The sequence below is a fragment of the Thalassotalea ganghwensis genome (assembly GCF_053485795.1).
The window spans coordinates 173,014-230,684 of record NZ_JBQRUM010000001.1 but is presented as its reverse complement, the minus strand read 5'-3'; the positions used below and the strand labels follow the sequence as shown (position 1 = coordinate 230,684).

Genomic DNA, 57,671 nt, shown 5'->3' with positions numbered 1-57,671 from the left:
TAGTAGCAGGAGCTTCAGTTTCCAGTGTTCAACAGGTCGTTAATGGCTTGATCACTCAAGATGAAATTAATATTCGCGCCACTGGCAGTGTTAATTCTTTAGAACTCGTCAGTGAACAGTATCACGATGACATGATCAGCGTTACGATTCGCGCCGATATTTTCCCACAAGAAAACCAATGTTTTGCCGCTGATTACAAAAAAGCGATTTTATTAACTAAAGCCAAACTTAAAGAGCGCCAACAAGCCAACATTGGCGGTATCTATGCCTTAGATACCAAAGTAATCAAAGAACTTGCGAACAAACTAACTCAAGAAGGCTTATATCTGCACACTAAATTGTCGCTCAAAAGTAGTACGGCGTTTTCTAGGCTAAACAACAGCCTAAACCAAGAAGAAATTAAATCACTTACCATGGCATTAGCTAGTGCTACTGATAGCCAGTACGTAATGTATAGTGAGATAAACGATGTTTCCTTGGCACACGATGAAAACAACAGTTGGCAATTTTGGCAACATGATATTTATGATCGACACTTTGACTTGTCGATTTATATTTATAATGGCGCAGATGGTGAGCTAGTTTTTGACAAAACATACCGAGGCTCTGCCCCCTGGCAATTTAATCAACGAGAACAAATCGATGTAAACTCAATGGCATTTTGGCAAAGTGAGTACGGTACTATGATCGACAGAGTATTGACGCAGACAATTACCGATATCGATGAAAATATGATGTGCCAGCCGACACAAGGTAAAATTGTCCGCTTAAACGGCAATGAAGTAATGATTAATTTAGGCTCTCGTCATGGCGTTAAAGTAGGTGATGAATTTACCTTACTACATTCAAATAACTTTACATCAAACGATGGTAAGCTCTACGCTGGTTATAATGTCAGCGACTTTAAAGTAAAAGTGACTCAAGTTAACCGTCAAAGCGCTATTGCCACCACAGCGGATCTGACACTTATTGACAGCATTCAAGTGAATGATCTCGCAGTAAGGCATTAACGCACAAAACGTTACTATTCATTTTAAAACATAAGGTTAGCGCTTTACATCATTGCGATAATTGACAATAATTTCGAAGGTTAACTGATCATCAGGCTCCGTAGCTCAGCTGGATAGAGCAGCCCCCTCCTAAGGGGCAGGTCACAGGTTCGAATCCTGTCGGAGTCGCCATATTATATATTTTACAATGGTATGATTAAGGTTGTGGCTCTGCACTTACTATGCGATCAAATGTACCGTCAGCTTTTATTGCTTGGTAAGCGTCACGTAATCGCTCTACTTGATCAATATCAGTTTCTATACTTGCTGCCACGTAGAGTCGATACCTTTCAACAATAAAAGGTTGTGGTGCAAATAAATGACTTTCGATGACAAAATACTTTTCCGCACTTTTGGCGATGTATTCATTAGCATAAGTTAGATCTGCCCTTCCTTTTGCCAGCATTTGCCAAGCTTGAGCATAATCTTTAACCAAAATTAAATGTTCACCGACAACAAAGCCTCTCTTAATGAGAGACTCGGCTTCAAAGCTATTTCTAACCACGACTATTCGATATTTTTTTGCATCATTGATATCAGTTAAGTGAATCGATTGCCCCTTTTTTAAAGCAAAAATCGATAACGCAAATCTCTAAGTTCACCTATCCATTGAAACAAAGGCTCTCTTTCGGCGCTGCGCGTTATTGAAAAAAAATGACATTTTTATCGTTTGAAGCGGATTTATATGCCCTTGCCCAGAGCATGACTTCAAACTTTGCGTTAATTTTTGCGCGGAAAACCATTTCCTTAACGATAAGGAATGATGTACCCCCCTACCAACTTTTCGTTATTAACCATTTGATAGGGAGGTAAATTTTCGGTAACAATTCTTAGCGAATAAGGTTGAATTTGAAAGGTATCGCCGCAACTAGGAAGGCAAAAATAGCTTAGCACAATAAAACAAAAGTAAAACTTTAAATACAATTATTCACCTATAGTTTTATTGAAGCTTTTACCATTATACTTTTCAACTAAAATCGATACCCAATCCCAAGGGCGATAACCGGATAAGCTTCAAAATCAGAAATATCATTTTCTAAATTTGCTCGCTCAATCGCAATATTATCATTAAGCTCTTGTACCAATGGATTACTGCTATCAGAAACATCGAAGACATAAACTTGACCGTTAGATTGCACAATCGCTGAACCGCTAGCGTTTAGATCAACCTTAGGGGTATCGGTAAATAATACGCCGAGCTCAAATGAAAACGTCCAACCTGATGGCGCATGATTACCCCAGCCTATGCCCAGATAGCCCGCGCTGCTTTTACCAAGTTCGACGTTGAGAGCTAGCGATAGTGGGTCACTTGGGTTTGAATAATAAACCTGATCACCAATTTCAAAGCCTTGGTCACCATTGTCTACACCTAAACCACTCAGTTCATTGCCATTAGCGTAAAACCCTGCAGATAATCTAAATGTACCAGAAAATGGTCGCCAATCGATTAACACTCCTGTGGTAGATAAATCGATTTCACCACTATAATCAATACCATCTTCTTCAAAATCATCATCATAGCTATAACCGTTGGCCTGCAACCTAAAGTTTAACTGTTCATTTACTTGATAATCTAGTTCTAGCCCTGCGCCAAGCGTTCCCGCTTTTAACGCGATAGCGATCGGGATATTTTTCTCTTTAGCTAAAGTCGTCGAAGGCAACATTATGCCTAAAAAAACAAAACTTAAGATCAGAGTTTTGATGTGCCATGTCATTGTGTTTTCTCCCTCTATATCAGTACCGTTTTAATCGGCATCATATTGGTTATAGTCGATAAAAGGAGAATGTGAAAGAAAATAAAAAGGCCTCTAAGAATTGAGGCCTTTAACAGTCTTAAAAAATAACATTTTCTTTTTTTATTTTTGTTACATCCATGTTTTCCGCAGTTGCATTACTACTCCATAACGCTGACAGTGCTAATATAACAACAGCTAATATTACCGTCGTCAGCTTTATTCCTCGCGAAGACGATCTATTCATGGTATTTCCAGTTGCTTTATTGTTATTAATATAACGTGAAGACACTACCTTATAAGGACAAAACTTTCAATACCTTAGCGCTGAATATATCATTGTTTTGTTACTGACTCATTTATAACGGCTTTTAAGTTGTCTTCACTGATTGGATAAAACAAACATTGCGCCAAATATCCGGTGTATTGTTCGTCCAACTGGCGGTATTCAATTCCTCGATAAAAGCCTATAACTTTTCTATTTTCACGGGTACTGAGCAACCTCTTTAACGTTTGAACAAAAGGTAGCGATGTGATGTTATCAATAACGATAAAGTCGTAAGGGACATTATCAATAATGTCTTCAAGTTCAGTATGATCGTCGATAATTTCAACTTGGCAACCAAGGCCTAATAGTAGCGGGGTAATTTCGAAATTAGTTGATAATGGTTCTTCAATCAACAAAACATTCCAACTTGAATCACCTTTATATATGGCATTTTCATTGACACTGTGAAAACTAGGCGCTTGGCGATTTATTGTAATAGGAATTGATATCGTCATCACTACACTGCCAGAAGGCACCATAGTCATTTTAATATTCCCTCCGAGTACATTTAACAACTCTGTGGCCAATGCCATACTCGTACTGAAGTTTCCAATATCTCGATCTAACCAATCATTGATCACCATTTCATTGCTATCTTTTAATGCGCTGCAGGTAAAAAATAACGTCGCATGATCTTTGTGATAATGTGCTTTCACTGAAATCTGAACATCTGTGTCAGAAAATAACAATAAGATATTATCACTCAAAGCTAACAGTAGCTTTTCTAATTTATTCTTATCCGTATTAATATGCTGAGGTAATTCACAATCAAACAAAAACTTTACTTTACAATCTAAATGCTCAGTCGCTTTTTGTATCTTTTTCTCGATATCAATTAAAAATAATGAAAAGTCAAAATACTGGTTTTCGTTATTGACTATTCGGCTTTCTATCGTTGATAAATCACTGACACTGCTTAGAATTGCCTTAAGCTGTTCTGCCACTTTAATAAAAGCACTACTCTCTATTGGCTGTAAGTCACGCCCTGCTTCCTTCACTTTATCTGCAATTTGTTCAACCTGATTGATCGGTTGACTCAGTTCAATCGCTAACGTTTGTAAAAATTGTGCCTTCGATTGGTTTTCTTTCTCTGATAATTCATTAACTCTTAACAACTCTTTGGTTTTTTCTGATACCTTCTCTGTTAATTCTATTGAATAAGCTGCCATCATTAGTAGCAATAACTGAAAAATGCTACCGCCGAGTGTCACGCCGATTAGCATGACCCAAGTTTGCCAATGTTTATCCTGTGAAAGCCAAGCCGACTGCTCTGCGACAACAAGTTGCCAGGTGCGATCAAACACCTGAATCGACTTATCGATTACCAATCTATTGTGCGTTGCAATCGATTTATCGGTGATTAAATAAGTGCTGGTGTCACTTTCATCAACAAGACTAAAACTAACTTGGTGTAATCGTGCGATATCATTAAGCTGATTAATTAATTGACTAACATCGATTATGCCAACCACAAATCCAAAAAACTCATTATCCATAGGTGTTTTCAAAGCACCAAAAGGGTTAACTTTTTTAGTAGTAATACCTTTTAAAACAAGAACGATTGGCTCTAATTCATTACTTTGATTAAATGAAAAAGGGGCGGTTGCTGAAACACTGCCATTGTTCATCGCTTGATAAATTGCAGGCGATATTTCGGTATGGGCATAAAAATCAAAACCAAAAGAAACGCCGCTAAAGTGTTCCGGATACACATATAGCGTTGGAATTAGCGGGGCAAATTGAGATTGCTCAATATTTAACTGATGATTAGCACTGTAAACCAGATAATCTTTATTAAATTGCTCAGTTCCGTGTTTTTCAAACGCTTTTCTATATTTAGCCCAAACCACCGGTGCCCACTGCACATTTTGTAAAATGGAGTTTGGTTGGAATACCTGCTCGGAAAAGCGTTGAAACTCTTGAAAATCTACTTGCTCAGAACTATTAAAGTAGGCCGCTAATGCATTAATTTGTGTCGACACCTTAGTCAGCTCTTTTGTTAATACGGTTTCAAAAGCTTGTTCAGCGATATTGAATTTATCTTGACGGTAATGTTGATGTTGCTGCTGAGAAATTTTAAAAAGAATTGCGATAGCAATACAGCCTAATATCGACGCTAAGGTAACGAAAGCGCTTTTCGATTGGCTGAGTTTGTGCTTTTTGGTGGAAAAAAGTAGCCATGGTGCTAAAAATATACTCACTAATAAGCTAGCACACCAAGATGTTAAAAGTGCATAGCCAATTGAAACATCAAAAGAAGCATTATCTAAAATGGTCACAATAGCGCCGGTAATTGCGGCTACCAACGCACCAAAAGGGCCAACTCTTAGGATAAACGCAAGTAACTGTGCTCTACTCGTTATCCAACGCTGTTCAGAGAGCAATTGATAAGTAAGTTGCTTAACCCAAAACGCTTGCAAAATACCTGCGAGGATAACAATCAACAGAATGGATAACGGTACATAAATCTGCCCGCCAACGTACAAGAGAATATTTAGCAATACCGAGAAAAAACTCACACTCAACAATGCAAAACTGCCAAAAATGAGCATTAAAACCGACATTACCCCTAACGTCGTACCAACAAAATTGATTAACGAAAAAGGCTTGATTGTGTAAGCGACCAATGCACAAATGACAAGAAATATTATCCCTGAATATAAAAACACTTTGACCTTACCAGCCATGAGTCCCCTGTCATTATTATCAAAATTAATCGATGTTATTACCGTTACTATATAGAAAAGCAGTAATAACACCAAGAAGGTTGCGTCATTAATGTCGTCAATAACGGTGACTTTTCAATAAAATATAATAAATAGCGTAATAACATTTGCAGTTAATCGGAGCCTAGGCGAAAATACGCACTATTTTCACCCTCGTAGAACTATCTAAAAAATTAACTGGAGCTATTATGCCGTCGCGTCAACAACTCGCCAATGCTATTCGTGTACTTAGTATGGATGCTGTCCAAAAAGCAAAGTCTGGTCATCCGGGAGCACCTATGGGTATGGCTGACATTGCTGAAGTATTATGGAGAGACTTTCTCAAGCACAACCCAACCGATCCAACATGGGTAGACAGAGATCGCTTTATCCTCTCAAACGGCCATGGCTCAATGTTAATTTATTCCTTACTTCATTTAACTGGCTATGATTTACCTATTGAAGAGCTAAAGAATTTCCGTCAGCTACACTCAAAAACACCCGGTCACCCTGAATATGGTTACACACCAGGCGTAGAAACGACAACTGGCCCATTAGGTGCAGGTATTTCTAATGCTGTTGGGATGGCAATTGCAGAGAAAACATTAGCAGCGCAGTTTAATCGCGACAATCATGATATCGTTGATCACTTCACTTACTGTTTCTTAGGTGACGGTTGTTTAATGGAAGGTATCTCTCATGAAGCATGTTCATTAGCTGGCACACTAGGTTTAGGTAAATTGATTGCTTTTTGGGATGATAACGGTATTTCAATCGATGGTGAAGTTGAAGGTTGGTTTACTGATAATACCCCTGAGCGCTTCAAAGCGTACGGCTGGCATGTAATTAGTGACGTAGACGGTCACGACCCACAAGCAATCATAGATGCAATTAACGACGCTAAATCGGTAACAGATAAGCCAAGTATGATTTGTTGTAAAACGATCATTGGCTTTGGTTCACCAAACAAATCAGGTAGTCATGACTGCCATGGCGCGCCGCTAGGTGAAGAAGAAATAAGTGCGGCTCGTGAATTTTTGCAATGGCCACATGCACCATTTGACGTACCAAATGACATTTACTCTCAATGGGACCAAAAAGCAAAAGGTCAATCTGCACAGCAAAGCTGGAATGAGAAGTTTGATGCATACAAAGCAGCCCACCCAGCATTAGCGGCAGAATTTGAACGTCGTGTTATTAAAGGTGAATTGCCTGCTGAATTTGAAGCAAAGGCCAATGCATTTATTCAAGAATGTCAGGAAAAGAGTGAGAATATAGCCTCACGCAAAGCCTCACAAAATACGATTGAAGCGTTTGGTAAATTATTACCTGAACTTATGGGTGGCTCTGCCGATTTAGCAGGTTCAAACTTAACCTTGTGGTCGGGTTCAAAAGGTATTGAAACCGATCCTGCGGGTAACTACATCTTCTATGGTGTGCGTGAGTTTGGTATGAGTGGCATCATGAATGGTATTTCATTGCATGGTGGCTTTATCAATTACGGTGCTACTTTTATGATGTTTATGGAATATGCACGTAATGCCGTTCGGATGTCAGCATTGATGGGTATTCAAAATATTTTTGTTTACACCCATGATTCAATTGGACAAGGTGAAGATGGGCCGACCCATCAACCAATTGAACAATTAACAAATTTGCGCACAACACCTAACATGGTAACCTGGCGTCCAGCTGATGCTACTGAATCTGCGGTAGCATGGAAAAATGCTGTTCAAAGACAAAAAGCGCCTACCTCATTAGTGTTTTCACGCCAAGGTTTACCTGCGCTTGCTCGTACATCTGAGCAAGTACAAGATATCGCTAAAGGTGGTTATATCTTAAAGGACAGCGAAGGAACTCCAGAGGTTATCTTAATTGCGACAGGTTCTGAAGTGTCACTAGCCTTACAGGCTGCCGAACAACTAGGTAACAAGGTGCGCGTTGTTTCAATGCCATCAACCAATATTTTTGATGTACAAAGCGCTGAATACAAAGAAGCGGTGTTGCCGTCTAAGGTAACAAAACGCGTTGCAATCGAAGCAGCTCATGTAGACTTCTGGTACAAATACGTTGGCTTTGCTGGCAAGGTTGTCGGCATGACAACTTTTGGCGAGTCAGCGCCAGGGAACACTTTATTTGAACATTTTGGTTTTACGGTAAGTAATATCGTAGAAACCGTAAACAGCCTAGGTTAAAGACAATACGCCACGCTAGCCGTGGCGTTTTGCTAATAACACGATTTAACTATGCCAATAAATATCGCCATCAACGGTTTTGGCCGCATTGGTAGAAGCATCGCAAGAGCGTTGTACGAAAATGCCGACCAAAGTACGTTAAAATTAGTTGCAATTAATGAGTTAGCGGATCCTAAAGGTATTGCTCACTTATTAAAGTATGATACAACTCATGGCCGATTCGCTTTTGATGTTCAACTAGCAAATGATGCCTTGATGATTGCGGGTGACAAAATTGCTTTGAGTCATCAACGTGATATTGAAAAGCTACCGTGGAAACAACATCATGTCGATATTGTTCTTGATTGTACAGGTGCTTATGGCAGTAGAGCCGAAAATACGCCTCATTTAGAGGCTGGCGCTAAACGCGTATTGCTATCACAACCTGGAGAGCAAGACGTTGATAATACGATTATCTATGGTGTTAATCATTCCGAGCTATTAGCCAGTGACTTGATTGTCAGTAATGGTTCTTGCACGACAAATTGCATCGTCCCCGTTATTAAAACTATCGATGATGCGTTTGGTGTTGAAAGTGGCAGTATTACCACCATCCATTCTAGTATGCATGATCAGCAAGTTATCGACGCTTACCATAGTGATTTACGAAGAACTCGAGCCGCCAGTCAATCAATTATCCCTGTTGACACTAAACTCGCCATTGGTATCGAGCGAATTTTGCCAAAATTTAGTGGTCGCTTTGAGGCCATCGCGGTTCGCGTACCGACCGTCAATGTTACTGCAATGGACTTAAGTTTAACGGTAGCTAGCGACGTGAATATCAAAGATGTCAATCAAGCTATCATTGCCGCACAATCTAATGGCTTACAAGGCATACTTGGATATACCGAAGAGCCATTGGTTTCGATTGATTTTAACCATGATCCACATTCATGCATCGTTGACGGCAACCAAACCCGAGTCAGCCACAAAAGGCTACTAAAGATGTTGGTCTGGTGTGATAACGAATGGGGGTTTGCAAATCGTATGCTAGATACGGCGAAATTAATGGCTCAACAATTAAGCCATGAGGCTAACAAACAATAATGTTTAGCGTTTTTTAATAAGCACTAAACGGTAAACAAACTTTAATTGACTTTAGATGACAGGAAAACAACATGTCTGTAATCAAAATGACTGATTTAGCTCTAAAAGAGCAACGTGTATTAATTCGAGAAGACTTAAACGTCCCAGTAAAAGATGGCAAAGTTAGTTCAGATGCGCGATTAAAAGCTGCATTACCAACGATAAAACTAGCCTTAGATGCGGGCGCGAAAGTAATGGTAATGTCTCACTTAGGTCGCCCTACTGAAGGTGAATATAATAGTGAATTTTCTTTACAGCCTGTTGTTGATTATTTAACTGAAGCATTAGATTACCCTGTAAGATTGGCACCTAACTACCTTGATGGTGTTGATGTAAGTGCAGGTGAACTGGTGGTATTCGAAAACATCAGATTCAATGTCGGTGAAAAGAAAAATGATGATGTACTTTCGCAAAAACTCGCCTCACTTTGCGATGTATTTGTGATGGATGCATTTGGCACGGCTCATCGTGCGCAAGCAAGTACTCATGGCGTTGCTAAATATGCCCCTATTGCCTGTGCAGGTCCGTTATTAGCAGGGGAATTAGAGGCTTTAGGTAAGGCACTTGATAATCCAGCTCGTCCATTAGTTGCTATTGTTGGTGGTTCCAAAGTATCCACTAAACTTACCGTACTTGACTCTTTAGCTAAGGTCGTTGATCAATTAGTTGTCGGTGGCGGTATTGCCAATACCTTTATTGCTGCTGCCGGTTATAACGTTGGAAAGTCTCTTTATGAAGAAGACCTAATCGATGAAGCTAATCGGTTAACCAAACAAGCTCAAGCGAACAATGGTAATATTCCAGTTCCGACAGATGTGGTGACTGGAACAGTGTTTTCTGAACATGCCGAGGCAACATTAAAACCAGTATCACAAGTTACCGACGAGGATATGATATTTGATATTGGTCCAGATTCTGCCAATGCACTTGCTGAAATTATTGCCAATGCTGGCACCATCGTTTGGAATGGCCCTGTCGGTGTTTTTGAATTTGACCAGTTTGGTAAAGGCACTGAGATCATTGCAAACGCAATTGCAAACAGTAAAGCGTTTTCAATCGCAGGTGGTGGCGATACATTAGCTGCGGTTGATAAATATCAAATCGCCGATAAAGTGTCTTATATTTCTACGGGTGGTGGTGCATTTTTAGAATTCTTAGAAGGGAAAAAACTTCCAGCTGTTGAAATTTTAGAGCAGCGCGGACAATAACCCTCACCCAAGATATTTGCCAAGTTTTTTCGCAATGTTAAAACTTGGCAGTTCAGACAAAATACCTCTTCTTACACCAATCTGTCACTTATCATCTTCATCGGTACTCAAACAAACCATTTTATAAAATTATCTAGCTTTAGGTTTTGATAAAGCTCTAATTTTTTAGCTATTGTCGCTAGCAGTAAAACTAACCATTGCCCGAAGGGATAAAGTGACGAAAATAACGGTTAGATCCCTATTTACTACCCGCAGTTGAGGTTATCGATGTTTCGAAATGCAATCAATCTTAGGGGATATAGGCAGAACAATAAGCACAATGTAGTTAAATTACCTCATTATCATCATAAAACCCTGACATCAGCTAATTATTCACCTATATTTTAGTAATTTTATAACAAACGGGGACGCATCCTATTTATTTGTTTTTATGGGATTATTTTTATAAAAATTGACAGTGCAAAGGCCAAATTTTTTCTGATATAATTTGCGATACGAAACCTATTAAGTTTCATTTTGAAAGTTAAAGAGACCACTTTTTATTAAACGCAACTTCAGGAGTACGTCATGGCTTTAGTTTCTATGCGCCAAATGTTAGATCACGCCGCTGAGCATGGATACGGTATACCCGCTTTTAATGTCAATAACTTAGAGCAAGTTAGAGCGATTATGCTTGCCGCCAATGACACTGACAGCCCAGTGATTCTTCAAGCGTCAGCTGGTGCGAGAAGTTACGCTGGCGCGCCATTTTTACGTCACTTGATTTTAGCGGCAATTGAAGAGTTTCCTCATATTCCCGTGGTGATGCATCAAGATCACGGCACGTCACCCAGTGTTTGCCAACGTTCAATCCAGTTAGGTTTTTCATCGGTGATGATGGACGGTTCTCTGATGGACGATGGTAAAACTCCAGCAAGCTATGAGTATAACGTTGACGTGACCAGACGTACGGTAGAAATGGCACACGCCTGTGGTGTTTCCGTTGAAGGTGAGTTAGGTTGTTTAGGTTCACTTGAAACTGGTATGGCTGGTGAAGAAGATGGCGTTGGCGCGGAAGGCGTATTAACGGCAGAGCAATTGTTAACTGACCCTGAAGAAGCAGCAGATTTCGTTAAGAAAACACAAGTAGATGCACTTGCTATTGCCTGTGGTACTTCTCACGGAGCCTATAAGTTCACCCGTCCACCAACAGGTGATATCTTAGCTATCGATCGTATCAAGGCAATCCATACTCGTATTCCTAACACCCATTTAGTTATGCACGGCTCTTCATCAGTGCCACAAGATTGGTTGCAAGTAATTAACGAATTCGGTGGCGAAATTCCTGAAACCTATGGTGTACCTGTTGAACAAATTCAAGAAGGTATTAAAAATGGTGTTCGTAAAATTAATATTGATACCGATTTACGTTTAGCATCAACAGGGGCTATTCGTCGCTTTTTAGCACACAACCCAAGTGAATTTGATCCACGTAAATACTTAAAAATGTCTACCCAAGCAATGTACGATATTTGTAAAGCCCGCTATGAAGCATTTGAAACTGCGGGTAACGCAAGCAAAATTAAGCCTATTTCATTGGACACGATGTTCAGTTTGTATGAAAAAGGTGAATTAAAAGCCGTTGTAAAATAACTAATAGCGTTATGTTAACAATTAGTAAAAAAAGAGCTTAGGCTCTTTTTTTTTATCCAAAACTTGATTTTCTATAGGTTTCACCACGTATTTTGACTATAATTTTGCAAAAAAATTAGGAGAGTACCCATGGAAACTATCATTAATTGGTTTACCAACAATCAAGACTTGTTGCTGCAATATGGACTTCAATTTTTAATTGCATTAGTCATATTATTTGTCGGTAAAGTTGTTGCCAAACTTATCAGTAAAGCAACGCAAAAAATTCTCATCAAAAAAGAATTTGATAAAACCGTCGTTAGCTTTTTATCAAGCCTGATATACGGTATTTTGATGGTTGTCACTTTTATCGTGGCGATCTCTCACCTCGGCTTCAATACCTCATCACTGGTTGCAATAGTTGGTGCGGCAGGTTTAGCGATAGGTTTAGCATTGCAGGGCTCTTTATCTAATTTTGCTTCAGGTATTTTACTCATCACCTTTAAGCCATTTAAAGCAGGTAACTTTGTTGAAGTTGCAGGGACGGCTGGTATCGTTGAAGAAATTCACATCTTCTCAACAACGCTTAGAACTGGTGATAATAAAACCGTTATCATTCCTAATGGCGCGATAACCAGTGGTACCATCACCAATTATTCAGCCAAGCCGACACGACGTATCGATTTAATTATTGGCGTAAGTTACGAAGCTGATTTAGCGAAAACAAAAGCGTTGCTAACTGATGTTGTCAAAGCGCATGAACTTGTCTTAAAAGATGAACCTATCACGGTTGGCGTTAGCGAGCTGGCAGACAGTTCAGTTAATTTTGTTGTTCGCCCATGGGTCAAAACCGAGGACTATTGGCCAGTCTATTTTGATTTAATGCAAAATATCAAAGTAGAGCTCGACAATGCTGGTATTGAAATACCATTCCCACAACTATCTGTTCACGTAAATCAAGAGAATACAAATGAATCGTAATATTGCCCTTTTAGCCTTATGCTGCACGCCATTTTTAAGCCAAGCTGAAGAAGCCAAGCCGACTTCTCCTTATACTTCTTCTGCAGAGTTAGGATTTTTATATAAAACAGGCAACACAAAAAGTGCTGACATTAAAGCTGGATATGACTTCAAATATGAAAAAGACTTGTGGCGCTCAACATTTACCGTTGACTTGCTGGTCAAAAAAACAGAAGTTGAAAATGATGCTGGTGAAATGAATTTAGAAACCACCGATCAAAAATGGACAGTTGGCTCTAAAACTAACTATACCTTAAACACAGATACTAAAAGCTATGTTTACGGTGACGTATTTTATGAAGACAGCCGCTTTAGTGGTTTCGACAACCAAAGCTCAATTTCTTTTGGATGGGGTCGTGAATGGTATAAAACTGAAGTCGCGTCATTTTTTGCCGATATTGGACCGGGTTACAAACGTGACGTTATTGAAGCGACAGAAACAGAGCCAAGTGAAACTAAATCAGCTTTTATTGTTCAAGCACAAGCCCTGTATTTGAGAAAGATTAATGAGCACGTTGATTTTAAACAATCGCTCACGGTTAAATATGCACCGAAAAGTGGTGAAAATAGCAAGTATCGCTCTGAAACGTCAATTACGACAAAGTTAATTCAAACTTTACAACTTAAGTTTAGCTTGATCATCGACCATAACACGGAAGTTGAGCAAGATGTTGAAAACACAGATACACAAACAGCAATAACCCTAGTCTATAGCTTTTAATTGAATCTACTATATTTGAAAAAGCCACACCCTCAAGTGTGGCTTTTTTATTCATACCGCAAAAAGTGCAGTTCATCGCATTTTAATTAACATCATTTTGACATTTATCGCGATTAGCTATAGTTTGCTAACGTCGAAATTACCAAGGAATAATATGAAACCATTAATTCTAGGGCTTGCGTCTCTTGTCATGCTCTTTGGCTCACCAGCTTATTCATTTGAATCTGATCCTTACCTATGGTTAGAAAATGTTGAAGGTGAACAACAGCTAACCTGGGTAGAAAGCAAAAACGCAAAAGCCATTAAAACATTTAAAGCACATCCAAAATTCGAACAATTAAAAAACAATGTTATCGACTTATATAAAGATAAAACTCGTATCCCCAGCGTGAGTAAACGAGGTGATTTCTACTATAACTTTTGGAAAGACGATCAACACGTTAGAGGGCTTTATCGTCGCACTACCCTCGAAGAATATAAAAAAGCTGATCCGAGATGGGAAACCATTCTAGATATCGATGCACTCAGTCGTGACGAAGGGGTAAACTGGGTTTATAAAGGGATGAGATGTCACTACCCTGCTTATCAGCGCTGTCTTGTCTCGTTGTCTCGCGGGGGAGCGGACGCGACCGAAGTTCGTGAATTTGATCTTAATAAGAAAGCATTTATTAAAGACGGTTTCTTTCTAAAAGAAGCAAAAAATAGTGTCTCATGGTTTGATAAGGATACCATCTGGGTTGCTACCGATTTTGGCGATGGTCAAAGCATGACTGATTCAGGCTATCCACGCAAAGTTAAATTATGGCGTCGTGGCACAGACTTAACCGAAGCTCAGTTAGTATACCAAGGTGACAAATCCTCAGTTAGCATCGGCGGCTATACTACCCGTGATGATGAAACCCTTTACCATATGGTTTATGACAGCCTAAGCTTTTACACAAGACAAATATACCTTTATCAGGATGGCAACAAAATATTATTGCCACTACCACAGGATGCTAGCTTTAAAGGTATTTACAAGGAAAATGCTTTTATTGAGTTAAAAAGTGACTGGCAACATAAAGGCAAAACCTATCCTCAAGGCAGCATTGTTTATACTGATTTTGCCGATTTTGCATCAGGTGATTTCACCTTAAAAACCTTCGTAGAGCCAACAGAAACCGCAGCCATTGAAAGCTTTGGTATGACAAAGTCATTTTTGATCGTGAACTGGTTAGACAACGTCAAAAACCGTCTCGTTCGTTATCACTTAGACAAAGACAATCACTGGCAAGAAACAACTATTGCATTTCCAGAAAGTGGCACTATCTCTGCTTACAATATGAGTACAGAAAGTGATGAGTTTTTTGCATCCTACACAGACTTTTTAACACCATCAGGCGTTAATGAGGTTAATGCCAAAACGTTAGCGGTTACGCTATTAAAAGCAAAGCCTGCTAAGTTTGATACCTCAAAATATACCTTTAAACAGTATATGGCTAAATCCAAAGACGGCACTATGGTTCCCTACTTTGTTGTTAGTCAAAAAGACCTCGAACTTAATGGTAAAAACCCAACATTATTATATGGTTACGGTGGTTTTGAAGTAAACATGACACCATATTACTCCAATACGGTTGGTTTAAATTGGTTAGAGCAAGGCGGCGTTTATGTTCTTTCAAATATTCGTGGTGGTGGCGAGTATGGTCCACGCTGGCATCAAGCCGCATTAAAAGAGAATAAACAGCGCTCATATGAGGATTTTGAAGCGATTGCAGAAGATCTCATTGCGAGAAAAATCACCTCAAGTAAACACCTTGGCATTCAAGGTGGCAGTAACGGTGGTCTACTAGTAGGTGCCGCTTTCACTCGTCGTCCAGAGCTATACAATGCAGTTATTTGCCAAGTACCATTACTTGATATGAAACGCTTTAACAAGCTACTCGCAGGTGCCAGTTGGATGGGTGAATATGGTAACCCTGATACCGAGAGCGACTGGGAGTTTATTAAGAAATACTCTCCTTATCAAAATGTCAAAAGAGATCAAAACTACCCGAAAGTATTCTTTACGAGTTCTACCCGAGATGATCGCGTTCATCCAGGCCATGCCAGAAAGATGGTCGCCAAAATGGAAAACATGGGTTATGACGTGCTCTATTATGAAAACATCGAAGGTGGTCACGCTGGCGCTGCAGATATTAATCAATCCGCAGAAATCGCAGCAATGAACTATATTTACTTGTTACAACAACTTGCTCCATAACCCTCCATAAAGGGTACTGATAAAAAAAGCCTGTGCTAATCGCACTGGCTTTTTCATTGGTTTTACATTGATATTAATTAAGAAACGTTTGCAAACTGATTCATGGTGTTATCTTTACCCGCTGCTTTTAATGCTGCTTCACCTGCAAAGTATTCTTTATGATCATCACCTATATCTGAGCCGGCCATATTTTGATGTTTGACACAGGCAATACCTTGACGTATTTCCTGACGTTGAACATTTTTAACATAGCCAAGCATCGCTTGTTCACCAAAGTACTCTTTCGCCAAATTATCTGTTGAAAGTGCCGCCGTATGATAAGTTGGTAAGGTTATTAAATGATGGAAAATTCCCGCTTGCTTCGCTGCATCTTGCTGGAATGTGCGAATTTTTTCGTCAGCACGCAATGCAAGCTCTGTTTGGTCATATTCAGCACTCATTAATCTATCTCGTTGATACGCTGATACATCTTCACCCGCTTCTACCATTGCATCAAATTCTTGTTGTCTGAAATTCAAGGTCCAGTTAAATGAAGGTGAATTGTTGTACACCAACTTAGCGTTAGGAACTACTTTACGGATTTCATCAACCATTGCGCCGATTTGTCCAATGTGAGGCTTTTCTGTTTCAATCCAAATAAGGTCGGCACCATTTTGCAACGAGGTTATACAATCGAGCACACATCTTGCTTCGCCAGTTCCCGCTTTAAATTGAAAGAGATTACTGGCTAGGCGTTTTGGACGTACTAGCTTGCCGTCTTGCTTAATCACTACGTCACCATTAGCTAACTGGTCAGCGGAAACTTCTTCACAATCTAAAAACGCGTTATATTGGTCGCCTAAATCGCCTGGTGTTTGACTTACTGCGATTTGTTTGGTCAAACCAGCACCAAGCGAATCTGTACGCGCAACAATCACACCATCATCAACACCTAACTCCATGAATGCATAACGCACAGCATTAATTTTGGCGAGAAAATCTTGATGCGGTACCGTAACTTTACCATCTTGATGTCCACATTGTTTCTCATCAGACACTTGGTTTTCAATTTGAATACAACAAGCTCCTGCTTCAATCATTTGTTTAGCCATTAAATAAGTGGCTTCAGCATTACCAAACCCTGCATCAATATCGGCAATGATTGGCACAACATGGGTTTTATGATTATCAATCTTAGCTTGCACTTCACGCACTTTCGCTTGATCATTTTGTGCTTGAGCAGCATCTAACTCCCGGAAAAAGCCACCTAGCTCACGAGCATCGGCTTGACGCAAAAACGTGTATAGCTCTTTAATAAGCGCCGCTACCGAGGTTTTTTCATGCATTGATTGATCAGGTAAAGGTCCAAACTCAGAGCGTAACGCTGCGACCATCCAACCTGAAAGATACAGATAACGACGATCAGTATTTTCAAAGTGCTTCTTAATAGAAATCATCTTTTGTTGACCAATAAAACCATGCCAACAACCAAGTGATTGTGTATATAAACTTGGATCTTTATCATAAGCTTCCATATCACGACGCATAATTGCAGCGGTATAACGAGCGATATCCAACCCGGTTTTAAATTGGTTTTGTAAGCGCATGCGAGCAACAGACTCTGCATTGATAGACTGCCACGTTGGCTGTTGTTTTAGCTGACTTGATAATTGGTCAATCTCTTGGTGATAAAGGCTCATGATATGTTCTCCACTCGTTTATTTTGCACAACTGTTTCGTTTTTGCTTTGATAAGATACTAAGCCAGCGCGAGAATATTAATAAAATATATATTTATTATCATCATCATTCATAAAATCAATAAAGGCTAATGGTAGTTAGTAATCTACTGATTATTATGATTTTTTATCGAGACAAACTGATACTTGATTTATTCCGTTAGTCATGACATAAATTACTTTTATGAGTAAACTATAAAATATTAATGTCATGAATATTTCTAAAATAGACCTAAACCTGCTGATATATTTTGATGTATTGTTACGAGAAAAAAATGTAACGCGGGCTGCAAGTCAGTTAAGCATTACCCAACCAGCAATGAGTAATGGCTTGAAGCGATTGAGAACCTTGTTCAATGATCCCATATTAGTCAGAACCTCTGATGGAATGGCCCCCACCGAACGGGCCCGTGCGCTAGCCCCCACTATCCGCAAGATTCTCCTTGAGTTAGAAGAAGCTCTACAAGGCGAAGAAGAATTTAATGTCGATAAAAGCCACCGTGTCTTTAGATTAATGGCCAGTGATTATGCCGCTTCGACTCTTTTACCAACGTTATTGCGTAAAATTAACAAAATTGCCCCTAATGTTACCATCGATATCATGACCCCAAGTGACGTTAACTTTCATGATGTAGAAGCAGGTAAAATTGATATGGCGATTAATCGTTTTGACGAGTTACCGCAATCATTCCATCAAAAGACCATATGGCGAGACACATTCTCTTGTTTATTGAGCGCTGACAATGAAGTGGTAGAAAAATTTAATTTAAATAGCTATCTGGCATCAAAACATGTTTGGGTGTCTAAAACGGGTTTTGGCGTCGGTGTTGGTATGGATCCCAAAGATGTACAAAAACTTGGTTGGGTTGATGAAGCGCTATCTCGTTTAGGTAAAAAAAGAGATATTAAAGTATTCACCCGTAACTATCATGTCGCCATGCAGCTAGCTTATGAAGACGGTTTAGTCGCTACCCTTCCAACTCGGGCGGCTTTGCTGCATAAAGATGATAACAACTACACCATCTTAAAACCGCCTTTTGATATTCCAGATATCGAACTAAAAATGATCTGGAGCCCTTTACTTCATCATGATGCAAGCCATATCTGGTTTCGACAGCTAGTGATTGAAGCCGCAAATGAATGTGTTAGCAGTGATGAACATTAAACGTAATACTCAATTTTCGGATGTGATAGTAACATTGGCTGGCTTGTCGATTTGCTTGGCGGTCGGCTATTTAATGCAAGGACTTTATCAAGGATTTCCTGCCAGCCTCTATGGCATGATTTGTTTTACTATCGCATTACATTTTAAATGGCTAAGTGCAAAACGATTCGAAAGCACTATCGCGTGGTGTATACGGCACATGGGAGTTTGCTTTGTGCCTGCAGGTGTCGGCATTATCGAACATCAACAGTTAATCAGCGAGTTTGGTGCTGTAATTGTCATCATCACCTTTATCACCACTTTTATTATCTTAAGCTTTGTTGGGAAGTGCTACAATCCAAAGCGCAAAGACGATATAAATCTCATTTAATCAAAGGTTTAGCATATGGGTTTCGTTTTCAATGTCGTCATTGCTTGTTTAGCCACTATTGGTATTTACCAATGTTTTGCACTCTTACAAAAAAAATTAGCAACGCCGCTACTCAATCCAATGCTACTCACCATAATATCGATAGGTACTTTATTGATATTGCTCGACATCGATTATCAACGATATCAGCGAGCTAGCCACCCCCTTAGCATTTTACTCGAATTGTCGGTAGTTACTCTAGGCTTCCCGTTATACCAGCACCTAGAAATGATAAAAAAACAATGGAAGAAAATAGTTATTATCAGCCTATTAGCAAGCATTTTAGCGATGATATCAGGCTATATGTTAACCTTTTACTTTACTCAAAATGATGGGCTTGCCGTTGCTATCGCATTAAAATCTATTACCACCCCCATAGCATTAATTCTGAGTGAAAAGTTAAACGGTAACGTTGCAATAACCGCTATAGCTATTGTTATTGCGGGTCTGTGTGGCGCAATTTTTGGTGTAAAGTGGTTAAATCAACTAGGGGTGAGACAACCAGAGGCACAAGGACTCGCTATAGGAACTGCAAGCCATGCACTTGGTACCGCAACCATTAGTCAAATAAGCTATCAACATGCTGCCTTTAGTTCACTTGCGTTGATCTTATCAGCGACATTGACCGCTTTTATTAGTCCAGTATTAATCCCTTGGTTACGGCAAATGATGATATGGCTCTATTAAAACGCATTGCGTATAACGCTATCTAACGAACTGGCTACAGTAAACCAAGCTCTCTTCAACGTTGAGAACACGATTGTTTATACAAAACGAACACATCATTCATATGATGAATAATAGTTATCTACAAAGACAATACTCTGTAAACCACACGCAAAATTCTCATAATTATCAACACTATAACAAAAACACAACAACACTAATTCAGGGGAATTGACTTGCAGCGCAACTGCCACCTATTGCAGCAAAGAAAAAATACTCCTAAATTGCCTACAAAGAACACTAAATGTGATGGCATTAACGGGAGCTGCTCATGCAAGAATATACTGATTTAGGCGCGATTAAAGTAGCAAATTGTCTATACCAATTTGTAGAGGATGAAGTGCTTGCTGAGCTACCGATCGACAGTCATGCGTTTTGGCAAGGTAGTGCTGAGATAATAAAAACACTCACTCCATTAAACCAGCAATTGTTAGCAAAAAGAAAGCAACTTCAAGATCAGCTAGATGATTGGTATAACACTCATCAGTACTCAGCCACGAAATTAACTGAATATAAAACGTTTTTACGCAGTATTGGCTACCTAGAACCTGTCGTAGACGATTTTACGATAACCACCAATCACGTCGATAAAGAACTCAGTACGATGGCGGGTCCACAACTTGTGGTTCCAATCATGAATGCGAGATTTGCGCTCAATGCCGTCAACGCACGTTGGGGAAGTTTGTATGATGCCATCTATGGCAGCGACATCATCAGCGAAAATGGTGGTGCTGAAAAAGGACGACACTATAATCCGGCTCGTGGTGCTAAGGTCATTGAAAAAGTAAAAGATTACTTAGATCAATTTATACCGCTAAGCAGCGGTAGCCACAAAGAAGCCACATATTATGATATTAGTTCTGGCCAGCTACAAGTTACTCTTGCCAATGGAAGCACTTCTAAGCTTCAGGATCCAAAATCATGTGTGGGTTACACAGGTAGCAAAGCATTGCCAAAGAGCTTGTTATTTAAACATAATCAATTACACGTCGAACTATGTTTTGAAAAAGAACATGTCATTGGACAAAGTGACTTGGCCAATATTAGCGATGTTATTATCGAGTCAGCACTGACAACGATTATGGATTGTGAAGATTCGGTTGCTGCTGTAGATGCCAGCGATAAAGTCATCGCTTATCGAAATTGGCTTGGATTAAACAAAGGCATTTTAACCGAGCAAATAGAGAAAAATGATCAGCAATTTGTTCGAGCGATGGCAAACGATAGAACCTTTACCACATTGTCAGATCAAGAATTCACCCTTCCTGGAAGAAGCGTCATGTTTGTTCGTAATGTTGGCCACTTAATGACTAACGATATGGTGACCTTAGCAGATGGTCAATGGGCTCCTGAAGGCATTGTTGATGCAATCATGACATCGCTAATCGCTATGTACGATTTACTAAAAAAAGGACCGTTGAGCAATAGCAAAACTGGTTCAATATATATTGTTAAGCCCAAAATGCACGGTAGTGAAGAAGTGGCCTTTGCAACAACATTGTTTAGTAAAGTAGAAACCCTATTAGCACTACCCAAAAATACCATAAAAATCGGGATCATGGATGAAGAACGTCGCACCAGCATCAACCTTAAAAATTGTATTCATGCTGCCAAAGAGAGGGTTGTTTTTATTAATACCGGCTTTTTGGATCGTACTGGTGATGAAATTCACACCTCGATGAAAGCAGGGGTTATGGTGAAAAAAGCTGAGATTAAAGAAACACCTTGGATCTCTGCATATGAAAACAACAATGTCGATATCGGCTTAGCTTGTGGTTTTAGTGGACGAGCTCAAATAGGTAAAGGCATGTGGCCAATCCCTGATAAAATGGCAGAGATGTTAGAGAGCAAAAAGGCACACGTACTATCTGGCGCGAATACCGCATGGGTACCATCGCCAACAGCTGCAACACTTCACGCATTGCATTACCACATGGTCAATGTAGCAGAGCAACAACAGCAACTAAAATTGCGAGAACCAGCTCAATTAGACCAATTGCTAACCTTACCGTTGGCCACGACACCAAGTTGGTCAGCTGAAGAAGTTCAAAAAGAGCTAATGAATAATGCGCAAGGTATTCTAGGGTATGTAGTGCGCTGGATAGACCAAGGGGTAGGTTGTTCAAAAGTACCAGACATCAACGATATCGGCTTAATGGAAGATAGAGCAACATTAAGGATTTCCAGTCAGCATATCGCGAATTGGCTATACCATAACGTTTGTTCAGAAAAGCAAGTCATTGAGGTATTAAAGCAAATGGCTAAGGTGGTCGATGAGCAAAATGCTCACGATACTCACTACCACGCCATGTCACCAAATTTCGACCAAAGTATTGCTTTTCAAGCGGCCTGTGCACTTGTGTTTCAGGGAATAGAGCAACCCAACGGCTATACTGAACCACTATTACATTACTACCGTTTAAAACTTAAAGAGCAGCATCAATAACGGCAACATTACCAATAAGAAACAACTTATTTAGCCTCAGGTTTGTATAAGAAATAGCACGAAAACAATAAAATCAAGCGCTTAAGTTTACTGTGACTTTCTAGCACGCTACTTTTTACGTAATTCAAGGCGTATTGTTGTAGGAATAGCCAGCTATTTCACGACAATATAACGCAGAAGTAAGTAAAAATAGGTGTTAGAAATGCATTCCTTATGCAGAGCTGAGGTTATTTACCTTTACTCGCCTTGTAATTATAATGGGGGGAATTTTAACGAATAATTGCAATTAAATAGCCGGATTTAGCTATTAGCCTCATAATTCATACCGTTTGTCCCAAGTCGGTGGTAACAAAAAGCAAGGTGAATTATAGTAAAATTGTAAATAAACATTACGCTCGTTAACTCTTGTCGTATTAGCAGTGAATGATTTGGAAGAGGACTTAACCATGAACTCACTTATGAAAAAATTGCTTGTCATAACACTCATCGGAACTAGTAGTGCCGCAACTTTATGTCATGCTGCTAGCGTGCAACTCCAACAACCCAGCGTCATTCAAAATGAAGATACGACAATCTTTAACGTTTTACCGACTTTAGCTAATGAAGGTAGTACAAGCACCGCCCTAATTAGTCATTACGGTAAACAGTCATATGATCAGGTACTTGCAGAAAAAATCGCCAGTAATGTGAAAAGTATGGGGTGTGAGTCATCCAAAAGAAACGATGTCTATGAACTGACAGCCCTGTTCAACGATAAGCTTCAAATGCTCTTATCTTATTTCGACAAAAAGACACCTAATCAACCCTACGAAGTTGTTGAGAATAAAGATAGCATTAATGTTGATTCAGTAACCCGCAGTTAAACTATATTTTGGGACGTGTTTTTTAATCAAAGAATAATCACGCGCTTATTCTTTCATCAGTCCAGATTTCCAGGCATGTATTGCCACTTGCGTTCGATCTCTTAATTGCAGTTTCTGCAAAATATTACTGACATGTGACTTCACTGTTTTTATATGAATAAATAATGCCTGCGAGATTTCAGCATTATTCATCCCCTTGGCAATAAGCTTTAAGATTTGCATTTCTCGTTCACTTAATTCAATAAGCAAATTTTGCTTGGTCTTTCCCGTGGCTAGACTAAGTAGTTTATTTGCAACGACATCAGAAAATACCGGCTGGCCATCATGTGCTTTGATAATCGCATTAGCCAGTTCTTGCGGCGAGGTACTTTTTAACAAATAGCTTAAGGCGCCAGCATTAAACGCAGGAAAAACATAATCATCTTGATGATAACTCGTTAAAATAATGACCTTAGTATTAGGCTTTTGTTGTAAAAGCTCTTGCGTTGCTTCAACGCCATTGATCTTATCACTTAAATGCAAATCCATTAGCACAACGTCTGGCTGCCAAGAAGGCAAGTTGTCGAACAGCACTTGCGCATTATCAGCTTGCCCAACAACATCAAACTCAGAATAACTGCTCAAAAATAACACAATACCTTCGCGAACTATCGCATGGTCATCAACAGTAACAACGCGGATCAATTAGCCCCCTCAATAGGAATATTTACGATTAATTTCATGCCAGCAGTTCTGTCATTTAAGTATGAACAAAATTGAAACTCACCATTGATTAGTTTAGCGCTCTGTTGAATTAAGCTCAATCCTTGTCCTGGCTCTACCACCTTTGATAAAGGGCCACCATCATCCGCTAATACCAAACACACTGAACTAGCGCTTTGTGTAATGCTTATTCTAGCATGACATTGTTCTGGTGCCTGTATTCGTGGTTTAACATGCTTATTAATATTTTGCAGCCCTTCTTGTAATGCATTAAGTAAGACATCAGCAACCTCAAAGCCCAAACTTTCTTTGAGGTTTTCAACTATTTCAATTTCAAAATCACAACGTTGAGTTATGTCCGTTAACTTAGCAATAAACTCTTTTTTTCTGATGTAGTCGGACTCTTTTTCTGTTTCTTTAATAAGCAGGTTAACCTGCTCAAATGCTACTTGATTATTAGAAATCGCTTTATTAATTAGCTCCCCTGCACCTTGCAAATCACCGTGCGCAATACTTTTTTGGCACGTTGCTAAGGTTAGGTTATTGGCAAATAATGATTGCTTTACTGTGTCATGCAACTGATTAGCAAGGCGTGTTCTATCTTTTAATCGTTGTAGCTTTCGCTCGACCGATAGCACTTTTTGCAGTTTTTCAACGATTGAATTTAGCTGTTGAAAACTCCTAGAGATTTCTTGAGGTCCATCAAGCACTATTCTTGGCGATAGATCACCTCGTGCCCAACACTCCGCTGTCGTTTGAAAGTTACTCACGTAACCTTTTGCTAGTCGAGTACTGTAAATTAACATCACCATAATCACGATGATCACCAGGACTAAAGGTAACAGCGATATCAGTAATAGTTGTTGTAGCGGCAACGATTTAACTAATTGCCAACGTGATACCTCAAACAGAGGCCGCTGCCAAACTTGTTCACTAATCGTTGCTCCTATAATCTTGCCATCGTTTTTCAGTGGTAATATCACCAAGACATGATTTTGATCCAAAAACTCAATACCACTGTTATATCGACCGGTTAACGCATCAGCTAAATCATCACGTGCAAGCAGCGGCAGTTGTCCGCCTACATCGCCATTTTTTAAACTTTCTTGCCCCCATTGTGCAAACAATATTGAGTGTTCATCCACCAAAGCGAAGTTTTTAATATTTATCTGCCATTGTTGAGTGCTTTCAGCTGCCTGATTCATAAATTTTTCACCTAAAATATGATCACTAACATATTGCTTTAGGGCTACTTTATTATCAATGTCAAAAACCTGCTCGTTGTACGACACCAGCTTATTTTGGACATGGCCGAGATACCACTCCTTAAATTTCGCTATTTCCAGCGCTTCTTTATCTAGAGATAAAATATTGCTCAACGCAAAAACCACCACGATAATCACGTAACTGACCAAGACAGTCATCACTGAAAACTTAAATTTTAACGATCTAATAAACGCCATAGTTATCTTTAATACATGCTTTTAATTTACTATATACGATTACAGGTGATAATGAATCAGTCTTAGGTCTGACTCAAATTCCTATCATAGCCCGATGAAGGTTTGTCTAAATAACGATTAAATTAGCTTAATATTTTTTAGAGGGAGATATTATGTCTAATGTTCTTGCGGTTAATAACTTGACCAAATCGTTTAAAGATAAACCTATATTAAAGCAAGTGTCTTTTAATGTGCCTGAGCAATCCATTTACGCTTTTCTTGGTAATAATGGCGCAGGAAAATCAACGACGATTAAAATTTTAATGGGGTTGTTAAAAAGAGACAGCGGCACCTTCAAGATATTCAACAATGTTGTCGCATCAAACGCCGTCGATTACCGAAAAGATATCGGTTGTATTATTGATTCACCTGCTCAATACGGTGAACTAACCGGTGGTGAAAACCTCACTATCCATTGCCATTTAAAAAATATACCTACTTCGGATATCGATAGAGTCCTTGCTATTGTTGACTTGCAAGGTGCAAAGCACCATAAAGTAAGTGAATACTCGCTTGGTATGAAGCAAAGGTTAGCGCTAGCGGCTGCTTTACTTGGCGCTCCCAAACTTCTCATTTTAGATGAACCAACCAATGGTTTAGATCCAAAGGGAATGGTTGAAGCTCGACAGTTAATAAAGTCGATTCCTGAAGTGACTGGAGCAACCGTTTTTATCTCCAGTCACCTACTTGATGAGGTTGAAAAAATGGCTAGCCATGTTGCCATCTTAAACCAAGGAACAATCACCTTGGAATCTTCAATCGGCTGTCTAAACAGCGATCAAGGAGAACTCGCTCTCTTCGTCAATCATTCTGCAGACGTGTATCAGCTCGTATCTCAACTTGGCTATCAGGCCAATCAAGAGCAAGACGTTGTCAAAGTATCAAAGCTAACATGGGAGCAATGTGCGCATATAAATCAAGAGGTTATCCGTAATGGTTATCAGCTATTTAACGCTCAGTATAAAAAAACCTCGTTAGAGCAATACTTTCATCAACACGTTTTATCATAGGAAAGAAGAATATGTTTTTTAATTTACTCAAATGTGAAGCACTAAAACTTAAAGGCTCACACGTATTAATGATGACATTTTTATGCCCGTTGGCAGTCGTACTTTTGCAAATGTTAGTGACCCTGGACAATGGCGGAAAAGCGATTAAAGAGCAAGGATGGTCAATGTATTGGCAAGGTACAACTACACTATGGTATATGGTCATGCTACCACTTTATGTCGCGTTAATTACTACCTTGATTAATGGCTTAGAGCACAAATACGCAGGCTGGAGGGTTATGGCAACCCTTCCGATAAAACAATGGCAGCTATTTATAACGAAAGGTCTGCTTGCCTGGTTATTTGTATTGCTTGGTTCGCTTAGCATGTATGGCTTAACCATTATCAGTATCTATGGCATGACCTTGGCTGGTATTAGCAGCGAGCAGGCATTTCATTCCCCCTTCCTAGAGCACCTTGGTCGCGTGCTAACTGCGATTTTACCCATTATTGCAATTGGCCACTTACTTAGTTGGTTGACCAAAAATATCATTGCGCCCCTAGCTGTCGGTGTCATCATGACGATGACAGCGTTAAAAGCCGTAAACTCCTCTAAATACTGGATTTATGATCCATGGACTTATCATGTAATCAGTACGATGGTTAGCGATCCGCAAGTACAGCAACAAGCTATGTTTATTGGGGCGCTCCTTGGAGGAATCGTGATTTTAGTTGGAGCCCTAGGCGTAAACCGTAGAGAAATTTATAGCTAAAGGTAAAGTTTTAGCTTCAGCGTAAGTTTTTACGCTGAAGCCTTGAGGCTACACCTTTGTTCTTAAAACTGATAGCCACTCCCTTTCGCCAGTAGCTGCTTAGCAGTGATTTTTTCACTGGCACAATCGCTAATATCTCGTTTGCTAAAGACATAGACTCTATCCCGAAACCTATTGTCGTCTTTACTTCCAGCCGACTTCATCACAATGTTAACATTTTCTTTATTAGGCAATGCTCTTAAGCCATTACCATATAAACAAATAGTTTCAGCTAACGTTTGAGCGACATTGGTGTAATAGCTCTGCCTTAACTTCAACTGCTCTTGACGCTCTGCTTCTTTTTGCTTTTGATATTCTTCTACTTTTTCAGACAGCTTTTTTACTTTACTGGTTAATGTTTCTTTTAATTGGGTCAATTCGCTCTTTTTACTTTCAAGCTTAGCAACTTCTTTTTCCGGAGCGACGTTTAGTTGATATTCAATATCTCTTAACTCACGTGAGACATCTCTCAGGCGATACTGGGCATCACGCTGTGACTCCCTAACTTGATGATATCCTTCTCGACCTTGATAAAATGATTCAAATGCACCAGTGGCTTGTTCGGCAATAGCCATAGCTTCTTCAGTGATTCGTTCTAATTCATCTTCATTTATTTCAATTTCAGCACCAGACAAAAGTGCTGGCATATCGGGTAAATTGACTTTAAATCCTTCAGCCCAATTCGAAAGGCCTGAGCGAGTATCTAAGGTAAATAGCACCCCTTGTCCTTTTAAATAGGTGCTGTCGATATTGCCTATTGAAAACCTGCCGGTATTATCAACATCAGCAAGAGAAGATGTAATGATCTTATCCATGATCTGCAACTGTTTTTTCATCTCATCATATTCGCTTGCCAAGGCGTGTGCCGATTGACCTGAAAATGCCAAAATAGTACTTAATATTAATGGTTTAACTACTTTCATTATCTTACTCCTCAGTAGCCCAATCGGTGGTAGTTAATTTAGGCTGCTCATTATTGGCACTGCTATAAAACAATGCTCGCTCTAACTGTTTAAATTTCAGTTGGTTATTAAATTGATCATCAGTACGCTGTTCATTAACGTATTGAATAAAACTTGAAATATCTTCTTTTCGCTCTTTTCTTGATGCTTCCATTAGATAACTTGCCAATTGCAAGTTGTTTTCTTGCTGCTTAACTTTGATATCCGCCGCATAATTGGCTAAGACAACTTGTTGTTCACTGGCGAAGCTTTGCAATTTTTGATCAACCATTTGCTCAACCAATAACTGCTGCTTAACTTGATTGCTATCAGCAAAGCTGATATTCAACTGACCATTCCCGACAGAAAATTCAACACGAAAAACTACCAGCAATACAGCAAAAACCGAGCTACACATCGATAAGGCTGGCATTCCAGACCAGGCCCACCAAGGCTTTTTCTCACTATGAAATGCAGCACCTCTATCCCAAGTTGGTACATCCTGCTCATCAACGACATCAGCATGATGTTTTATGTGCCTAGCTACATCTAAACGATCTCGCCACTGTTTATCATCAGCCAGTGTTGACTCCAATCCAGGATCTCTTGCGACGTTTTCATCTTCAAGCCATTGCTCAAAGCTTTTTTCTAAATCTTTATCATTAGGCGTTTTCATAATCTAACTCCAGATGACCTTTTAGTTTATCTAATGCACTGTAAAGTCTTGATTTAACGGTATTGACAGATACACCAAGTTGCTTAGCGATATCTTCAAAGGTACAGTGCTGGAAAAATTTCATTTCAACGACAAGCTTTTGGTTTATCGGCAAATAAGCTAATGCTTGTTGTAGATGAATGGCTTTTTGTCCTTGAAACATCGATTGTTCAGGACAGTTCGTTTCATTTTCATCTATTTGCTCTGGTACATCATCTAAACCTTGCGTTGGCTTTTTACGCCGATAAAACTCAATACAACGATAATGAGCTATTTTAAATAGCCAGCCCTTAAAAGCGCTGTCTCCCCGAAATGAAGACAGATTACGAAAAACAGCCATAAAGATGTCTTGCATTAAATCCAATGCATCTTCGCGGTGACTTACCATTCTTAAGGTATAGTTATAAATTGGTTTTTCGTAACGCTTTACCAAAGCTATCCATGCAGACTTTTTACCAGCCAATGCTTGTTTTATGAGTGTCTCGTCACTTCGCTCAAACACATATATTCCTAATATTTGTTAACGTTATATTGTTTACTTACTTATTGATGTCGTTTGACTACGATAAAAAGTTTGAAAATTTTTAAATTATTTTTTTATTTCAAGCAAACAATTATCAATGCGCTAGGGTCTGTTAATCTTTGTTTATAATTTCTGCTGAGGCTAAAGAGATAATGGCAATTTTTAATACTAGCGGCATTAGCATTCGTTCATTTGGAATAACCAAACGTCGCTCACGCTGCTTTGCTATTATCAATAATTGCCGATTACAGAAAAACAATCAAAGATCAACAGACCTAACTTATCATAGCTAAGTTATCTTTATTTTTCAGTTAATTACTTAATCTGAAGGCAATATTACATCTGTCCTATTTAGCATAACTCTCATCCATTAAAATTATAACTTTTAACTATAAAAAAGGTTTTTTATATATGATGAAAGAATTTTTAATCCTCTCCAAATGCGGTAATGTGAGCTCAGTTTATCTCAATAGGAAAAAATATACTTATGCAAACAGCATCTGCTCGTCATATTTTAGTTGACTCAGAAGACCAATGTCTGACCCTTAAAAATGAAATAGAAAGTGGTGGTGACTTTGTTTCCGTTGCAAAACAACATTCAAATTGCCCATCTGGTGCACAAGGCGGAGCACTCGGTTCATTTGGCAAAGGCCAGATGGTTAAAGAATTTGAGGATGTCGTTTTTTCTGCTCCTTTGCACCAAGTGCAAGGACCAATAAAAACACAATTTGGTTATCACTTAATTGAAGTAACCGCTCGAAGCGAGTAAGTTCAGAGCTTAATCATTATGCTATAAAAGTTTAATCATACCTTAGGCACTAGCATTCAATAAAAAAGGCTGTGATATTAACTATCGCAGCCTTTTACTTTCAATATCAATTAATTAACTTAGAACTCGTAGTTAAGTCCTAAGTAATATGAACGACCAATAGCGTCATAAACGCCGGTCCCCATTTGTATAGAAGGTCTATTCGCTTGAGGGCCTTTATCCATTAAGTTATTAACACCAAAATATAAGTTTAAGTTATCGTTAAAGTTATAACTACCACGAACATTGGTATAAACAACCGAGTCAATGCTGTTTTGCGGATAGACTGGGTCGCTATCTGGATCGGTAAATGCAATTCGCGAACTACCTAAATAGTTGAAACCTAAATGTGCACTCCAATTATCATTGTTATAAGTTACGTTGAAATAGCCGCGTGCCTTTGGCGCTCTTCTAACGCCCGCTAAGTAAACGATCTCATCAGGACTGTCAGCATTCAGTAGCTGTTCACGTTTGTCGTAATAGCTCCCAACTAAATTAAAGAGCACAGAGCCTTGCGCTAAGTCAACCAGGTAATTCATCTCAACGTCATAACCTGAAGCAGATAATGCCGCTACATTGACTTCTTGATTTCGAACAGATTTAAGAGCAAGAGGATCTTGTTCAGTACCACGAGAAATCAGGTCACAGAATGGGTTACCCGACATTTCAAAATCAAAACAATTAGAAAGGATTTCATTAACCGCTGGTCGTGCTATTGCATTGTCAATCTCAATGTTCCAGTAATCTAACGCTAATGAAAAGTTATCAATAGCCTGTGGTGTGTATACCAAACCAATGGTATTCGATGTAGACTCTTCCGATTCTAGGTTTTCATTACCAGAAACCATGACGGCAATTTCACCACCATCTGTGAATGATGCCCAGCCATCTGGAACCCCTATCGATGCACAGTTTTCCTGACGTTTAGCTACATTCTTCCCTAAATTAATGTTTCTAATAGAGCACGGATCCGCAACTACTTGTAATTGTGTTTCTTCTGGTCTAAATAATTCACCAACATTTGGTGCACGCGTCGCTAACCCATGAGATGCCCGTACACGAACTTCATCATTTATCGTCCAATCAATACCAGCCTTGTAAGCAACTTCCCCACCAACAGTGCTGTAATCAGAATAACGCACAGCTGTTTCTAAGGTTAAGTCTTGAGCAAAAGCCGCATCACTAACCACCGGGATTAACAACTCACCAAAAACTTCCGTGACATCATAGCCACCATCAACAACCGCGCGACCACCTAAGTACGTTTTACCGGTTAAACCGCCTGGTCGTAATATTTCATCGGGCGTTGAACTGCTTTCTTCATCACGGTATTCCACACCAGCAGCAAATTGCACATAACCTGCTGGTAACTCAGCCAAATCACCGTTTATGGCGAAGTTGACAACGGTTTGGGTTAACTTACCATCAACCCCGTAGTAATCCATGACAAATTCGCGTGCTGCATCAGATGCCGAGTTAATGCCGAACGGATCAATAGGTGCACAGCCACCTGATGGATCGGCACAAACGATATTGCCGCTTGCATCACGAACAGCGAACATCGCTTGTTTGAACTTAGCAATATCATTATCGTATTGCTCTAAACGGATATCGTTTTCACCACGTTGCACTGTAAACTCATAACCAATGCTATCAGTTAACTGACCACGTGCACCAGCGACAAACTGCCATAATTCAAAATTATTCTTTGTTTCAGCATTCCCTAAGCCATCAAAAGCCTTATTAACATAGACCTGAGCCAAGCCAGCTTCTGCAATGGCATTAACGAGCGGCGTATAAGGTTCTAAAAATGGATTGTCAGCGGTAACTACAAACGTTGGGCCATATGTTCCATCAGAAAACACCCCTTGTGAAGTATTGCGACCTTTGGTAGCAGAGTATTTAAAGTCTGCAAATACGAGATGATTGTCATCAATTTCCAGATTGGTTCTGACACTAGCAATTATGCGCTCAGTGGGTGTACTGATCATATTGTAAGGTTGGATTTTAAAAGCGTCATCTCCCTCACAAGTAATGCCTGGCTGAACACAATTAAACCTTGCATCAACCATATTGCCATCCTGGTCAAAAGTTTGAACAGCTAATTGACCTATAGGATCATACCCTAAGGCAATAAGCCCTTGCTCACCGAAATAAGGTCTAAAGCCAGAAGAAGACACAATTCCAGCATTGTTTAATGGCAAAAATCCATAATCGTGATTAATACGTTGCTGAGGCAAGCCGCTACCCTTAAAATATGCTTCGCTATTAACCCAGCCAATATAATTTTCAGACCACTTTCTATCAACAGCTCGCACGCCTTCACGGTCAGTATAATCAAATGAAAACATTAAATTACCACGACCATTAGCATAATCGGTACCTGCTAATAAACTAAAGGTATTTTCTTCACCGTCTCCGCGGTCGGTTTGCCCTGACTTTGCATCAATGCGAATACCGTCATACGATTTTTTCATAATGAAGTTAACCACACCAGAAACAGCATCGGCACCATAAACCGCGCCAGCGGCACCTGTAATCACTTCAACACGTTCAATCATTTGCGTAGGAATAGAGCTAACATCAACGCTCGATTTCCCTAACGAGCTACCTACTTGGCGACGGCCATCAATCAGCACCAAGGTACGATTCTCACCTAAACCTCGTAGGTTAGGAAGTTCTAAACCTGCACTATCATCACTTAAGCCGTCAGTACGACTTCTAGCACCTAAACTACCTGCGATAGCTGGCAGCGAGTTTAAAATATCACCGGCGTTATTAAAGCCCAGTTGTTTAATTTGATTGGCATCGATAACTGTCGTTGGCACTGGCGCCGCAGCACTAGAGCGCTGAATACGTGAACCAGTAACAGTGATAGTTTCTGTTTGTTCTACTTGTTCTATATTGTCTACTTGCTCCGCTAACGCATAATTTGGTAGTAATACCGAACTAGCTAATAACGCAACACTTATTTTAGAGTACGCAAATCGCATGGTTATTCCCCTCGTATTATAATCATCAATCACCCCAAAAACCTTCCGAGATAATCTGAGATTATTAAGATACAGATAATTTTTACAAAAGGAATATCTTGATGTTAATAATGTGTTTCAAAATGTACAACAAGGTGTACATTTTTAACAATATAAATATAAAATTCAATTACTTAAAAACAAAAAAACAATGCATTTCAAGAGCTACAGGAGAGCATCGAACATCCGGCTTTATTATCGGCCCACTTAGGACGCTTTTGCGCATACTGTTCATAGCCTGGCTGCTCGTGATAAGGATTTTTAAGGATGGCGGCTAACGTCTCTAGCTCTTGATAGTCACCGTGCTCAGCTTTATCGATCGCTTGCTGCGCTAAATAATTGCGTAAGACATATTTTGGATTGACACGATTCATCGTAGCGATACGTTGCTCGGTATTGTCTTGCTGTTGTGCCAAGCGAGCACAGTATTTCTCAAGCCACTGTAAAAATAATTGCTTGTCTTGCTCTGTTAATTGCTCTGGCGCGTAGAAGCTTGGTAGAAAATGCTGCCAACTATCGTCAAGATCAGCAAAAGATGTCGCTAAAAGTCGATAAAATATTGTCATATCAACATTTAACGTTGTCAGTAGTTTCTCTAACTCATTAAACAGCGGCTCATCACTTTCTTTGATAAATGTGGTCAATCCAAGTTTTGATGCCATCATCGCTAACCATTTACTGTGGTAGCGCTCCGCATACTCGGTCAATATTTGACTCAAACTTTGCGCATCTTCGATAAGTGGATATAAGGCATTAGCCAGTTGAAACAGATTCCATTGCCCTATCTCTGGCTGAGCGCCAAAGCAATAGCGTTTCGTATTAGCGTCAGTGGTATTAGGTGTCCAATGCAGGTCATAATTATCAATCCAACCATACGGGCCATAATCAATGGTTTCGCCAATAATCGACATATTGTCGGTATTCATCACACCATGAACAAATCCGACCCGCATCCATTCGACTATCAGATCACAAGTGCGACGACTTATCTCTCGAAACCAAGCGAGATATCCATCTTGGTTGCATTCAAATTGGCCGTTAAAATCATGAACAATGGTATAATCTACTAACTGCTTTAATAACGTGATATCACCTCGTGATGCAGGTAGTTGATAGGTACCAAAACGCAGAAAACTCGGCGATACCCGACAAACAACCGCACCAGGCTCAAGTTTGACATTACCATTATAAAACATATCACGTGCAACTTGCTCTCCTGTTAAACACAAACTTAATGCTCGGGTTGTTGGAATACCCAAATGATACATGGCTTCAGAGCATAAAAATTCTCGAATCGACGAACGCAACACCGCAAAACCGTCAGCACTACGAGAATATGGTGTGGGTCCGGCCCCTTTTAGTTGTATGGTTATCAGAGAATCTTGGGGGGTTCTTATTTGTCCAAGATTGATGGCTCGTCCATCACCAAGCTGCCCTGCCCAGCGACCAAATTGATGACCACCATAATTATAGGCAAAGGGTTGCATACCAGAAAGTGGTTTACTGCCGGTTAGCACGCTCGCCCAATGTGCAGCATTAGCATTGTTAACTTCTATCCCTAGCTGTTTAGCAAGTGAGTTTGTAACGCTAATTAGTCGAAGTTGTGAAAAAGATTTTGGCGTGACATAAGAGTACGGCGCTTTAACTTGACGAGGATAATTTTCGGTAAGTTCGTCACCGGTAAAATGACTGATAAATCGGTTGTCAAAATTAAGCGTTGTCACAAATACTCCCATCAAATGGCGTTAGCTAGTTATTTAGTTAGTTGACTGCATTGTACCTTGTCAACGTGTTAAACGTAACAACAGCCTCACGAGATCTGTTTTCTTCGTTTCAGTTTGTTTCAGTGTTAAATTAGTCCAATCAAAAGGTCTTGCATCACTGGGGCAAGGATTTCAGACATGTACTTAGACACATGACCAAAAAGTAAAAACCCCAAAGATGTCATTTGCTTGAGCGCCAACATTCACCTAAAATATCAGACAATTTATTTCTCTACTTTTAAAAAGGTTTTCCTTATGGCTTTGCCAGATAAATTTATCTATTCGATGCACCGCGTGAGTAAGGTGGTGCCCCCAAAACGCACCATTTTAAAAGACATTTCTTTGTCATTTTTCCCCGGCGCTAAAATTGGTGTTTTAGGTTTGAACGGTGCGGGTAAATCAACCCTGCTTCGCATCATGGCTGGTGTCGACACCGAGTTTGAAGGTGAAGCAAAGGCATTAACTGGTACTAAAATTGGTTACTTACCTCAAGAGCCTCAATTAGATGAAAATAAAACCGTTCGTGAGGTTGTTGAAGAGGCTGTTTCTGAGGTTAAAGATGCCTTAGCACGTTTAGACCAAGTTTACGCAGCTTACGCTGAACCAGATGCAGATTTTGACGCGCTAGCAAAAGAACAAGGTGAGCTGGAAAATATTATAAATGCTCATGATGGACACAACATCAACAATGCGCTAGAAAGAGCGGCTGATGCATTGCGCTTACCTGAGTGGGATCAAAAAGTTGCGGTGTTAAGTGGTGGTGAAAGAAGACGAGTTGCTCTTTGTCGCCTACTGCTTGAAAAGCCTGATATGTTGCTACTTGACGAGCCAACTAACCACCTTGATGCTGAATCAGTTGCATGGTTAGAGCGTTTTCTTCACGATTATACCGGAACAGTTGTCGCTATCACCCATGATAGATACTTCCTTGACAACGTTGCTGGCTGGATTTTGGAGCTGGATCGTGGTGAAGGTATTCCATGGGAAGGTAATTACTCTTCATGGCTTGAACAAAAAGACAAGCGTTTAGAGCAAGAATCAAAGAGTGAAAGTGCCTTACAAAAAACCATTAAGCAAGAATTGGAATGGGTTAGACAAAATCCAAAAGCTCGCCAATCGAAAAACAAAGCACGTATGGCTCGTTTTGAAGAGTTAACCAGCCAAGAGCACCAAAAAAGAAATGAAACCAATGAGTTGTATATCCCTCCTGGACCACGTTTAGGTGATAAAGTACTTGAAGTTAATCATCTAACAAAATCATTTGGTGATCGTGTATTAATTGACGACTTGTCGTTCACCATTCCCAAAGGTGCGATTGTTGGGATTATTGGTGCCAATGGTGCTGGTAAATCGACCTTATTTAAAATGCTTTCTGGTACTGAACAGCCAGATAGCGGTGAAATTTCAATTGGTGAAACAGTTAAGCTTGCAAGCGTCGACCAATTTAGAGATGACATGAATGATAAGAACACCGTTTATCAAGAAATATCACAAGGCCATGATTTACTTGAAATTGGTAATTATCAAATTCAATCTCGAGCTTATTGCAGTCGCTTTAACTTTAAAGGCAATGATCAGCAAAAATTCATTGGAGACCTTTCTGGCGGTGAACGCAACCGCGTCCATTTAGCCAAGTTAGTACAAACAGGCGGTAACTTGTTACTACTCGATGAACCTACCAATGATCTCGATGTTGAAACCCTTCGTGCGTTAGAAGAAGCGTTATTAGAGTTTCCAGGTTGTGCCATGGTTATCTCACATGACCGTTGGTTTTTAGACCGAATTGCCACCCACATTCTTGATTATCGTGATGAAGGACAAGTGAATTTCTTTGAAGGTAACTTCACCGACTATAATGAGTGGTTGAAAAAAACCTTAGGTAGTGCAGCAACAGAGCCCCACCGCATAAAATATAAAAAAATAAGTGCATAAGCTAACTTATTAGATAATAAAGAAATAAAGGCACCTTTAACGCATTTAAAGGTGCCTTTTTTATAAAATGCGGCTATGCTGAATATATTAGAAATTAATTTAACGCATTATCATGGAAAATAGACGTCAATTTACTCGCATTTTATTTTCAATAAACGCCTCTCTTGAGGTCGAGGATACCCAGTTTCCTGTTAAAATACATGATATTTCGTTAAATGGCGCGCTAGTGACACGCCCAGAATCTCCCCAAGCGTTATTGAACAAGTTAGCTACGCTAACCTTTACCCTAAATGACAGCGATGCTGTGGTCACCATGCATGTTGCGATAGTGCATCAGGAGGACGATGTCATCGGCCTGCGTTGCAATGCCATCGACATTGACAGTGTTACCCATTTACGTCGTTTAGTAGAACTAAATTTAGGTGATGAAGGACAGCTGAACAAAGAATTATCGCAATTATCAAAAATGTCAGAATAAAAACTCTTCTCAATATAGAAAATAAGGATGCGCTATGAATCAACTGATTATCTCCTTTGTATGCCCAGACAAACCGGGCCTTGTTGATCTCCTTTCTCAAACGATTAATGAGCATGAGGGCAATTGGCAAACCAGTAGCCTTCATCATTTAGCCGGTTATTTTGCTGGCGTTTTGCAAGTATCAGTAAATAACGAACAAAGCCAAAAACTCACTTCAGCACTTGAAGCGCTGGCACCGTTTACCTTTACCATCGTATCGAGTGAGAGCAATACAACAGACAAAGCTAACCTTACTTTACAAGTAACCGCGAATGATAGACCTGGCATTATTAAAGAGTTGAGCTCGGTTGTTCATCACCACGGCGGAAACTTATTGAAACTGATCAGTGTTACAGAAAGTGCACCACATACAGGACAAGAGATGTTTAACGCTGAATTGCAAATAAATATCGACGTTAATAGTATTGATGAACTCGTTGAAGCGATTGAACAACTCGCCAACGACATCATGGTTGATATCCATCGGTAAGCAAAAAGCAACGACAAAGCAACAACTTAGTTAACTGCGTTAGGGAACCTACCTTAGCGTGTAGTAAAAGTGTAACAATTACTTCATATACTTGTTTTACTTAGTATTAATGAAGAAGATGAGATGTTTGAAGGTCAAATGTTATTTGAGAAAGAGCTAAGTTGGTTAGCCTTTAATGAGCGTGTACTGCAGGAAGCTGAGGATCCTTCTGTTCCACTTATCGAAAGGATCCGCTTTCTCGGCATATACTCGGCAAACTTAGATGAGTTTTTTCGCGTCCGATTTGCAGATATTCGCCGCCATGCCATATTAGAGTCAGCCCAAGATATTAAAAGCGCTAAATGGGCGGATTTGCTGCAACAAGTTACTTTCAAAGTCAACGCACTCACTCTGCGGTTTAAAAAGGTCGCCGATAAAGTGTTTGCCGCCTTAGCCAAAAAAGGGATCCATACGCTATTTAATGACCCAACCAACAAAGAATTTGATCAACATCTGAATAATGAGCAAATATTATGGTTGGAACAATATTTTGATAACCGAATTCTGCGTCATATCACGCCTATCGTTATTCATTCTAAGACTCAGCTAGCGAACTGTATCGATGATGATGGGATCTACTTTCTCGTGGCATTGAATCAAGAAACCACCGCACAATTTTGCTTGGTTGAGATTCCCAGAGAAGATACCGATCGCTTTATTGTCGTACCAACAAAATCTGATGCAAAAGCCCAGTATATTGTGATGCTCGATGATGTCGTGCAGTACTTTATGGATAAATTATTTAAAGGCTTCTTTAACTATAACTTTATCGATGCCTATTCATTTAAGTTAACCCGAGATGCTGAATATAATCTGACTGACGATATTGATGAAAGCTTGTTAGATCAAATGTCTAAAGGAATAAAACAGCGCCTTAAAGCCGACACAGTAAGACTTGTTCATGATCGAAAAATGCCCAAATACATGATCGCTTACCTAAAAAAATACCTCAAAATTCGTGAACTAGAAAGTATAGCGCCAGGTGTTAGATACCGACATTTTAAAGATTTTATCAAATTTCCCAATTTAGGCGACAACACATTAGTCAACCCGACAATGCCAGCTTTAGATTCAGTGCTCTTTACCACCAAAGACTCTGTATTTGATGCAATCGCTCAACAGGATATTTTGCTCTATTATCCTTACCATAAGTTTTTTCATTTCACTGAGTTTGTCCGCCAAGCGTCCTATGACCCAATGGTCAAGCACATAAAGATTAATATCTACCGAGTAGCTAAGCACTCTCGTATTATTCAATCGCTGATTGAAGCAGTCAAAAACGGTAAACGGGTTACCGTTGTCGTTGAGTTACGTGCTAGATTTGATGAACAAGCCAATATCGAGTGGGCAAAGAGAATGAAAGACGCTGGCATCGACGTTGAGTTTGGTATCGAAAGCTTAAAGGTACATTCAAAATTATGTTTGGTAACCCGAATTGAAGACGATAAACTGGTACGCTATGCCCACATTGGTACAGGCAACTTCCACGAAGGAAATGCGCGAATTTATACCGATTTTGCCTTATTTACCTGCCACAAAGAAATCGGGCAAGAGGTAGAAAATGTTTTTGAATTTATCGCTCACAGTTACAAACGTTTTCGCTTCAATCACTTAATTGTATCGCCACTGACCTCACGTCGAAGACTTTATCAATTAATAGACAACGAAATGGCTCACGCTAAAAACAAAAAGCCAGCGAGTATAACCCTTAAACTCAATAACTTGGTTGATCCCGGGTTAATCAACAAATTAAGAACAGCCGCGCATAAAGGCGTAGCAGTGAGCCTTATAGTCAGAGGAATGTGTGCTTTAATTCCAACATACACCAAAGGAACTCCCGATATTAAGATCATTTCTGTTATTGATCAGTTTCTTGAACACCCAAGAGTGATGATATTTGGCAATGGCGGTGAGTCTAACGTTTTTATCTCTTCTGCAGATTGGATGGAGCGCAACATTGACCATCGTGTTGAAGTTGCCTGCCCGATTTATGATCCCGAACTTAAACAGCTCATTATCGATATTATCAATATCCAACTGGCGGATAATGTCAAAGCGAGGCTCATCGATGATAAACAAAACAATTATTATGTCAGCACAGACGCTATGCAAAAAGTTCGCTCGCAAATTGATATTTATCATCATTTAAAAAATATAGAAAATCTGCGATTTACTTCCCTACTGCCAATTATACCTAAATGACACAAATACCATCGCCACTTGCCGCTAATGAGAACTATATCGCTGCTTTAGATATCGGCTCTAATAGTTTTCACTTCGTATTAGCTAGACAACTTGAGCAACATCTTCAGATTGTTCATTCTGAAAAATATCAAGTGAGATTAGCCAGTGGACTCGATAGTCAGCATAGATTAAGTCAGCAAGCGATAGACCGTGGTGTGGCAATATTGGCTAAGCTCGCCACCGCAACACAAGATCTTTCACCGAAAAAATTTAGGGTTGTCGCAACTTATACCTTAAGAAAAGCAAAAAATGCCGAAGCCTTCTTAAAGCAGGCTGCTGACATATTTCCCTACCCTATCGAAATTATTTCAGGACATGAAGAAGCACGATTGATTTATCAAGGCGTTTCTTTTTATCAGGCCTCAAATATTCAGCGTTTAGTTATCGATATTGGTGGCGGTAGTACCGAATGTATTATTGGTATTGAAACCAAAATAAAAGTCCTTGAAAGCTTAAACATGGGCTGCGTGAGCTTTCAACAGCAATTTTTTAAAAATGGGCAAATATCCAAAGCCGCATTTAACCGCGCCATTAAAGCGACGATTCATGAAGCTGACGCCGTTGTGCCTCGTTTTAATAAACACCAATGGCAAAGCGCAATTGGTACCTCTGGTACAATAAAAACACTCTACAAATTAATCAATGAAGGGGAAGCGATCGAACAGCCGCTGACCCTTAAACACCTCTATCAAATTAAAGAGCGATTAATATCATGCAAGCACGTTAATCAAATAGATATTGAGAGCTTAAAAGAAAGTCGCAAAGAAGTCATCTGTGCAGGTGTTGCAATCTTGATTGGTTTAATGGAAAGTTTTGCCATCAAAACCCTCGATTTTTGCCAATATGCCCTCAGAGAGGGAGCCTTATATGAGCTATTGGAGGATTTTAGTACCTTGGATGTACGCCAACGCACAATAGAAAGCCTTCAATCAAGGTTTAATATTGATATTTCACAAGCTACACAAGTCAAACTACTCGCCTTACATTGGCTTGCACAAATTGAATCAACCCAGGCTTTAGGGAGTCCGATTTATCAAGAGCTGTTAAGCGCAGCAGCTAATTTACATGAACTTGGCTTTGACATAAATCCATCAGCCTATCATAAACATGGTCACTATATTTTAACCCATGCCGACCTAGCCGGCTTTAACCAAGAGCAACAATACATTCTGGCTTGGCTTGTGCTGAATCAACGAAAAAAAATCACGCCATTGCCATTATCTCACTGTTATCAGTTAAAAGCTGAACCAGTCAATTTACTTTGCACACTCTTACGATTAGCCGTGTTATTGTCCCAACAACGGCAAATTGATGATATCAGCATTGCTCAACTAAGCTTGGCAGGCAATACCATTAGATTAAAAATTTCTTCCGACTGGCTAAAACACAGGCCCATTGTGCAGACCGAGCTGTTATACGAAAAAGCCGCAATTAAAAGGCTTGGCTATCAATTAACTTTGCTCACCGATTGATTTTCCCTGATCATTAAAATTCACATCGTCATTTACCATAGGCTTGTTTAGGCCCCAGCCAAAAGGGAAATAGATTTTTGACTATTGCACAACCATACAGTTAATATGACATTATGATGACAATTTGACTCGCTCAAGCCTACATGACAAAGGACATTAGATGTTTACGGAGCTTACCATCTCAGCCATTATTTTTAGTTTTTTGGTTTTTATCATATGGCAGCTAAACAGGGAAAAAAAGGTATCGAAACCAACAACGATGGTTAATTCGAATATCGTCAATCGACAAAACAAATCAATGTTAGATGGTCAACTTGATTCAAACGTAACGAAAATAACCCCTCAAGACTTTGTTGAAACCAATAAATTAAATAACTTAACCCTAAACAACGCGAAACAGACGCAAGCCTCTCGCAGCCTTATTGAACAGATATGTTTTAATCATAAAAAGCCTCACCCTCTTTTACTGCCATTAACACAGGCAGCGTTTGAACCCAACGAATTATTTGAGCTCATAAAAACCGACCCCCAAATGACGGCAAAAATGCTAAAACGCGTCAATTCACCTGTTTTTGGCCTTTTAAAACCAATCACTAGCATTCATCATGCGATAATCTACTTAGGTATCGGCACGGTTAAAAACATTGCGTTACATTACGCCATGGATAATACGCAAGAGTTTGACAAGACACCCCAGAAAAACGCTTATCAAAAGCTTTGGAGTGCTAGTTATTTGGCGTCATCAATAACAATGTTTTGCGCTAAAGAAATGCGTATTGATGATGCAGCTGAAATTTCAACATCATGCTTGCTGTCTTATTTAGGCGATATGGCATTATTATCTTCAAATGAAAACTTTGCAGCGCTTTTCACAACCCCAACGTCACTTATTGAACGAATTAGTACCTACCAAGAAGCAATTGGATTAAACCAGCAGGATATTAGTAGTGCACTCGTCAGGCATTGGCAATTACCCCGGGCGCTCGTTCGATTTATTGACCATAGCCTTAGCCCAGTATGTGAGCCATTGACAGAAAAAGTTTCTACAGAAGAAATATTAAAAATAGGCTTAATGTACCTTAGCTCGCGACTTGCTGATACAGCAATTTTTGGAGAACTTACACGCTTTGATGAAGTCATTGAGTCAATTAGGCAGCAGGGTGATTTGCATTGCTTCTTCGCTAAATATCCAACACCTGCGAGTGAACAAATACTGCAACTGCTTAACACGCCCCACATGAGTAACAAAATAAGTTTATTAATTAAGCAATGCCAATAACCTTGGCTGCTTGGTTACTGCATTTACTTAGTAAGTGCGTGTGCTTTGATGATTTATGTTAGAAGAAGTTAAAGATAAAAAAAATCCCAACTAAAGTTGGGATTTTTTTAAGAGTAAGTCAGTTATTTATAAAGTTAAACCCAACTTTTTAAACTCTTTTTCGATTACTGAGCGAGATAGTGGGATATAACCATCTTTCTCAACAATTTTTTGACCTGTTTTTGATAAAACCATTTTCAAAAACTCAGCTTCCATTGGTGCTAATGGTTTGTTTGGGTGCTTGTTGACATAAACATATAAAAAGCGAGAAAGTGGGTATGTCTTGTTAATCGCATTTTCCATTGTCGCTTCAACATAATTGTCACCTTTTTTCGCTAAAGGTAATGCCCTTACACCCGATGTTTGGTAACCAATACCTGAGTAACCAATACCGTTTAGTGACGCTGAGACAGATTGTACAACAGAAGCAGAGCCTGGTTGTTCGTTGACACTGTTTTTAAAGTCACCTTTACACAATGCTTTCTTTTTGAAATAACCGTAAGTACCAGACACTGAGTTACGACCATACAATTGAATATCTTTACCAGCCCAATCACCTGTCAGTCCTAAATCTCCCCAACGATCGATATCGTCTGCTAAACCACATTTACGGTTATTCGAGAAAATCGCATCTACTTGGTCTATTCTTAACCCTTTGATCGGGTTGTCTTTATGAACAAATACTGCCAAAGCATCAATCGCTACGCGAACAGCCATCGGCTTATAGCCATAACGTTTTTCAAACGCTTCAATTTCGCGAGACTTCATTTTACGACTCATTGGGCCTAAGTTTGAAGTCGCTTCAGTTAATGCTGGTGGCGCAGTAGATGAACCTGCTGCTTGAATTTGCACGTTAACATTTGGATAAGTGCGCTTAAATTCTTCTGCCCAAAAGGTCATCATATTTGCTAATGTATCAGAGCCAACTGATGAAATGTTACCTGAAACACCACTTACTTTGTTGTATTCAGGTAGATCTTTATCGATAGCGACAGCCGAAAAACTAACTAGACTTGCTAAACTAATCGCGCTTAGTACACGTTTCAAACTCATAATATTCTCCAATGAGAGTTGTTATGCCAAATAGCTTAACTCAATGATATTTCAATGAATTAACACTTAGCTTTAAATTTTATGTGACTACTATATAAAGCTTATGTGACAATTATATTTAATGATTGTGACACTTATATGACAAAGTTCATTTATCTGTCATATAAGGTACACTTATAGCGTTTGGAAATTTGTGATTAAGAATGCGATATCAGCGCAACGTGAGGCTGTAGGTTAAAGTTAATAATAAATTCACTTCCTGCTCCCCACTCACTTTCAATTGATAATTCGGCTTTGTGGTGATTGAGTACATGTTTAACAATGGCAAGGCCCAAACCTGAACCTCCGGTATCTCGAGACCGCGATTTATCCACTCTAAAGAAACGTTCGGTAATACGGTTTATATCTTCGGGACGAATACCTGGGCCATTATCTTTTACAGAAAACCTCGCTTTGTTTCCACTACGCTGCCAAGAGATTTGGATATGACCTTGCGACTGTGTATAAGCAATCGCATTTGAAATGAGATTTAAACAAGCACTTTTAAGCTCGCTCTCAACTCCTTCAATCATCAAATGCTGGTCAATGTTTACCTCAAAGGTATGCTGTTTTTGTTGATTTAGCCATTTGGCATCTTCTACTAACCCTTGTAGTAGTTTTGGCATATCAACCAATTGTTTATCGTCATCATCTGTTTGAATTTCTACGCGCGATAAAATTAATAGTTGCTCTACCAAGCGATCCATTCGTGTCACTTGCCCCTCTATGGTACTAAAGGCTTTTTGCCAGTGAGGATCTAAGGCGTGTTCGGTTGCCAAAATCATTTCAACGTAACCTCTGACCACGGTTAAGGGCGTTTTAAGTTCATGAGAAACATTGGCAACGAAATCTCGTCGCATCTCTTCTAGACGATGGATTTTACTGACGTCTCTGGCCAATAATAAAACTTGATCACCGCCATAAGCCATCAAGCGCAGTTCCAACCTTAATTCTTTATTATGTGGGCATGGGATATGACACGGTTGTTCAAAGTTTCCCTCGTCTAAATAGCGAGTAAATTCGGGAAAACGCAATAGATTGTCAATTCGTTGCCCGACATCACTTGGCCAGCGTATACCTAAAATACGTTGTGCTTTTTTATTGGCCCACAAAATAGAAAGGTCGTTTGACAACACTAACGCAGCGTCAGGAAGTGCTTCAGCGCCATCCCTAAATTGGCGTATTTTCTGACTTAATTGTTTTTGCTTGGTTCTATATTTTTTTATTAGTCGATAAAGACCATCATAAATTCGTCCCCACGCTCCTTCTGATTGCGGAGGAGAAATAGATTTACTTTGCCACAACCATTGAGCTAGTTGATATAAGTGAAAATAATGCCAAACAACAAAAGCCAAGGCGCAAATAGTCAGCAGTTCAAAAGTTAAACCAAGGAAATAGCCTATCAAGGCACTTAAAAACAACGAGATAACTAGACGGGAACACAATTCTTTCGCCGATAATCGAAAATGCATAATAAGCAATAAACCTCTAGGGTCATTATTGTTTAACGAGGTAACATCAACCTGAAAAACCTAATAAACAGCCAAGTGCGGCAATTTCACCATGATTAACCAGTAAAGTCACAAAGTTTTTACTAAAATATAAAAAGATTGATTAAGGTCTGTAAATCTTGGGTTAGTTTTTCTGCAATAGGCTATTAAATTATAATAGCGAAGCAGCATGAGCGAATGCTAATGCCACTCGTATTCAAAATAGCCATTGTCCGCAGGCCGAAGGCTGAAGGCTGAAGGCTGACTAACCTTAAAATAATACTATTAAATTTCAGCACAATGCTTTAGGCACTTGCTTTTAATTTACCAGAGAAACGATAACCAGACCCTCGTACCGTCTGAATAAATTCTTCATGGCCTTCACCAGATATCGCCTTCCGCAATCGACGGATATGTACATCAACCGTGCGGTCTTCGACATAAACGTTTGTGCCCCACACATTATCAAGTAGTTGTTCTCGGCTATAGACTCGCTCAGTATGGGTCATGAAAAAGTGCAATAAGCGAAACTCTGTTGGTCCCAAGTCAAGGCTGCGCTCATTGATTGAAACGCGATGGGCGACTGGGTCAAGCTTCATTCCATGAAACTCAATCGCTTCTTCCAATGCGGTAGGAGATACACGACGTATAACTGCTTTGATGCGAGCAATAAGTTCTTTCGGGGAAAAAGGTTTAGTGACGTAATCATCAATACCAACATCAAACCCCTTAACCTTATCTTCCTCATCGGCACGAGCGGTGAGCATAATAATTGGGATAGAGCGTGTGTATTCATTTTGCTTCATTTCTTTAGCAAATTTAACACCAGTACCACCCGGCAACATCCAATCAAGCAAAATCAAGTCGGGATAAGGTTCAACTACTTTCGCCTTTGCTTGATCGTAGTCTTCAGCCTCAATGGTATTAAAGCCATTTTGCTCTAATACAAAGGTAATCATTTCGCGAATTGGTGCTTCGTCCTCTACCACCAATATTTGTCTGTTCATATAAACTTCCTGATCCAAGGTAACCGTTCATCTAATGAACATTGTGATAACTTTTTATGACAGTTTTATTAAACATGATAAATTTTAACGCATTAAATTTTATCATGCGAATTTGGATAAAATAACGAAATAGAAGTAGGTACATCCTAATATGCCTTAACCTCAATAAAATAAAGGATTCGCGCTAAAATCAGCCGATAAAAAAAGCGACAAACCGTCGCTTTTTACTAGGGCAATAAGTCGTTTTATGTCTAAAACTTGTACTCAATACCTGCTGCTAAATAATCTTGGTCGGCATCAGTATCCATATCATAAGAAGTAAAGAAACCAAATAACTTAGTATTTTTAGCTAGCTTATAATCTGCACCTAAAGTATAGCCAGACTTGTCAACTCCACCGTTATGATTAGCAGTTTGCACTTGCGCTTTTAGCGTCCAGTTTTCAACGCCATATTTAGCAGACACTAAAAAGCCATCCATTTCTTTACTACCATCAACACTTTCTTGATCTTGGTACATAGCACCTAACACGACACCAGCAAGTTTAGTTTGGATAGTTGCACGAACAGCGTCATAACTCTTAACTTCAGAATCAACAGCAATTGAAGCAAATACGTTTGATTTCTTTAAGCCTTTATCACCATAAAATAACGCAACAGACACACCGTCTTGCCCTTCTACGCTATCTTCAGTAATGTAAGTAACACCTAATTGCAAACCAGAAAACTTAGGCGATTTATAGGTAATAGTGTCACTCAAACGGTTTTCACCTTTCCACAATGTTTTAATGTCACCGTTTAAATCGCTAAACAAGTCGACTTTACCTTGCGACTGTTTAAAGACAGTGTCATTTTTGCCTAGTAACACTTCACCAAAATTACCTTTTAAACCAACATACTGGTTACGTTGTTTAAACGTATCACCGTCACCGTCTAAATCAACTTCAAATTCGGCTTTATAGATAACCGTTAAATCGTTATCCAACGCATGTGTACCTTCAAAACCAATGCGAGAGGCATTGCTTTTAACTTCGGTATATGAGCCTGCACCATCATCAGATGATTGAACAGTAACGTTAGCTTTACCATAAATGTTAATGTCAGCCGCTGAAGCCGACATTGTGCCTGCAGCCATTAACGCTGTTGCTAAAATACTTTTAGTGAATTTCATAGGTGTAACCTTCATTAAATCAAGTTAATTCTAAAATTGTCGCTAGTTTGCCAGCCAAAGATTACACTTTTGTGACAATATGACACTTTATTTAAATTTAAATGACAAACAAATGTATTTTTCATGTCAGTTAAAAGATGTTTTTATGACATATCAATGACATAAATAAGAAAAACACCTTGCATACACTATAGTAGAAAAACTGACAAACATTTTAGTTTAGCCGCAAATAACCTTTATTAATCATAAAAAAAACTTTAATCAATGCATAAAAACGCTAGAATCATAGGAAGACCTCAAAAAAAAGAAACGTTTAATGAAAGTTACCAGTCTATCTCGTACATTATTAACGCGAGTCTTATCATTCTATTTTGTGCTGACCTTTCTCGTCACTTGTGTCCAAATCGGTGCAGAGTACATCAATACCAAAGACCACATTAAACGTGAATTACTGACCATCGAAAGAACCTTTAGTAGCAGTTTGACTCGTGCAGTATGGGAATTAAATACTCAACAAGCAGTTGACATCGCCCAAGGTTTAGTTGATATCCCGATGATCAAAGGTATCAGGGTAACGGATGAAAACAACCAAGTGATCACACAGCTTGGTGAAGTCAACGATAGTACTGAGTATCAACTTGAAGACGATAATAATTACCAAAACATCCAAACTACTTCAGGCGGTTTATTCGGTCATACCTTTTCACTAATTTTTGAATTCTCAGGACGGACGACAAAAGTAGGTTCTGTGACCCTGCTTTCAAGTAACCAAGTAATATTCGATAGAATAGAGGTTGGCATTTACTTCCTTATCGGCAATGCCATGGTTAAGACCGCTGCACTGGTTTTTCTATTTACCATTGCTTTTAATAAGCTACTCACCAATCCATTAAATGAATTGACTGAGCAAATTAACCAGTTTGACGTTGATGATCCAGAGGCTTCCAAACTTCATATTATTAATTATGAAAATAATGAGCTTACTATCTTGCAGGATTCATACAATAATCTCATTAATGAGCTTGTGCGGCACAAAGAGGAACTTGCTAGCGCGCAACGAGAAGTCATCAACACCAATAACAAACTTGACGAACAAAACCTGATGCTCGAGCAAGAAGTTGCCCGTAAGACCTCTTCACTAAGTACCACGATGCTTAAAATGGAAACTCAGCAACGTGAATTACTCGAGCAACAAAGTAAACTCAAAGCTGAAAACGCGAGACGCAGCCAAACAGAAAAAACACTGACCCAAACCAATAAAGAGTTGAAAAACTCGATAGATGAGCTCAATAAAGCGCAAGTAAGGCTATTAGAAGCAGAAAAAATGGCAATACTCGGCAGTTTGTCTGCGGAAGTTACTCATGAAGTGAATACTCCTATTGGTGTTTCTATTACTTCGAGTACATACTTGGCGGATCTACTAACACAGCTACAAAAAGATATCGAAGAGAATAAACTCAGTAAAAAGGCGCTTGAGCATTTTGTTGCAAATGCGCAACAGTCAATTGACTTGCAATTAAAAAATCTTAATCGAGCATCTGATCTTATTTCGAGTTATAAACAAGTTGCTGTAGATCAAACCAGTGACAAAATTCGTCAAATTGACCTCGGTAAGTATGTTAATGAAATCATTCATTCACTCGAGCCGAAAATTAAACGTACTCCCCACAAAATAAATGTCATCTGCCCAGAGAAGGTTGAAATATTTTGCCATGCTGGTGCTATTTCTCAGATTTTTACTAACTTAATTGTTAATTCACTGACTCATGGTTTAGAAACTAAGGAGCAAGGTGAGATAACCATCGATATTAGCCAACAAAACGACCGTGTTCATATTCAATTCTTTGATGATGGTGTCGGTGTATCAGAGCAACAACTTGTCCATTTATTTGAACCCTTTTACACCACAAAAGGCGGTCAAGGAGGTACAGGTTTAGGCACCCATATTGTCCATAATTTAGTCGTTGATACGTTGAGTGGAAAAATTGTTGCCCGCTCGAATCCAGGAGAAGGGCTACACTTTGATATTGAGTTTGATGACATGCAATAACTACTCACGTAGAACAAACGAACTTATCCGGACAATACGCTTTAATCATGATGACCCAATCTGACTTTTGAGTTAACATAAGCCCCTTTTGCTAAAGCGCCCTAATGACTGGGTAAAGGAATAATAAAATGTGGTTTAAAAACCTATACTTTTTTGCCTTCACACGACCTTTTGAATGGTCAGAAAAAGAGCTCGAAAAAAACCTTTCAGAGCATCTATTTACCCCATGTGGTTCAACAGAAATGTCGCACTTTGGTTGGGTAAATGCTTTAGGTAAACACGGTCATAGCCCGGTTCATGCAGCAAACGGCAACTTTTTGCTATGTGCAAGAAAAGAAGAAAAGATTCTGCCAGCCCCTGTGATCAAAGATATGCTTGATGAAAAAATAGCACATTTACAAAATGAACAAGGGCGAGCAGCAACTAAAAAAGAAAAAGAGCAATTTAAAGAAGATATTATTTTTGAATTACTTCCGCGCGCTTTTTCTCGCGTTACAGACACGCACGCCTATATAAGTCCTTCAGAAAATATCATCGTCATTAACACCAGTAGTCGCAGTAAGGCAGAAGACTTTCTTGCGCTGTTACGCAAAGTGCTTGGTACGTTGCCCGTTACTTCAGTTTCTCCAGAAAGAGCGCCTGATGAAATAATGACCGACTGGTTGACTGAAGGTAATTTACCTGAACCATTCCAACTTGGTATGGAAGCAGAACTTCATGGCTTAGGTGATGATGGCGCCATCATCCGTGTAAAAAACCAAGACCTTACCAGTGAGGAAATGAAAAACCATCTTGATGCTGATAAGTTCGTTGTTAAAACGGCGCTTGAATGGGACGATGCGATTTCGTTTATTTTGTGTGACGATTTAGCAATAAAACGCGTGAAGTTTTTTGATGTTTTACACGAGCAAAACGAAGACATCGATAAAGATGATGTTGTCGCGCGATTAGATGCAGATTTCGCCCTAATGGCCGGGGAATTAAATCGTATGATCAATGATTTGTTAGCGACGTTTTCACAAAAAGCAAGCGATTACTTAGAATCATAGTTACGCTCTGCTCTCTTAAAAAGTGTCTTTAAAGTATGGGCCTTAACACCTTTAGTTAAGGTCCATACTTACGTTATGTGAACATAGATTTCACATCAGCAAACACATCTAAAAACTCTTGTGAATCCATAAAGTCAATTTCAGGTAAGATCCCTTTACTTACATAACTATTTAACAATACTTCTTTGGTTGACTCGTTTTTAAAGACGTTATTTTTAATGGCCCCTGCTCGAATAAAATCAAGGTAATGTACCTGTGAAGGTAAAACCGTCAGGTCACTCCAACTCTTGACTAATTCAGTAAACTCGTCACTAAAGCCCCAGGCTCTGGTGACTTCTGCGCCAATATCAGTTGATAACTTGTTTATTGCCTGCTGTAAAAATGTTGGATTAGCAAAAACATCGGGATGATTTTCTGCTTCTTTTAAAATTGGCAGGACACCAATATTGTGAACTAGCACTGCAAGTGTCAAGGTATCCATTGCTAAATGACTATGTTTATTGCGTTGCAGATAAAGCGTCATTAACGCAATAGCAACCGATGAAACATCTACCGTCTTAGCCCAAGATTTTTTTAAATACATGGCGACAATTTCATTCTCAGAAACAAAAACTTGCTCTAACGCCATTGCTGTCGCAATACTTTTTATTTGACGTAACCCGATCCGAGTAACCGCTTGATTAACCGTTTCTACTTTAATACTTCTCCCCATCATCGCGCTATTGGCTACCTTCAGCATTCCCATAGACAAGGCTGGATCGTGTCCTATGATATCACTCATGGTATGTAAATTAACATCAGGGTCGTCCGCTGCTTCTCTAACTTTTAGAGCGATTTCAGGCAAGGTGGGTAAGATAAGTGCATCTTGTTTTATTTTTTCGACTAATATGGTGTACAGAGCATTTTCGGTTCCCATAGAGTGACCTTATTCTTTTGTAATTTCCTATTAAAAAAATAGCACAAATTGCTCAATAACCTAGCTTTTTCTTCAGTTATTTTAGCGCGTGCCGACCTATCCCGGGTGATTTTTGTTCGAATTAACTACATTTTAATCATGCCAGTTGTAATACAGATAGTTTTTATACGCACAGCGCGAGTAACAACACCTAAAAATGCTGTTAAATGAATCCTAAAACAGCTTTTATGATGTCTTTTTACTTCGTTATCGCTAACTTATTTGGAATTACCAGACGACAACCGTTCTTCCTTGTCTAACAACATTATCAAGTACTGCAAAAAGCCTCGAAGTTAAACAGGCTCTAGTGAAAACACCATCGACAAACGTCGATTTTGTTCAATTGAGGTTAACCTACTATTTGTGACTCTTTCGCGTAGAATTTAAGCGATAATTCTGCTACAATCCGCGCCCGATTTTTCACTATTGGTGGTGTTTCATTATGTTTAAGCCAGAACTTTTATCTCCGGCTGGAAGCCTCAAGAATATGCGTTACGCATTTGCCTATGGCGCTGATGCCGTTTATGCGGGACAACCGCGTTACTCGCTTCGCGTCAGAAATAACGAGTTTAGTTTAGAAAACATTAAAATTGGTATTGATGAAGCGCACCAACTCGGTAAAAAGTTTTACTTAGTCAATAATATCGCACCACACAATAGTAAATTAAAAACCTTCATCAAGGACATTGAGCCGGTTATCGCTATGCAACCAGATGCTCTGATCATGTCTGATCCAGGTTTAATTATGATGGTTCGGGAAAAGTTTCCTGATATGCCAATTCATTTATCAGTTCAAGCGAATGCCGTCAACTGGTCGACCGTTAAGTTTTGGCAACAACAAGGGGTTGAACGCGTTATTTTATCAAGAGAGCTTTCTTTAGATGAAATTGAAGAAATTCGCTATCAAGTACCAGAAATGGAGCTTGAGGTTTTCGTTCATGGCGCACTATGTATGGCATATTCTGGCCGTTGCTTATTGTCAGGCTATATTAATAAACGAGATCCGAACCAAGGCACATGTACTAACGCCTGCCGCTGGAAATATGATGCGCACCCAGCATCTGAAACAGAAACCGGTGATGTTATTGCAACAACCTCTGTAGAAACCTTTGTGCCAGAGCAAAAGCCTGTAGATGATATCGTATTACTTCAAGAACAAGGACGCCCAGGTGAATACATGCCTGCTTTTGAAGACGAGCATGGTACTTATATTATGAACTCCAAAGACTTGCGAGCTGTTGAACATGTTGAGCGTCTCGTGAAAATGGGCGTCCATTCATTAAAAATCGAAGGTCGAACAAAATCATTTTATTATTGTGCTCGTACGGCACAAATTTATCGCCAAGCAATTGAAGATGCGTTAAATAATAAGCCTTTTAATCAACGCTTAAACACAGATTTAGAGCATTTAGCGCACCGTGGTTATACTGAAGGCTTTTTGCAACGTCATCGTCCAAGTGATACACAGAACTACGATTACGGTTACTCAAAGAGTGACACCCAGCAATTTGTCGGTGAAGTCATAGGTCGAGATCCAAACACTGGCTTGGTAGAAATCGCGGTGAAAAATAAATTCCTCGTCAATGACCAGTTGGAACTGATGACGCCAAACGGAAATATAACCTTTACGCTAAAACACATGGTAAATAAAAAGCAAGAGCCAATTGACGATGCGAAAGGCTCTGGTCATACAGTTTTTATCGAACTCGCGAGTGAATTACCTTTAGACTTTGCCATTTTGATGCGTTATTTGGATGAAGGTGGTACAACACGTCACCCATTCGCTCAGCAACCTGTGTCGCAAAGTACACCTTAAGTAAGCATGCAGTTTGGCGCAACACTAGCCCGCTATTTTTCTCGCGGGCTAGTGTTGCTCTACCGAATAAATAATTTGTAAACTAACTTATGGACTATTTTCCCATAAGGTGGGAATAGCTGATTCGCGACACTAAATCGCCCACGTTTAAAGACTGATTTCGCATGTGAAAAAGCTTTAAAACCTTCTTCACCATGATAATTGCCCACCCCTGAAGCACCGATCCCTCCAAACGGCAAATCTTCAACACCAACGTGCACTGAAGCATCGTTAATACATACGCCACCCGAATGGGTGTTTTTCAAAATCAAACCTTGAGTCGCTTGATTAAAACTACAAATGTAAAGTGCTAAGGGTCTATCACCTCGGTTAATATAAGCGATGGCTTCTTCTAGCGAGTCATATTCAACAATCGGCAATAGTGGACCGAAAATTTCTTCTTGCATGACCTCCATATCGTCAGAAACATTAGTAAGTAATGTTAACGGTAATTGCCGAGTTTTCAGACATTGCTCGGAAGATGCCAGTGTGGTTACTTGCGCACCTTTTTTTTGGGCGTCATTTATCAACCGCATTAATCGTTGAAACTGAGCGTCGTTGACGACACTGGTATAATCAACGTTATTATCAATAGTTGGGAACATCGAAGTAAATAATCTTTGTAAGGCCTCAGTAAAAGCCTGTGATTTCCCTTTCGGTAAAAGCACATAATCTGGTGCGACACAGGTTTGCCCGCTATTAAGCGTTTTTCCCATAATCAATCGTTGTGCTGCAACCTTAATATCAATTTCATCATCAATGATCGCAGGTGACTTACCGCCAAGTTCAAGCGTCACTGGTACCAAGTTTTGTGAGGCCGCTTTCATAACAAGTTTACCGACGGCAGTTGAACCAGTGAAAAATAAATGGTCGAAAGGTAATGTTGAAAATTCAGCCGCGACTTTTGCGTCTCCTTCAACAATCGAGACATGCTTTTCATCAAAATAACGCGTGATTAAACTAGCAATTAAGGCGCTGGTTTTTGGGGTAAACTCCGACATTTTGATCATCGCTCGATTACCAGCTGCTAATGCGGCGGTTAACGGACCAAAAGCTAGAAATATCGGATAGTTCCACGGCACCATAATACCAATAACACCTTTAGGCTGATACTCAATAAAGGCACTGGCTGGTTGGAAAAGCATACCAACATGACGTTTTTCAGGTCTCATCCACTTTTTTAGCTGTTTAAGTGAATAATTAATGCCTTGCACCGTTGTTAAAATATCACCAATTCTTGAATCATCATGACTACGATTGCCAAAATCTTCACTCATTGCTGTGAGTAGTGCTTGCTGATTTTCCAGCACTAAGTTTTTAAGTTTTTCAAGGTGACGCACACGCGCATGATAATCTGGATAAGGACAAAGTTGATACGCTTGACGTTGTTGTTCTAATAAAAGTGTTAAATCCTGCTGCACGAGCTACCTCAATAAGCTATTTATTTTAATTATACCAATAGAAATAAATATTTAATTCAATTGGTAATAGACCTCACTTTAGGGTCTTTTAGATGTTGCGACGTTTGTTGGTTGAATGCAAGGCTTTTGTTTTTATGTGCAATTTACATAACAAAAGCGTCGCATTCCAGCACGGTATTTTAATCTAGATGGTAAAGGCTAATGTTTGATATAATCTACCTTCACTACATATCTATTGATTAGCTTACAGGTTGTATTATGGCATTAAAAATTTTAGATTCATGCATTAATTGCGATATGTGTGATCCAGAGTGCCCTAATAAAGCAATTTCGCTCGGTGAACATATTTATGAAATAGATGCGAGCAAGTGCACTGAATGTGTAGGCCACTACGATAAACCGACTTGCATCAGCGTATGCCCTATCGATTGTATAGAAAAAGACCCTGAACACCCAGAGTCAGAAGAGACCTTATACCAGAAGTTTTTATCTATGCATGGTTGATGCGTCTTGCCTAATGCCAATTCACTTATAGATTATTAGATATCTCTGTAGTTTATAGCGCCTTTTTATTTGCTAGTTTCATTTTTACTCATCTATATTTAGTTAACTTACTATGTTTAGATGGAATTAAACTTTGCCTAAATACAGCATAAATGAAGCACAGTTGAATGAGCGAATTAGAGCGCTAGAATATGAAGTAAAATACCTACGCTCAACTGAAAACCTTTATCAAAACCTATTTAACAACCTCATCGATGAGGTTCATATTTGGGAATTAATTCGGAACCAAGACAACTCAATTAAAACGTGGCGTTTAGTTGACGCTAATAGCGCAGCTTTGAAGGTTTGGGCCAAAGAAAAGCATGAAATCATTGGAAAAACCACTGATGAAATTTTCCCCAATGTCAACGCTACTCAAACCTTCAAACCCATTGTTGACAAAATTTTTACCGAAAATAAACCTTACATCTGGGAAAGTTACTTTGAAGGCACCCAACAAACGCTTTTTATGAAAAGCATTCCGATGGGCAACTACTTTATCAGTACAGGAGTTGATATATCTGAATTAAAAAAAACCCAAGCAGATTTAGATGAATCAAATTTGAGACTCAGGGAGTCGGTCAAAGCAGCAAACGTTGGGATTTTTGATTGGAACTTTTTAACCGACACCTTGTTTTGGGATGAACAAATGTATCATATTTATGGGCATCCCCCGAGCAAATCACTCAACACCGTTTCTTTATGGGAAAATGCACTGCACCCTGACGATAAAGAACAAGCGACTAAATCTTTAACAAAAGCAATCGCAACGGGCGAAAACTATGACATGGAATTTAGAATTATTCGTCCAAACGGCCAAGTTCGCTTTATTAAGGCTAATGCTACAATACTCAGTAATGAACAGGGAGAACCAACACGAATAGTCGGCACCAATTTGGATATTAGTAAAACAAAGCATTCAGAACTGTTAATTGAGTCCCTTAAAAAGCGTAATGAAGCACTACTTGACCATTCGCCTGTAAGCCACAAAATTATTGATTTAAAGAATAACTTAACATACATGAATAAAAATGGTTATCAAATGCTAAAGCTGCCTTTAGATAATAGCTGGAGCAACAAAGCTTTCCCGTTTGATTTTTTCCCTCGTACCTGTAAAGAACTGATCAACAAACAACTAAAATTAGTCAAAAGCAATAAAAAGCGTCTAACATTTGAAACACCAGCGTTAAACTTTATAGGAGAAGAAATCTGGCTACTACTGACTATTGAGCCTATTTTTAAAGAGGATGAATCACTTGACTTTATTTCAGTGGTTACTGCCGATATCACGGAGCGAAAACACCAAGAAAAACTTATTCTAAACACTCAAAAAGTAGCCCTAGCAGGGCAGTTATCCGCTGGCATCTGCCATGATTTGAATAACGTGTTGAATATTGTTTCTGGTAACGCTGAATTGCTAGAGCGATCCTTAGATAAATCCAAACAAAAAAATTATGCACAGAAAATTATGGAAGGTATCACCAGAGCCAAAAACGTCACTGACAGGTTATTAACGCTTGCCAGGCCAAAGTGTGAGAATGTTACTGAGTTTAATATCAATCACATAATCGAGAGTGAACTTAAGTTTTATCGTGAAGCTCTGCCAAATCATATTAAATTTGAATCTCATCTAAATATTGATGCAACAATTAAAGCGGATTTAAATACCTTTACAGACTCATTAATAAATTTGGTGGTAAACGCTCAAAAAGCGATAGAAGGCCATGGAAAAATAACCATTACAAACTCTCTGCACCATCAGTTTGATCCAAAGAGCGACTTTGTTTTCTGTCCACCTGAATACGCGATGCAATACTGTTGTGTTTCAGTAAAGGACAATGGCATAGGTATCGCCAGCGAATCGTTAGATAAAATATTTAATCCTTTCTATACCCAAAGGGAAGCATCTCAAGGTTCAGGGCTTGGATTATCGGTTGTTAGTGCTTTTGCTGTAAATAATCACTGTGGGTTAACGGTA

General features: G+C 39.3%; 45 protein-coding genes and 1 tRNA gene (2 of these 46 only partly in view). 28 read left to right on the top strand and 18 right to left on the bottom strand.

What is annotated here, in order from left to right; genetic code table 11:
- Positions 1–1,010 carry the 3' portion of a flagella assembly protein FlgT gene (locus ACSLUH_RS00985; protein ID WP_448563657.1) on the top strand. Its footprint begins 157 nt before the window's first position, so 1,010 of the gene's 1,167 nt are visible here — the last part of the coding sequence; the start codon falls outside the window, past its left edge; it ends in the stop codon at positions 1,008–1,010.
- Positions 1,011–1,104: 94 nt separating this feature from the next.
- Positions 1,105–1,181 (top strand) — tRNA-Arg (locus tag ACSLUH_RS00980).
- Positions 1,182–1,206: 25 nt separating this feature from the next.
- On the opposite strand, the gene ACSLUH_RS00975 is transcribed toward ACSLUH_RS00980, so the two are convergent.
- The 4 genes from ACSLUH_RS00975 to ACSLUH_RS00960 all read right to left on the bottom strand — a co-directional run bounded on the left by ACSLUH_RS00975 (position 1,207) and on the right by ACSLUH_RS00960 (position 5,797).
- Positions 1,207–1,554: a transporter substrate-binding domain-containing protein gene (locus ACSLUH_RS00975; RefSeq protein ID WP_448563655.1), complete on the bottom strand. Its 348-nt coding sequence runs from the start codon at positions 1,552–1,554 to the stop codon at positions 1,207–1,209.
- Positions 1,555–2,020: 466 nt separating this feature from the next.
- Positions 2,021–2,764, bottom strand: coding sequence for a hypothetical protein (locus tag ACSLUH_RS00970; RefSeq protein WP_448563653.1), 744 nt, complete (start codon positions 2,762–2,764; stop codon positions 2,021–2,023).
- Positions 2,765–2,882: 118 nt separating this feature from the next.
- Positions 2,883–3,029, bottom strand: coding sequence for a hypothetical protein (locus ACSLUH_RS00965; RefSeq protein ID WP_448563651.1), 147 nt, complete (start codon positions 3,027–3,029; stop codon positions 2,883–2,885).
- An 89-nt stretch (positions 3,030–3,118) separates the two neighbouring features.
- Entirely contained in the window at positions 3,119–5,797 is a 2,679-nt protein-coding gene (locus tag ACSLUH_RS00960; protein WP_448563649.1) for a CHASE domain-containing protein, read from the bottom strand.
- Between the two features lie 227 nt (positions 5,798–6,024).
- Here ACSLUH_RS00960 and tkt point away from each other — a divergent pair, with 227 nt between their 5' ends.
- From tkt to ACSLUH_RS00925, 7 genes are all read left to right on the top strand, one after another.
- Positions 6,025–8,010, top strand: coding sequence for a transketolase (gene tkt, locus ACSLUH_RS00955; protein WP_448563647.1), 1,986 nt, complete (start codon positions 6,025–6,027; stop codon positions 8,008–8,010).
- A gap of 51 nt (positions 8,011–8,061) precedes the next feature.
- The gene (gene epd / locus ACSLUH_RS00950; protein ID WP_448563645.1) at positions 8,062–9,096 is read left to right on the top strand and encodes an erythrose-4-phosphate dehydrogenase; all 1,035 of its coding nucleotides are present in this window, start codon (positions 8,062–8,064) and stop codon (positions 9,094–9,096) included.
- A gap of 71 nt (positions 9,097–9,167) precedes the next feature.
- On the top strand, positions 9,168–10,343 hold the full coding sequence (locus tag ACSLUH_RS00945) for a phosphoglycerate kinase (RefSeq protein WP_448563643.1): 1,176 nt from the start codon (positions 9,168–9,170) through the stop codon (positions 10,341–10,343).
- Between the two features lie 567 nt (positions 10,344–10,910).
- The gene (gene fba, locus ACSLUH_RS00940; protein WP_448563641.1) at positions 10,911–11,975 is read left to right on the top strand and encodes a class II fructose-bisphosphate aldolase; all 1,065 of its coding nucleotides are present in this window, start codon (positions 10,911–10,913) and stop codon (positions 11,973–11,975) included.
- Positions 11,976–12,104: 129 nt separating this feature from the next.
- Positions 12,105–12,935, top strand: a complete 831-nt coding sequence (locus tag ACSLUH_RS00935; RefSeq protein WP_448563639.1) for a mechanosensitive ion channel domain-containing protein — start codon at positions 12,105–12,107, stop codon at positions 12,933–12,935.
- Entirely contained in the window at positions 12,925–13,695 is a 771-nt protein-coding gene (locus ACSLUH_RS00930) for a DUF481 domain-containing protein (RefSeq protein ID WP_448563637.1), read from the top strand. The genes ACSLUH_RS00935 and ACSLUH_RS00930 overlap by 11 nt, the downstream gene beginning before the upstream one ends.
- Positions 13,696–13,885: 190 nt before the next feature.
- On the top strand, positions 13,886–15,937 hold the full coding sequence (locus tag ACSLUH_RS00925; RefSeq protein ID WP_448564006.1) for a prolyl oligopeptidase family serine peptidase: 2,052 nt from the start codon (positions 13,886–13,888) through the stop codon (positions 15,935–15,937).
- Positions 15,938–16,014: 77 nt separating this feature from the next.
- Here the strand turns inward: ACSLUH_RS00925 and ACSLUH_RS00920 are convergent, their stop codons facing one another.
- The gene (locus tag ACSLUH_RS00920) at positions 16,015–17,616 is read right to left on the bottom strand and encodes an isocitrate lyase (RefSeq protein WP_448563635.1); all 1,602 of its coding nucleotides are present in this window, start codon (positions 17,614–17,616) and stop codon (positions 16,015–16,017) included.
- 249 nt (positions 17,617–17,865) lie between these two features.
- Between ACSLUH_RS00920 and ACSLUH_RS00915 the strand changes: the two genes are divergently transcribed.
- From ACSLUH_RS00915 to ACSLUH_RS00895, 5 genes are all read left to right on the top strand, one after another.
- Complete coding sequence (locus tag ACSLUH_RS00915; protein ID WP_448563633.1) at positions 17,866–18,819, top strand: LysR family transcriptional regulator; 954 nt, start codon at positions 17,866–17,868, stop codon at positions 18,817–18,819.
- Positions 18,791–19,189, top strand: coding sequence for a CidA/LrgA family protein (locus ACSLUH_RS00910; protein ID WP_448563631.1), 399 nt, complete (start codon positions 18,791–18,793; stop codon positions 19,187–19,189). The genes ACSLUH_RS00915 and ACSLUH_RS00910 overlap by 29 nt, the downstream gene beginning before the upstream one ends.
- Before the next feature lie 15 nt (positions 19,190–19,204).
- Positions 19,205–19,915 (top strand): LrgB family protein, encoded by a 711-nt coding sequence (locus ACSLUH_RS00905; protein WP_448563629.1) that lies wholly within the window; start codon positions 19,205–19,207, stop codon positions 19,913–19,915.
- Positions 19,916–20,225: 310 nt separating this feature from the next.
- Positions 20,226–22,400, top strand: coding sequence for a malate synthase G (locus tag ACSLUH_RS00900; RefSeq protein WP_448563627.1), 2,175 nt, complete (start codon positions 20,226–20,228; stop codon positions 22,398–22,400).
- Between the two features lie 446 nt (positions 22,401–22,846).
- A complete protein-coding gene (locus ACSLUH_RS00895; RefSeq protein WP_448563625.1) occupies positions 22,847–23,263 on the top strand; it encodes a hypothetical protein in 417 nt (138 codons plus the stop codon).
- A gap of 45 nt (positions 23,264–23,308) precedes the next feature.
- On the opposite strand, the gene ACSLUH_RS00890 is transcribed toward ACSLUH_RS00895, so the two are convergent.
- A complete protein-coding gene (locus ACSLUH_RS00890) occupies positions 23,309–23,947 on the bottom strand; it encodes a response regulator transcription factor (protein WP_448563623.1) in 639 nt (212 codons plus the stop codon).
- Positions 23,944–25,428 (bottom strand): sensor histidine kinase, encoded by a 1,485-nt coding sequence (locus ACSLUH_RS00885; protein WP_448563621.1) that lies wholly within the window; start codon positions 25,426–25,428, stop codon positions 23,944–23,946. The genes ACSLUH_RS00890 and ACSLUH_RS00885 overlap by 4 nt, the downstream gene beginning before the upstream one ends.
- Before the next feature lie 152 nt (positions 25,429–25,580).
- On the opposite strand from ACSLUH_RS00885, the gene ACSLUH_RS00880 reads away from it, so the two are divergent.
- Together ACSLUH_RS00880 and ACSLUH_RS00875 are read left to right on the top strand one after the other, a co-directional pair.
- Positions 25,581–26,477: an ATP-binding cassette domain-containing protein gene (locus tag ACSLUH_RS00880; protein ID WP_448563619.1), complete on the top strand. Its 897-nt coding sequence runs from the start codon at positions 25,581–25,583 to the stop codon at positions 26,475–26,477.
- An 11-nt stretch (positions 26,478–26,488) separates the two neighbouring features.
- Entirely contained in the window at positions 26,489–27,229 is a 741-nt protein-coding gene (locus tag ACSLUH_RS00875; protein WP_448563617.1) for an ABC transporter permease, read from the top strand.
- A gap of 62 nt (positions 27,230–27,291) precedes the next feature.
- On the opposite strand, the gene ACSLUH_RS00870 is transcribed toward ACSLUH_RS00875, so the two are convergent.
- From ACSLUH_RS00870 to ACSLUH_RS00860, 3 genes are read right to left on the bottom strand one after another with little or no spacing between them, the layout of a single operon-like run.
- Positions 27,292–28,191, bottom strand: coding sequence for a hypothetical protein (locus ACSLUH_RS00870; RefSeq protein WP_448563615.1), 900 nt, complete (start codon positions 28,189–28,191; stop codon positions 27,292–27,294).
- Between the two features lie 4 nt (positions 28,192–28,195).
- Positions 28,196–28,885 carry a hypothetical protein gene (locus tag ACSLUH_RS00865; RefSeq protein WP_448563613.1) on the bottom strand — a complete coding sequence of 230 codons (690 nt, stop codon included), beginning with the start codon at positions 28,883–28,885 and terminating at the stop codon, positions 28,196–28,198.
- Entirely contained in the window at positions 28,872–29,426 is a 555-nt protein-coding gene (locus tag ACSLUH_RS00860) for an RNA polymerase sigma factor (protein ID WP_448563611.1), read from the bottom strand. The genes ACSLUH_RS00865 and ACSLUH_RS00860 overlap by 14 nt, the downstream gene beginning before the upstream one ends.
- 508 nt (positions 29,427–29,934) lie before the next feature.
- Here ACSLUH_RS00860 and ACSLUH_RS00855 point away from each other — a divergent pair.
- A complete protein-coding gene (locus tag ACSLUH_RS00855) occupies positions 29,935–30,216 on the top strand; it encodes a peptidylprolyl isomerase (protein WP_448563609.1) in 282 nt (93 codons plus the stop codon).
- A 119-nt stretch (positions 30,217–30,335) separates the two neighbouring features.
- On the opposite strand, the gene ACSLUH_RS00850 is transcribed toward ACSLUH_RS00855, so the two are convergent.
- Together ACSLUH_RS00850 and ACSLUH_RS00845 are read right to left on the bottom strand one after the other, a co-directional pair.
- Positions 30,336–33,248 (bottom strand): TonB-dependent receptor domain-containing protein, encoded by a 2,913-nt coding sequence (locus ACSLUH_RS00850; RefSeq protein WP_448563607.1) that lies wholly within the window; start codon positions 33,246–33,248, stop codon positions 30,336–30,338.
- Between the two features lie 197 nt (positions 33,249–33,445).
- The gene (locus ACSLUH_RS00845; protein ID WP_527252151.1) at positions 33,446–35,011 is read right to left on the bottom strand and encodes a protein adenylyltransferase SelO; all 1,566 of its coding nucleotides are present in this window, start codon (positions 35,009–35,011) and stop codon (positions 33,446–33,448) included.
- A 294-nt stretch (positions 35,012–35,305) separates the two neighbouring features.
- On the opposite strand from ACSLUH_RS00845, the gene ettA reads away from it, so the two are divergent.
- The 6 genes from ettA (at position 35,306) to ACSLUH_RS00815 (ending at position 43,023) form a co-directional block, all read left to right on the top strand.
- Positions 35,306–36,982 (top strand): energy-dependent translational throttle protein EttA, encoded by a 1,677-nt coding sequence (gene ettA, locus ACSLUH_RS00840; RefSeq protein WP_448563605.1) that lies wholly within the window; start codon positions 35,306–35,308, stop codon positions 36,980–36,982.
- A 112-nt stretch (positions 36,983–37,094) separates the two neighbouring features.
- The gene (locus tag ACSLUH_RS00835) at positions 37,095–37,460 is read left to right on the top strand and encodes a PilZ domain-containing protein (RefSeq protein WP_448563603.1); all 366 of its coding nucleotides are present in this window, start codon (positions 37,095–37,097) and stop codon (positions 37,458–37,460) included.
- A 34-nt stretch (positions 37,461–37,494) separates the two neighbouring features.
- The gene (locus ACSLUH_RS00830; RefSeq protein WP_448563601.1) at positions 37,495–37,989 is read left to right on the top strand and encodes a glycine cleavage system transcriptional repressor; all 495 of its coding nucleotides are present in this window, start codon (positions 37,495–37,497) and stop codon (positions 37,987–37,989) included.
- A gap of 123 nt (positions 37,990–38,112) precedes the next feature.
- On the top strand, positions 38,113–40,230 hold the full coding sequence (gene ppk1, locus ACSLUH_RS00825; protein ID WP_448563599.1) for a polyphosphate kinase 1: 2,118 nt from the start codon (positions 38,113–38,115) through the stop codon (positions 40,228–40,230).
- A complete protein-coding gene (locus ACSLUH_RS00820; protein WP_448563597.1) occupies positions 40,227–41,744 on the top strand; it encodes a Ppx/GppA phosphatase family protein in 1,518 nt (505 codons plus the stop codon). The genes ppk1 and ACSLUH_RS00820 overlap by 4 nt, the downstream gene beginning before the upstream one ends.
- A gap of 160 nt (positions 41,745–41,904) precedes the next feature.
- Complete coding sequence (locus ACSLUH_RS00815; protein ID WP_448563595.1) at positions 41,905–43,023, top strand: HDOD domain-containing protein; 1,119 nt, start codon at positions 41,905–41,907, stop codon at positions 43,021–43,023.
- A gap of 126 nt (positions 43,024–43,149) precedes the next feature.
- Here ACSLUH_RS00815 and ACSLUH_RS00810 read toward each other — a convergent pair whose 3' ends face one another.
- The 4 genes from ACSLUH_RS00810 to ACSLUH_RS00795 all read right to left on the bottom strand — a co-directional run bounded on the left by ACSLUH_RS00810 (position 43,150) and on the right by ACSLUH_RS00795 (position 47,820).
- The gene (locus ACSLUH_RS00810) at positions 43,150–44,115 is read right to left on the bottom strand and encodes a PstS family phosphate ABC transporter substrate-binding protein (protein ID WP_448563593.1); all 966 of its coding nucleotides are present in this window, start codon (positions 44,113–44,115) and stop codon (positions 43,150–43,152) included.
- Positions 44,116–44,312: 197 nt separating this feature from the next.
- Complete coding sequence (phoR, locus tag ACSLUH_RS00805) at positions 44,313–45,626, bottom strand: phosphate regulon sensor histidine kinase PhoR (RefSeq protein WP_448563591.1); 1,314 nt, start codon at positions 45,624–45,626, stop codon at positions 44,313–44,315.
- Positions 45,627–45,949: 323 nt separating this feature from the next.
- The gene (gene phoB, locus ACSLUH_RS00800; protein WP_448563589.1) at positions 45,950–46,651 is read right to left on the bottom strand and encodes a phosphate regulon transcriptional regulator PhoB; all 702 of its coding nucleotides are present in this window, start codon (positions 46,649–46,651) and stop codon (positions 45,950–45,952) included.
- 251 nt (positions 46,652–46,902) lie between these two features.
- Positions 46,903–47,820, bottom strand: coding sequence for a porin (locus ACSLUH_RS00795; protein WP_448563587.1), 918 nt, complete (start codon positions 47,818–47,820; stop codon positions 46,903–46,905).
- A gap of 316 nt (positions 47,821–48,136) precedes the next feature.
- On the opposite strand from ACSLUH_RS00795, the gene ACSLUH_RS00790 reads away from it, so the two are divergent.
- Positions 48,137–49,870, top strand: a complete 1,734-nt coding sequence (locus ACSLUH_RS00790; protein ID WP_448563585.1) for a sensor histidine kinase — start codon at positions 48,137–48,139, stop codon at positions 49,868–49,870.
- A 128-nt stretch (positions 49,871–49,998) separates the two neighbouring features.
- Positions 49,999–50,919, top strand: a complete 921-nt coding sequence (gene rdgC, locus ACSLUH_RS00785) for a recombination-associated protein RdgC (protein WP_448563583.1) — start codon at positions 49,999–50,001, stop codon at positions 50,917–50,919.
- A gap of 73 nt (positions 50,920–50,992) precedes the next feature.
- On the opposite strand, the gene ACSLUH_RS00780 is transcribed toward rdgC, so the two are convergent.
- Positions 50,993–51,835: an HDOD domain-containing protein gene (locus ACSLUH_RS00780; protein WP_448563581.1), complete on the bottom strand. Its 843-nt coding sequence runs from the start codon at positions 51,833–51,835 to the stop codon at positions 50,993–50,995.
- Between the two features lie 481 nt (positions 51,836–52,316).
- Here ACSLUH_RS00780 and trhP point away from each other — a divergent pair, with 481 nt between their 5' ends.
- A complete protein-coding gene (gene trhP / locus ACSLUH_RS00775; RefSeq protein ID WP_448563579.1) occupies positions 52,317–53,690 on the top strand; it encodes a prephenate-dependent tRNA uridine(34) hydroxylase TrhP in 1,374 nt (457 codons plus the stop codon).
- A 59-nt stretch (positions 53,691–53,749) separates the two neighbouring features.
- On the opposite strand, the gene ACSLUH_RS00770 is transcribed toward trhP, so the two are convergent.
- On the bottom strand, positions 53,750–55,150 hold the full coding sequence (locus tag ACSLUH_RS00770; RefSeq protein ID WP_448563577.1) for a coniferyl aldehyde dehydrogenase: 1,401 nt from the start codon (positions 55,148–55,150) through the stop codon (positions 53,750–53,752).
- A gap of 258 nt (positions 55,151–55,408) precedes the next feature.
- Between ACSLUH_RS00770 and ACSLUH_RS00765 the strand changes: the two genes are divergently transcribed.
- Positions 55,409–55,654, top strand: a complete 246-nt coding sequence (locus ACSLUH_RS00765; RefSeq protein ID WP_448563575.1) for a YfhL family 4Fe-4S dicluster ferredoxin — start codon at positions 55,409–55,411, stop codon at positions 55,652–55,654.
- Positions 55,655–55,787: 133 nt separating this feature from the next.
- Positions 55,788–57,671, top strand: partial view of a PAS domain-containing protein gene (locus ACSLUH_RS00760; RefSeq protein ID WP_448563573.1) — the 5' portion only. The gene runs 453 nt beyond the window's last position; only the first 1,884 of its 2,337 coding nucleotides appear in the window; its start codon is at positions 55,788–55,790; its stop codon lies off the right edge, out of view.

Coding starts and splice junctions, on each gene's coding strand:
- ACSLUH_RS00885 (WP_448563621.1), bottom strand. CDS start 25,428: ATGGCGTTTATTAGATCGTTAAAATTTAAGTTTTCAGTGATGACTGTC.
- ACSLUH_RS00910 (WP_448563631.1), top strand. CDS start 18,791: ATGAATGTGTTAGCAGTGATGAACATTAAACGTAATACTCAATTTTCG.
- phoB (WP_448563589.1), bottom strand. CDS start 46,651: ATGAACAGACAAATATTGGTGGTAGAGGACGAAGCACCAATTCGCGAA.
- ppk1 (WP_448563599.1), top strand. CDS start 38,113: ATGTTTGAAGGTCAAATGTTATTTGAGAAAGAGCTAAGTTGGTTAGCC.
- ACSLUH_RS00790 (WP_448563585.1), top strand. CDS start 48,137: ATGAAAGTTACCAGTCTATCTCGTACATTATTAACGCGAGTCTTATCA.
- ACSLUH_RS00965 (WP_448563651.1), bottom strand. CDS start 3,029: ATGAATAGATCGTCTTCGCGAGGAATAAAGCTGACGACGGTAATATTA.
- ACSLUH_RS00925 (WP_448564006.1), top strand. CDS start 13,886: ATGCTCTTTGGCTCACCAGCTTATTCATTTGAATCTGATCCTTACCTA.
- ACSLUH_RS00870 (WP_448563615.1), bottom strand. CDS start 28,191: ATGAAAGTAGTTAAACCATTAATATTAAGTACTATTTTGGCATTTTCA.
- ACSLUH_RS00795 (WP_448563587.1), bottom strand. CDS start 47,820: ATGAAATTCACTAAAAGTATTTTAGCAACAGCGTTAATGGCTGCAGGC.
- ACSLUH_RS00935 (WP_448563639.1), top strand. CDS start 12,105: ATGGAAACTATCATTAATTGGTTTACCAACAATCAAGACTTGTTGCTG.
- ACSLUH_RS00895 (WP_448563625.1), top strand. CDS start 22,847: ATGAACTCACTTATGAAAAAATTGCTTGTCATAACACTCATCGGAACT.
- fba (WP_448563641.1), top strand. CDS start 10,911: ATGGCTTTAGTTTCTATGCGCCAAATGTTAGATCACGCCGCTGAGCAT.
- trhP (WP_448563579.1), top strand. CDS start 52,317: ATGTTTAAGCCAGAACTTTTATCTCCGGCTGGAAGCCTCAAGAATATG.
- ACSLUH_RS00765 (WP_448563575.1), top strand. CDS start 55,409: ATGGCATTAAAAATTTTAGATTCATGCATTAATTGCGATATGTGTGAT.
- tkt (WP_448563647.1), top strand. CDS start 6,025: ATGCCGTCGCGTCAACAACTCGCCAATGCTATTCGTGTACTTAGTATG.
- ACSLUH_RS00780 (WP_448563581.1), bottom strand. CDS start 51,835: ATGGGAACCGAAAATGCTCTGTACACCATATTAGTCGAAAAAATAAAA.
- ACSLUH_RS00830 (WP_448563601.1), top strand. CDS start 37,495: ATGAATCAACTGATTATCTCCTTTGTATGCCCAGACAAACCGGGCCTT.
- ACSLUH_RS00820 (WP_448563597.1), top strand. CDS start 40,227: ATGACACAAATACCATCGCCACTTGCCGCTAATGAGAACTATATCGCT.
- ACSLUH_RS00945 (WP_448563643.1), top strand. CDS start 9,168: ATGTCTGTAATCAAAATGACTGATTTAGCTCTAAAAGAGCAACGTGTA.
- epd (WP_448563645.1), top strand. CDS start 8,062: ATGCCAATAAATATCGCCATCAACGGTTTTGGCCGCATTGGTAGAAGC.
- ACSLUH_RS00850 (WP_448563607.1), bottom strand. CDS start 33,248: ATGCGATTTGCGTACTCTAAAATAAGTGTTGCGTTATTAGCTAGTTCG.
- ACSLUH_RS00970 (WP_448563653.1), bottom strand. CDS start 2,764: ATGACATGGCACATCAAAACTCTGATCTTAAGTTTTGTTTTTTTAGGC.
- ACSLUH_RS00905 (WP_448563629.1), top strand. CDS start 19,205: ATGGGTTTCGTTTTCAATGTCGTCATTGCTTGTTTAGCCACTATTGGT.
- ACSLUH_RS00815 (WP_448563595.1), top strand. CDS start 41,905: ATGTTTACGGAGCTTACCATCTCAGCCATTATTTTTAGTTTTTTGGTT.
- ACSLUH_RS00855 (WP_448563609.1), top strand. CDS start 29,935: ATGCAAACAGCATCTGCTCGTCATATTTTAGTTGACTCAGAAGACCAA.
- rdgC (WP_448563583.1), top strand. CDS start 49,999: ATGTGGTTTAAAAACCTATACTTTTTTGCCTTCACACGACCTTTTGAA.
- ACSLUH_RS00810 (WP_448563593.1), bottom strand. CDS start 44,115: ATGAGTTTGAAACGTGTACTAAGCGCGATTAGTTTAGCAAGTCTAGTT.
- ACSLUH_RS00865 (WP_448563613.1), bottom strand. CDS start 28,885: ATGAAAACGCCTAATGATAAAGATTTAGAAAAAAGCTTTGAGCAATGG.
- ACSLUH_RS00930 (WP_448563637.1), top strand. CDS start 12,925: ATGAATCGTAATATTGCCCTTTTAGCCTTATGCTGCACGCCATTTTTA.
- phoR (WP_448563591.1), bottom strand. CDS start 45,626: ATGCATTTTCGATTATCGGCGAAAGAATTGTGTTCCCGTCTAGTTATC.
- ACSLUH_RS00880 (WP_448563619.1), top strand. CDS start 25,581: ATGTCTAATGTTCTTGCGGTTAATAACTTGACCAAATCGTTTAAAGAT.
- ACSLUH_RS00920 (WP_448563635.1), bottom strand. CDS start 17,616: ATGAGCCTTTATCACCAAGAGATTGACCAATTATCAAGTCAGCTAAAA.
- ACSLUH_RS00900 (WP_448563627.1), top strand. CDS start 20,226: ATGCAAGAATATACTGATTTAGGCGCGATTAAAGTAGCAAATTGTCTA.
- ACSLUH_RS00835 (WP_448563603.1), top strand. CDS start 37,095: ATGGAAAATAGACGTCAATTTACTCGCATTTTATTTTCAATAAACGCC.
- ACSLUH_RS00875 (WP_448563617.1), top strand. CDS start 26,489: ATGTTTTTTAATTTACTCAAATGTGAAGCACTAAAACTTAAAGGCTCA.
- ACSLUH_RS00960 (WP_448563649.1), bottom strand. CDS start 5,797: ATGGCTGGTAAGGTCAAAGTGTTTTTATATTCAGGGATAATATTTCTT.
- ACSLUH_RS00915 (WP_448563633.1), top strand. CDS start 17,866: ATGAATATTTCTAAAATAGACCTAAACCTGCTGATATATTTTGATGTA.
- ettA (WP_448563605.1), top strand. CDS start 35,306: ATGGCTTTGCCAGATAAATTTATCTATTCGATGCACCGCGTGAGTAAG.